The following is a 57671-nucleotide window of genomic DNA, read 5'->3' as shown; positions in this document are numbered from 1 at the left end:
AATGATCATAGCGGCCGTGCATGAAGGATATCCAAAACGTTTTGACTTGACTACCAAAACGTTTTGGAGAATCCTTTGTGCCGTTCTGGAGGATGATCTTGGCAAATCTCAAGCAACTCGCGCAGTCGCTCGGACTGTCGATCACAACGGTTTCCCGTGCACTCGACGGTTACGACGATGTCTCTGCAGCAACCCGGAAGCGGGTGAGAGAGGCTGCAGACGTGGTTGGCTACCGCCCGAACGCATCGGCGCGCAGGCTCAGAAAACAACGTGCGGAACTGGTTGCCATCACGCTGCCGAGCGACCCCGGTCATATCGGTCCGCCGCATTTCCTCGACATGCTCTCCAGCTGTGCCGAACATCTTGCGAGTGCGGGTCTCAACCTGGTCATCGCGCCTGTGCCACGCGGTGAAAGCGAACTCGACATCTGCCGTCGTTTCGCTGATGGCCGCCGCGTCGACGCCATGCTTCTCGTCCGAACCAGGCGGCAGGACGAACGCGTCGAATTTCTCCAGTCGCGCGGCATTCCCTTCGTCACCAACGGCCGCACCGAAAGCCTTGTGCCGCATCCCTATATCGACGGCGACGGTTTTGCCGGGTTCCACGCGGCAACGGCCCGTTTTCAGGCCGCCGGCCACCGCCGCATCGGCCATATTGCCGGGCCACAGGACTATTACTTCGCCCATGTGCGCTGCACGGGCTGGAAGGCCGCGATGGACGAGGCAGGTCTGGATGCCGATCTCTGCGCCGAAGGCGCGCCGACGGAACAGGGCGGTTATCTCGCCGCACTGGAATTGCTCCGGCAGCCTTCGCGTCCCACCGCGCTCGTCTGCTCCACGGACGAAATGGCGATCGGAGCGCTCAGAGCGCTACGCGAGATCGACGGCGGCGAAGCGATCAGCATTGTCGGTCACGACGACCTGCCGACGGGCGCTTTCACCAGCCCTTCCCTCTCGACCATGCGCATGACCGGCGAAAACCTCGGCGCGAGCTTCGCCTCGCTGCTGTTGCGGGCAATCGCCGGCGAGCCTGCGGAGGAACTGCAGGAGCTTCACGCGATCGAATTCATCGATCGCGACAGCCATCGCCGTCCGATGAAGGCGGCATGATCCGACACAGCGCATCACAGATAAAAACAATGAAGGAGGAGAGAATATGAAACGCATCACGTCATTCGGAATTCTGGCTTCCACTGTGCTGGCCTTTGCTTCGCCGGTACTTGCCCAGACGGTTTTTGTATCCACCCAGCTTCGCCCGATCGAAGAGGCGACCGTCGTGCGGCAGGATCTGCTGAAGGATGCCGGCAAGGTGGATTATGTGGTCGAAGAACCGCCGCAGTTCGCCGTACGCATGGAAGCAGAGGCCAAGGCCGGTAAGCACACCGTCAGCCTGGTCGGCGCGCTGCACGGTGAGCTTTCGCCACTTGCCGACAAGGATCAGCTCGAACCGCTTGATGACCTCGCTAAGAAGCTCGCCGGCGGCGGCATGCCGCAATCGCTCCTCGATCTCGGCAAGCTCGGCAAATCCACCCAGCAATACATTCCGTGGATGCAGGCAACCTATGTCATGGCCGCCAAGAAGGAAGCCCTGCAATACCTGCCGAAGGGCGCCGATATCAACGCCATCACCTACGATCAGCTGATCGAGTGGGGCAAGAACATGCAGCAGGCGACGGGCCAGCCGCAGATCGGCTTCCCGGCCGGTCCCAAGGGCCTGATGGCACGTTACTTCCAGGGTTATTTCTACCCGTCCTTCACCGGCGGCGTAGTGCGCACCTTCAAGAACGCCGATGCCGCTGCAGGCTGGGAGAAACTCAAAGCCCTCTGGGCCTATGTAAATCCCAACTCGACCAATTACGACTTCATGCAGGAGCCGCTGGCCGCGGGTGAAGTCATGGTCGCCTGGGACCATGTCGCCCGACTGAAGAATGCCATTTCCGCCTCGCCGGACGACTATGTCGTATTCCCGTCTCCGGCCGGCCCCAAGGGCCGCGGATACATGCCCGTTCTCGCGGGCCTTTCGATCCCGAAGGGTGCCCCGGATGCGGCGGGCGCGATGAAGATCATCGAGACACTGACGACCCAGAAGATCCAGCTGCTCACCGCGTCCAAGGTCGGCTTCTTCCCGACGCTGAACGTCCAGCTGCCGCCGGATCTCGACAAGGGCGTCGCACTTCTCGCCGGTGCCGTCACCAAGACCCAGGCGGCCAAGGATGCCGTGATCTCGCTTCTTCCAGTCGGCCTCGGCGACAAAGGCGGCGAGTTCAACAAGGTCTATATGGACAGCTTCCAGCTGATCGTGCTGCAAAACCAACCCGTCGGCGACGTGCTGGCCAAGCAGGGCGCCGTCATGGCCAAGCTGATGACCGATACCAAGGCTCCCTGCTGGGCACCGGATGCCAAGAGCGACGGCGCCTGCCCGGTTCAATAATCCTCCCTGGAGTGCCTGGGCGCGAATGCCCGGACATTCTTTCTGCAACCCTGCTTTTCGAGGCGGGAGCCCATGACCCAAAACCGACCCTGGACCCCCTATCTGCTGATCCTGCCATCCCTCGTTTTCCTCGGCCTGCTTTTCATCGTGCCGCTGGTGCAGACGATCTGGCTGGCGGTCTCGGATGATGGTGCACCGTCGCTTGCAAACATGCAGCGCATGGCGACGGACATCAATTTCACCCATTCGGTGCGCAACACGTTCCTGCTGACGATCGTGGTCGTACCAGTCCAGATCGCCATCGCGCTCGCCATGGGCACGATGGTCGCCAAGATCGGTCGCGGGCGGGAGACGATTCTGTGGATTTGGACGATCCCGCTCGGCATTTCGGATCTCGCAGCCGGCCTCGTCTGGCTGTCGATCCTTCAGAATACCGGTTATTTCAACTCGCTGCTCTTCAGCCTCGGCGTGATCAGCCGCCAGGCGAGTTGGCTCTCCTACCAGACGCCGGTTGCGCTTTTCATCGCCATCGCGGTGGCGGAGATCTGGCGCGGCACGGCGATCGTCATGGTCATCATCGTCGCCGGCCTCAACCAGGTGCCGAAGGAGTTCAAGGAAGCCGCCGAAATCTTCGGGGCCGGTCCCTGGACGCGCTTCTGGAAAATAACCCTGCCGTTGATCCGCCCGGCGCTGCAATCGGCCCTCATCCTGCGCACCGTGCTCGCCTTCGAGGTCTTCGCAGTCGTATATGCACTGGGCGGCCGTAATTTTCCGGTTCTCGTGGGCGAAGCTTACAACTGGCAGAACCAGAACCAGAATTACAGCGTCGCGGCCGCCTATGCGGTTCTGATCATGCTCATCTCGCTCGCCGCAACCCTCGTCTATCTCAAGGCCTTCAAGGTCGATCCGGAGCGCCTGCCATGAACATGCAAGCCATTAGTTCCGAAGCAGCAGCCGCCAATCCCGCAAGCTTCGTTTCATCGCGCCGCTGGTTGCTCTGGAGCGGTATCACCGCGCTTTGCGCCTGGGTTTTGGTGCCGATCTATCTCGTGGCGCTAGGCGCACTCGGCGGGCGACAGGGCGTCTACATCTGGCCGAAGACCGGCCTGCCGACCGGCATCTCGCTCGAACCCTTCATCCTCTTCCTGCAGACGGAAGGGGTCGTCCGCTCCTTCCTCAATTCGCTGGGCGCCGCAGGCATCACGGTAGCCCTCTCCATCCTGCTCGGGGCGCCCGCGGGCTATGCGCTCGCCCGCTACAATTTTCCGGGCAAGGACAGCTACCGGCTGCTGGTCCTGCTGACGCGTGCCTTCCCGCTGGCGATCCTGGCGCTGCCGCTCACCGTCTCCTTCATCCGGCTCGGCCTTTACGATACGATCGTCGGCGTCGGCCTGATCCATACGGTCCTGGCGCTCCCCTTCGCGGCTCTAGTGACCCAGGGCATTTTCCTTGGCGTCCCGAAAGAGCTGGAAGAAGCCGCATGGGTTTTCGGCTGCACCCGCATCCAGGCCTTTTTCAAGGTCGTTGCGCCGCTCGCCTTGCCGGGCATCGTCGCAACGGCCGTCTTTGCGTTCGTCATCTCGTGGAACGAAGTCTTCGCCGCCTCGGTGCTGACGGTGCGCAACCGCACGCTGACGGCCTATCTGCTGACGGTGCTTTCCGAAAGCCCGATGCATTATCGCTTCGCCGGCGGCCTGATGCTCATCCTTCCCTCGGTTGTCTTCATCTTCGCGGTCAGGCGCTACCTTTTCGCGATCTGGGGCATTTCCTCCAAATAACGGGACCAATTCCATGGCCAATATTGTCATCGACCGTGTCCGCAAGAGTTTCGGGGCATTCCAGGCCCTGAAAGAGGTCTCGCTGACGATCAACGACGGTGAATTCGTCTCGCTTCTCGGCCCATCCGGCTGCGGCAAGACCACGCTCCTGCGCATCATCGCCGGTCTCGAAACCGCATCCGGCGGCGATGTCCGCATCGGCGACAAGTCGGTCCTCGGGCTCGCTCCCAAGGATCGCGGGCTCGCGATGGTCTTCCAAAACTACGCGATCTTCCCGCATATGACGGTCTACGAAAACGTTGCCTTCGGGCTGCGCATGCAGAAGGCAGATGAGGCGCGCATCAAGGCGCAGGTCGAAAAGGCCGCCGGCCTGCTGCATATCGAACAGTATCTCGACCGTTATCCGAACAAGCTTTCGGGCGGCCAGCGCCAGCGCGTCGCCGTTGCCCGTGCGCTTGCCGTCGAGCCCAAGGTACTCCTCATGGACGAACCGCTGTCCAACCTCGATGCGCTGCTTCGCCTCGAAATGCGTACCGAACTCAAGACGGTGCTGCAATCGGCCGGCACGACGACAATCTACGTCACGCATGACCAGACGGAGGCGATGGGCCTTTCCGACCGCATCGCCGTCATGCACGGAGGGATCGTCGAGCAGGTCGGCTCGCCGGTCGATGTCTACAATCATCCCGCAACGCGCTTCGTCGGCGGGTTCATCGGCAATCCGCCGATGAACTTCATCAAGGTACCCGTCCTGAACGGCCAGGTCTCTGCCGGTATCGAGCAACTGAATGCACCGCAGGAAGCCGGCAAGGAGATCATCCTCGGCCTGCGCGGCGAGGCGGTCGAGCTTGCGGGCCTGCCCGAGGGCCTCGAAATGAAAGTGCGGGTCGCCGAACCGATGGGCTCGCACCTGCTCCTGACCGGCTCGATCCACGATCAGCCCGTCCGCGTCATTCTGCCTGCCTCCGAAACCGTTGGGAGCGGCGATACGATCGGCCTGAAGCTCGATCGCAAGCGCATCACCTGGCTTTCGCCCGAAAGCGGCAAATCCTTTCCGGCCGTGATGGCCTAGGGGGCGTCCCTCCCCGATACCGGAGTACCTACATGAACCTGCATATCGATCAAGCCAAGCGTATTCTCGTCGCCAACGACCGCGGCGGCTATACGGTTCCGACGGACCGGCTCTATCCCTTCCAATGGAACTGGGATTCCGCCTTTGTCGCCATGGGCTTCGTGCTCTACGATACGGACCGCGCCTATCGCGAACTGGAGCGGCTGATCGAGGGCCAGTGGACGGACGGAATGATCCCGCATATCGTCTTCCACCAGCCGAGTGATACCTATTTTCCGGGCCCGAGCGTCTGGCGCACCCGCCATACGATCCCGACCTCCGGCATCACCCAGCCACCCGTTTTTGCCATCGCGCTCCGCAAGCTGCACGAAGCCACCGGCGACAAGACCCGCACCCTGCCGCTCTATGAGGCGGCCCTGAAATGGCATCGCTGGTGGTATGCGGCTCGCGACCCTGAGGGGACCGGCCTCGTTGCCCTGCTTCATCCCTGGGAAAGCGGCAGCGACAATTCTCCCGCATGGGACCTCGCGCTCGCGCGCGTTCCCACCACTACCGACACGCCGGTCGTGCGCAAGGATACCGGCCATGTGAACGCTTTGATGCGCCCCCGCAACGAGGACTATCAGCGCTTCATCCACCTGGTTGATACCTATGCCGCCTGCGACTGGGAGCCGGCCAGACAGTGGGCGAAGGCCGCCTTCAAGGTCGCCGAGATCCAGACCACCGCGATCCTGCTCAAGGCCGGCGAAGACCTCGAAGCGCTCGCCCACGAATTCGGCCGCATGGAAGACGCGTCCGAAATCGCCGCGCTCAATGAAAAAACTCGTAACGCGATCCTCGCCCAGTGGCGACCCAATCTGTCACGTTTCGTATCCCGCGATCTCGTTTCGGGCTGGGATATCGAGGCTCCGACACAGGCGGGCTTCATCCCGCTTCTGTCGCTCGATCTCGACCAGGCGGTCGTCGGCGCTCTCGTCGATGAAATGAAGGCATGGTCCAAGGGGATGAAAGTCGCCTTCCCGACAGTAAAGCCCGGCGTCGCCAGCTGGGAGCCGAAACGCTACTGGCGCGGCCCGGCCTGGGCGATCATCAACTGGCTGCTGATCGACGGCCTGAAGCGCAACGGCCGGGCCGACGATGCCGAGAAGCTGCGCAAGTCGACCATCTCGGCGATCGAGGCGGAGGGTTTTGCCGAATATTTCGACCCGGTCACCGGAGAGGGCTGCGGCGGCCTTGGCTTCTCCTGGACGGCTGCAGCTTATATGTGGCTCGTCGCATCATAAATTTAGGTGCCGGTCGTGCTACGCATAAATCTTAGATTGTGCAAGCAAATCAAGGCAGTAGAAGCAGAGACACTCGCCGGTAAGCTGAAATCAAGCTACCCCTACCAAGCCCGGCGAGGCGCGCAAGCGGGCTATGTCGCGCGCCGGCGGTTCTCCAAAGTGGCGCCGATATTCGCGAGTGAACTGCGACGGGCTTTCGTAACCCACGCGGAAGGCGGCAGTCGTGGCGTCGATGTCATCGACCAGCATCAGGCTGCGCGCGTCCTGAAGCCTTAGCTGCTTCTGGAATTGCAGCGGCGTCATCGCCGTCACGGCGCGAAAATGCTCGTGCAGGCTCGACGGACTCATGCCGACTTCCGCAGCAAGCTGCTCAATGCTGAACCGTTCCCGGAAGTTCTGCCCGATCCACGCGATTGCGCGGCCGACCTGTGCAACCCGCCCCTGGCTGGAGGTGATCTGGCGCATCCTGGCACCATCCGGACCGGCGAGCAGGCGATAGAGAATTTCCTGCTCGGTCAACGGCCCGAGTACGGGCAACGCTGCCGGATCGTCGAGCAGAAGCAGCAGGCGCAGCACCGCATCGAGCAGATTGGCGCCGGCGTCGGACACCGTCTTGCCTATGGGCCGAGCGGGCGCTCCCGGTGGCGGCGACACGTGCAACGCCAGCTGTCCCAGCATGACTGGATCGAAATCGAGGAACAGGCAGAGATAGGGCTTGTCAGGTGTCGCCTCGACCACCTGGCCCGTCACCGGCAGATCGTAGGTCACGATCCCATAGCGGCCCGGAGCATATCTGAACACGCGCTCGCCCAGGGTGACCTCCTTTTGCCCTTGTGCGACAAGGCATAGTTGCGGCCGGTATACGTTCGGCATCGGCATCGTCACCGTGGAGGATCGAGCAAGCGTCACACGTTCGATGGGGGTCGCGTGGAAGCCATCCTTCGAGACGTGCCGGGCAATCACCGCAGCGATTTCAGACAATGTTTCCATGAAGCGGACCATCGCATGCGAGCAGGAAGGCGGCAAGGCGAAACCCGCGCGTTTCTGGAGGATTGGGCAGTAATCCCGGCGCATCGGGCTAACGGTTCAGCGTCGCCACCCATCATAGTGTCTGCAGCGCCTGAGTCACTGCGAACCTGGCTGCAGAACAAGTATGGAGCAAACATGACAATCGATAATCTGAAGACCCCCAAGGTCGTACTAGGCACCTGGGCCTGGGGCGACAGCGGCGAGGCTGGCGACGGCTACTTTGGCAGCCGCCTCACTCAGGTTGGCCTCGAAGAGGTCGCGGAAAAGGCGCATGCGGCCGGCTTTACCCTGTGGGATACCGCCATGGTATACGGCATGGGCCGTTCAGAGACCACGCTCGGGAAGATACTGGAGCGCTACGCTCGCAGCGACTACCAGCTCTCCACGAAGTTCACCCCGCAAGCGGCAGGGACCAGTGATGATCCGGTGGCGGACATGCTGGAACAAAGCCTGGCGCGCCTCGGCACCGACTACATCGACCTCTACTGGATTCACAATCCAGCCGATGTGGCGCGGTGGACCCCGCGCCTGATACCGTTGCTGAAGAGTGGAAAGGTCAAACATGTCGGTGTTTCGAATCACAACCTGAGCGAAATCGAGCTCGCCAACCAGATCCTCGGGGAAGCCGGATTCCAGGTCGATGCCATTCAGAACCACTATAGTCTCCTCTACCGCAGCTCCGAGCAAGCTGGCATTCTGGATTACTGCCGCAACCGAGGTATTCCGTTCTTCGCCTACATGGTGCTTGAGCAGGGCGCCCTGACCGGCAAGTACAGTCCGGAGAACCTGCTGCCTAAAGGAAGCAGACGGGGGGAGGCTTACAATGGCATGCTGCCTCAGCTGAAGGCGCTGACGGACAAGCTCGCATCGATCGGAGAGAAGCACGATGCGGCAGCGCCCGATGTCGCGACGGCATGGGCCATCGCCAAGGGCACGACGCCGATCATCGGCGTCACCAAGCCCCATCATGTCGATGGTCTGGTCCGAGCCGGCAGCATCACCCTTACCGACGCCGACATTGCGGAGCTGGAGGCTCTTGCAGGTGCCACTGACGTGGACACCCGCGGCTGGTGGGAAAAAGAGATGTAGGCTCGTAGTTCCGCGATCCTAAGATCTCGGAGCCGTTCCGAAGGCGCACTTCGCTCGCGCTGAAGAAGCCTTGGTGCGAGCGGCCTACATAGGCCGCTGCAATCGATGGCAGCAAGATCTATTCAGCTGCCACCACATGCCTGCTCTTCAGCACTGCGATCGAAAGGAGAAGCACGATGGCCGAGCAGATAGCGATGACGACCACCATCGGTCTCGCCGTACCGTCCATAAACATACCGCCGATGCCAACCACCAGCGCCGATGTCATGAACTGGACCGTCCCCATCATCGCCGAGGCCGTGCCAGCGATGCGGCCATGGTGTTCAAGCGCCAGTACCGCAGCATTCGGCACGATCATTCCAAGGAAAGCGTAACCCGCAAACAGGAAGGCCGCCATAATGTCGAGGCGGTCGACGCCACCGGCCATCACGACAGCCAGCGCCAACATCGTCAGCGCATAACCAGAAACCGCACCGCGGATCACCTTGCGCAGACCGATCCGGCGGGCAAGCCAGCCGTTCATCTGCGACATGCCGATGAAGCCAACGGCATTCACCGAAAACACCATGCTGTAAAAGCTCGGAGAGAGCCCATAATGGCCGATGAGTACGAAGGAGGAGTTGGCGACATAGATCATGTAGCTCGACATGCCGAAGGAGGCCATCAGCACCAGACCGAGATAGTACGGGTCCTTAAGGAGTGTTCCATAGGCCTTCAATGCCCCGCCGAGGCTGCTTTCACTGCGAGCCGCAACCGGCCGGGTTTCCTCGAGGAAAAAGCGGCCCGCGACGAAGCCGACAACGCCGGCGAAGACCATGACCCAAAAGATCAGTCGCCAGTTTCCGAACATTGTCACGATGCTGCCCGCGAGCGGAGCCAGAATCGGTGAGATACTGAAGACCAGCATAAGCCGCGACATCAGTTGCGCGGCGGCCGCCCCCGTATGCAGGTCGCGCACGATGGCGCGGGCAATCACGACGCCGGCACAGGCGCCTGTGCCCTGAATGAAGCGGAAGGCGACCAGCCAGCCAATATCGGTCGAAAGCGCGCAACCGATCGCGCCGATGATATAGAGCACCAGACCGACATACAGAGGCCGCTTGCGGCCAAACATGTCCGACAGTGGACCATAGACAATCTGCGACACGGCCATGGCGGCAAAGAAGGAGATCAGGCTTGCCTGAACTGCATGGGTGTCGGCGCGAAGATCCAGACTGATCGTCGGCAACGCAGGTAAATACATGTCGAGGGCAAAGAGACCCACGGCTGAAAGAATGCCAAGGACGATGGCATGGTGGGAGCCGCCGGCCCCGAGGGATGAAACGGAATCCTTGCTCTGCACGGAAGAAACCTTTCCCGCACACCATTCCCCGGACGAAACAAAGTCTCATACAAAAAGCATGTGACGGGGATTGAGTGGGCGCTTATAGATGGGACAGCGGAAAGACGGCGATGGTTCCAACGCATGGCCCGTCATTCCTGTAAAATATTTTGGACAGTATTGTCCAATTGGTCAAGTGCTATATGGTGGTGTCATGAAAACTTCGCCCGCAGCGGTTTCTTCTGAGACAGAGAGTCCGCCCGCCACCAGCAAACGGCAGGCAATCCTCAACGCGGCCGCAGACGTTTTTGCCGAGGACGGGTTTGCAGCGGCGAGCATCGATGCCATCGCAGCACGAGCCGGCGTGTCCCGTCAGACGGTGTACAATCAACTCGGCGACAAGGATAATCTGTTCAAGGTTGTGGTTGCGGAGATCACCGAGAAGTCGAGCGCCGACTTCTTTCGGGTGTTGGACACATTTCCCGTGGCGCCTATCGATCTCGAAAAGGAACTGACGGAATTTTCAGCGTTGCTCCTGCGCAAGGCTGTCTGCGATCCGAATGGCCGCTGGCTACGCAAGCTCGTCGAGACCGAGGGCGGCAGATTTCCCGAATTGTTCGAGACCTGGAAGGAATACGGACCAGGCAAGAAATACCCAGCCATCGCGGCTCGCCTGGCGCAGCTCGCGCTCGCTGGTCATCTCGACATAGAGGATCCGGCACTTGCCGCGCGCCAGTATATGGCGCTGCTCGCAACAGATCTGCGGATCAACCAACAGATCGGCCGTCAAACTCCAGAGGAAGAAGTCGACCGTATGGCAAGAGAGGCAACGAAGACCTTTTTGCGCGCATTCGCCAAGCGCCAAGCACCGGGTGTTGGCTCCGCTCCTGTGACTAACGCCGAGTAGTTTTCGAAGGCTCTTGAAGGGAATAGACCGGCGACGCTGTTGTTGCAAAAGCCGTCCGCTCGAGTTTCCTCAATATCGGCGCATTGATACCGCCGACGGTTAACATGGTAGCGTCGGCTTTTGGGAAAGAGCCATTGCGGGCTTTTCGGCCGAATGGGGACGCATTGCTGCCCTCGGATACCGATCTAATTTAAGTCATTCCCTTCTTGCCATCATCGCCAGGCCGACTTGTCAGGATGGCGCTTGTAATAAGGTGGACGAGATGGTCCGCCCGTGGCGCGAATGAGGGTTGGTCGGCCGCCCAGCCGAGAGCCGTTATCAGAGCGAACAGGTCGTCCCCATTCATATCGGCGCGCGCTGTTCCCTCGTCCTGAGCACGAAGCAATAGTCGCGCGCCTGCCGAGTGCACCGCTGCGCACGAAGCATAAAGAGCGGAGTCGGGGTTTGTGTGGGCGGCCGCCATCATGGCGACAACGCCCCTAGAGCTTTGGGTGAATTCCACCAATTTTCGAAACCAGGAGAGAAGTGCTTCGTCGGCCGAAGTCGACCGTTCGAGTTCGGCTGCGCTCCGCGTCAGTGCGTCCAGATGAGTACACAGCAGCGCTTCGAACAACGCCTCTCGCGTCGGGAAATGACGGAGCAGCGTGGCCAACCCGACGCCCGCCCGGCGGGCAATGTCACGCATCGACGCGTCCACACCATGCTCGGCGACAACGTCACGCGCGACGGCGAGAATTTGGCTGCGATTTTTTTCTGCGTCGGCTCGCATGGACTACCTTGCTAAACGGATCAGTGATCCATTGAGGTAGCGTCCGTCTGCGCAGATGGCAACAGGCGCTCTCCGACGCGACAAAGGAAAAGTCATGGGAAAGCTTGAGGGTAAGACCGCCGTGATCACTGGCGGCGCCACCGGTATCGGCCTTGCCGCCGCGAGGCGCTTTATCGAAGAGGGTGCCTTCGTCTTCATTTATGGCCGTCGGCAGCAAGCACTCGATGCGGCTGTGGCCGAGCTTGGGCCCAACGCCCGCGCGGTGAAGGGCTCGGTTTCCGATGAATCCGATCTCGACCGGCTCTATGCGGCGGTGAAGGCCGAGCGCGGAACCCTCGACATCGTGTTCGCCAATGCTGGAACAGGAAGCCCGCTTCCTCTCGGCCAGATCACCGCCGAGCATATCGACGAAACCTTCGACACCAATGTGAAGGGCACGATCTTCACGGTCCAGAAGGCGCTACCGCTGATGAGCGACGGCGGTTCGATCATCCTGACCGGATCGAGCGCCGGCACCACGGGCGCCCCCGCATTCAGCGCCTACAGCGCGAGCAAGGCAGCGGTGCGCAATCTCGCGCGGACCTGGGCCGAGGACCTGAAGGGCACCGGTATCCGCATAAACGTGCTGTCGCCCGGCGCGACGGCGACCGAACTTGCCAAGGAAGCGCTTGGGGAGGAGGGCCAGAAGGCCTACGGCGCGATGACACCACTCCAGCGCATGGCCGATCCGGCTGAGATCGGAGCGGTGGCTGCCTTTCTCGCTTCCTCGGACAGCAGCTTCATGACCGCTAGCGAGGTCGCCGCCGACGGCGGCCTGGCGCAAATCTGACCCCGGCGCGGTTCCGTGCCTATCTCACACACAACGAAGGACAAAAGATTATGAATGCACTCGAAGGTAAAATCGCAGTCATCACGGGCGGAAGCAGCGGGATCGGCTTGGCCACAGCCAAGCGTTTCGTGGAGGAAGGTGCGCAGGTCGTGATTATCGGGCGACGCGAGAAAGCCTTACAAGAGGCCGCCGCCTTTATCGGGAAAAACGTGACGACGGTCGTGGGCGACGTCTCGCGCTTGGAAGATCTGGACCGGCTCTACGCCATCGTGAAGGAGAAACATGGTCACATCAACATTCTCTTCGCAAACGCGGGCGCAGGCACGGTCGCACCACTCGCGGCAGCTACTGAGGCTCATTTTGACCAGACCTTTGATGTGAATGTTAAGGGGCTGTTTTTTACCGTACAAAAGGCCCTTCCTCTCTTCAAGGACGGCGGATCGATTATCCTGAACTCTTCGGTCTCGAACGTGATGGGGCTGCCAGCGTTCAGCGCCTACGCAGCAAGCAAGGCGGCTGTTCGCAGCTTCTCGCGGTCCTGGACCCTGGAGCTGAAGGATCGCAATATCCGCGTCAATACGATGAGCCCTGGCGCGATCGAGACTCCCGCCTTGGCGACAACGGCCGGCCTCACCGCAGAGCAAGCCGAGGAGGCAGTCGCCCAGTTTGCGTCTCAGATCCCAATGGGTCGCAGGGGCAAGCCAGAGGAAATCGCAGCCGCCCTCACCTTCCTCGCCTCCGATGAAAGCTCCTACATCACCGGTATAGATCTCGCCGTCGATGGCGGTTGGGCGCAGGTCTGAGCCAACGTCAACACAGGATAGGAAAAGCATTATGAGCTATGCAATCATCGGCTTCAGCAATATCGGCCGAGCGCTGGCCAAGGCCTTTGCCCGCAAGGGCATCGAAGTATCTGTTGCAACCACGCGGGACCCGGAGAGCTTTGCAGCTGATGCGGCCGCGATCGGGCCTAAGGTCATGGCCAAAACACTGGCGGACGCCGTCAAGGCGGACATCATCTTTTTGGCTGTCCGTTTCGAACAGCACCCGGAGGTCGCGAAGGCGCTCCCCACCTGGCAGGGGAAGACGATCGTCGATGTGACCAATGCCTACGGCGTGCCCCCTGAGCAACTGGGAGGGCACCCTTCTTCCAAGGCCGTCGGGCAGGCATTCTCTGGCGCAAGGTTGGTCAAGGGCTTCAACCATCTGGCTGCCGCCGTTCTTGACCAGGATCCGGCTGTCCATGGCGGCAGGAGGGTCGTGTTCCTGGCGAGCGACGACGTCGCTGCGGCAGACGAGATTGGCGCGCTTGCGGAAAGGCTCGGTTTCGCGCCCATCCAACTCGGCGGACTTTCGGAGGGTGGATTGCTTGTGCACGCGCGCGGAAAGAGCTGGGGGCACTTGATCTTTAAGGACTTAGTCAAGTTCGAGTGATGCGGCCGCGAGACGCCGAATTGGCTTAACGAAAATGGCCCGCACAAAGTGTCCGGGCCAATCTTCGCTTGATGAGCCGCGGTAGAATTGCGGCATCCGTCTTCACATCAGACCAATCAGAACTCCGACCACTCTTGCTGGAGATGTTTAAGTGCAGCATTGCCCTGCGTAGCGGGAGCGGGGCGCGCAGCAAGCCGGCCTGTTGTCGGGGCGGAGGCAGGCCGGGCCACGGGCCTCGCCTGCGGCTCCATGCGCTCGGCTTCGCCTGTGCGGAATGCGCTCAGAAGCTCGCCAAGACGCTTGCTCTCTTCGGCCAAACCTGCGCCGGCCGCATTCATCTCTTCGACCATGGCGGCATTCTGCTGTGTCGCCTGGTCCATATGATTGACGGCACTGTTGATCTCGGAAAGACCCATGGACTGCTCCTGAGCGGCGGTTGCAATCGCATCCATGTGCTGATTGATCTGCAGGACCAGGTCGGCGATAGCTGAGAGACCCTCGCCGGTGTCGTTGACGAGCTTCACGCCTTCGCTGACTGCGACTTCGGAGTTGCCGATCAGGGCCTTGATCTCTTTGGCGGCATTGGCCGAACGCTGGGCCAGCTCGCGGACCTCCTGGGCGACAACGGCAAAGCCTTTACCGGCTTCGCCCGCACGCGCCGCCTCGACGCCGGCGTTAAGCGCAAGCAGGTTGGTCTGGAAGGCGATCTCGTCGATCACGCTGATGATCTGGCTGATCTGCTTGGACGAATGCTCAATTCTTCCCATGGCGCTGACGGCATTGCCGACGACCTGGCTGGAGTTTTCTGCCCGTGATCGGGCACCACGTACCAGGTCACGTGCATCGCCAGCTCGTTTGGAGGTCGACTGAACGTTGGCCGTTACCTCTTCGAGCGCTGCTGCTGTCTCTTCCAGCGAGGCGGCCTGCTGCTCCGTTCGCTTGGAGAGATTGTCGGAAGCCTGCGAGATCTCGTAGCTACCGCTGTTTACCAGCGACGCGGCCTGGCCGACCTGGGACATGGCAGCGCGCAGCTGGCTGACCGATGAATTGAAGTCGTGACGCAGAGCTTCGAACTGCGCAGCCAGCGGCGTTTCGATCTCACAGCGCAGGTTGCCGGATGCCAAATGACGAAGTCCCGTCGCGAGCGAACCCGTTGCCTGCAGCAGCCTCTCTTCTGCCTCTGCCTCGGCACGGCGCTGGACTTCGACGCGTTCATTCTCCGATGTAATGCGTGCCTCGGCAGCTTCCGCTTCCAGCGCCTTGTTGCGCAAGGCTGCCTGTTGGAAAATCTGCACGGAACGGGCCATGGCGCCGATCTCGTCGCGCCGTTCGACGCCACCGATTGAGACCGAGAGGTTGCCTTGGGCGAGTTCGGTCATGGAATGAGTTAGCACCCCGACGGGCTTGGTGACGCGATAGATGATGACGCAGATGCCCGTAATGCTCAGGGCGACGGCAACAAGGAAAGTGAGCCCGTAGGCGATGAAACTGACGAATGCATCACTCTGGCTGGCGGCTGCATTGGCGACCATGCCATCTGCTGCTGCCGCGGCGGTGTTCGTGATCGTCAGAAGGGCGGCATTGCCGACCGGACGCCAGTCGTCGAGAGACATGGCTTTCTTCTCACCGGCTGCGAACTTCGCAAGCAATGCATTGTGTTTTGCTGCAAAATCACCGCTGAAAAAGGTCGTGCTGCTGATTTTATAGGCGTCTTTGACGACCTGTGGTGTCGACGGATGATTGACCAGAGTGCCGATCTGCCCCCAGGTGAAGTTCGCGGCGTAATCGAATTGTTGGATCTTGCTGACATCCTCAGGCTTCATCGCCTCTCCAGAGGCGAGTGTGTTGACGTACAACAAGTTTGCAGCACCGGCCGTTGCGCGCGTGTACCATGTCAGCGCACGGATCTGAATAAGGGCCGTCATTGAAGGATCGCTCGCGCGAATCCGGTTTTCAATGGCGGTCGAACCTGTCTCCAATGCGGTCAAGAACTGCTGACCGAGGTCCAGCGTCGTGGCCTGTAATGTCGGGTCACGATCAGCAAGCTTCTTAGAGACTTCGTTGTCGAGCTTTGAGCGGAATGCGACCACGCGATCATAGGCGTTCATGACATCGGCAATCGGAGCTTTGAGCGTCGGGTCGTCGATGTTTGCAAAGACCGATTTTGCATCAGCCATATATTTGTCGACGATGCCCCTGTCCGTTTTCAGCAAGGTAAGCGTTGCATCTTGCGCGCCAAGCTCAAGTTTGGCGAGCGACGACCCGTCACCTCGCTCGTTGCGAAAATTCGCGAGTGTTTGGAAGAGCGCGCGGTCTAGCATGGTGAACTTCGAGACGTCGGCATACTTGCCTGCATCGCGATAGGCATCAAGCGTCGAAGATCCCGTTAGCACGCATAGGGCAATGCTGAGAAAAAGGAAAATCCCAAGAAGTATATTGCGAAGAGAAAAAATCATAATTGCTCACCTACGTTCGGGGTGCTGTAACGCTAACCCGCTTCACCAAAACACGTACTTCTGGAGCTCTTGAGGTGAAATTTTCTAAAAGAAAAGCAGTCCGTGAGCCATCGAGGCACCGCCCGATCACAGGCGCATCATGCCCTGCCCAATCAAAGGAATAATTAGCCCAGCTTTGTTGAAACAGGATTAATGCCCCTAAAAATATACGGGCTGTTTCGCACCAACCAATCCAGCGGCGAGAATGAATCGTGAAATGCTCCAAGCCGAAGCGACATTTGCGATGCCTCGGCCCCATGCAGGACCGCGCCCCGACGTCACCTCAAGCCGGTATCGCGAACTGCGTACTGCGGCCACGGGCCTGCCGGACGCAAATCGCGTAGTCTATCGGCAAGAGCTTTGGGCTGAACTTACTTGGCGAATAGACATATGTCTGTCGCCCGGATCCGGGGAAGAAATCATGGTCTGCGCTTCCTCCGGACCGAGGGACCAGAAATTTCCGCGCCACATACGAGCGCGAACGCGCCGTCTTCGCTTAAGACGTTTCACCCGATCTACAATCGCAGCCGCGCTGCAAGCCACGAGCCAGAAATCAGAACCAGTTCAACGACAGGCAGATGGTGCAGGCAATCGTAAGCCACGCAACAATAATCGCTGCAAGCAGAACGAATTCGACCCTCATATTTCCATGAGGGTCCTTAAATTCCAGAACAATGTCCCCTGTATCAGCGGAGCTTACTTTTTTCGCGGACCGGCTCACCCTGGCTGGTATTCTTCGAAGCAAACTAGACCTCTTGAAGTTTCCAAGTGCCAAGCAGGCATCGGTTAATGTATTGATCGGTAATTTCTGCAAGACGAGAGCCTGCTAGCAGTGACCATGCGTGTTACTGACAAGCCCGCCCAGATGTGCATTTGAGATCGCCGCGCTTTCGGTCTTTAAGACGGAAAGAAGAGCATCTTGTGCCTCCTTTATCAGGAACACGGCCTGCGGCGTATCGAGCCCGCTGGCGATCTGACCGGCATACTGCATCATTTTGATAAGCGCCAAGATCTCGCAATGACGCTCATGACTTTCAAAATCAATCACTCTTAAAGCCCCCAACAAAATTTCCTGCGGCGAGATTGGCATATTTCAAGTGATGAGGTGCGTTGCAAAAGCGTTGCACACGCAAAGCCTGCACTAGAGAATCGGCTACGTGCGGCAAAATTGTGGGAAGAGTTCGCGCCACAGCGGAGTTGCATTGAAGGACCAGCCCGCCTTAGGTGCCGATGATGGTATCTCCGCTATTGCGCGCATCAGCTCTATCGCATCCTGGCGCTTCTGGTCACTCCACGCAGTTGCGACGAGAGCCCTAACCTGCCCTGTGTCCATACTGCTGGTTTCGGCAACACGCCTCCAGGTCCGGTCCTTGAAGAATACACGACGGGCTGCTTGGGAGAGCTGTAGAGCGACTTCTCCACCGATAACGCCTTGGTCAATTGCAGCTTCGATCGTCGCATCAACATTGACCAGCGGGACTGACAAGGCCGGATAACCCAGTTCCGCCGGGCCATGAAGGAGGGCGACATCCGCATCATCCACCCGGCGTCCAGAAGCATAGTCATCGAAGATCCTGCCAACGCCGACCATGCCGTAAGCCTGGCACTCCACTGCGCGGAGCGCTCCCATACTGGCTGCCCCGAACACCGGGACACCTCTGGATAAGGCAAAGAGCAACTCCTTATGCCACACCGGCGCGACAAACTCGAACTGGCCGTCGACAAGGCCGATGGCCGTCGCCCCATCCTCAAGGGCTCTGACGACGTCGCCCTGACGCGCCGGGGGCCGTATAATCATCGTGTCGTCTGCGAAAGCGTCGGCATCGGGCAGGCTCGGGCCTACAAAGATCACTTTCATAAGAGGCTCGCCGAGAATGCGCGACTGCCAAAACGAGTTCGGCGGTTCCCATCCGGATGTTCGAGTTGGGGCGCGAAAACCTTTGCGACCGATGCCGGCAGCCATTCAGGTGCGAGCTCGATTGCATAAAGTTGGTCGATCCCGCGCTCCGACAGAGCCTCGACAAGATGGTCGAGCGCATCCTGCGCAGGCCCGATAGGCATCGATGGCAGTTCATCGAGGTTCGTCGTATATCGCGCCCGAAACGACAGCAGGTGGGCTGGATCAGCGCGGCGTGAGAACAACTCCGGGACAAGATCATCTCTGGCACCGGCGATGAAGGTCATCCGCGACTGCACGGCCTCGGAAATTGCCCGGGCTGCGGCCACATAGGGGGACAAGGATGCGCCTGCCCCCATGGTCAAGTCGACATATCTGAGCGAACCGTCATCGCCTTTCGGCCGTAGCAACGCGACGACGGCGGCAACGGCCAAATCGCTCGTCACATCGAAAAGGGCGACATCGAAATCGGCGGAGAAAATCTTCTCCAACATCTCGCGAATATCGTTATCTTCGATGCTTTGTGGATCTATCCGGCGTGCATACCGATACTCCGGCTCGTCGACGTTCCAAAGGACGCAAGCATCCCGCTCTACCCGCTCCAGCAGCCCGTGCAGGACTGCCTCATGCCAGGTATTCCCCGACGCCAATCCGTCCGATGATACCCAAAAGCGTGGGCTGACATGCGTCCTGTCAAGATGAACGGCCTCGAAAGGTACGAATATCGAGACGTTCTTTGCCAGATCGTGGGCTTGAGACCATCTGATCTGTTCACCGGCTTCTACCGGTTGCGCGCCGATCGCCAGCAGATCCTCCAGGCAATCCGTGGCATGGTCGCTTGCGGCAAGATCATCCTGGCTTGCCATCAATGCTGAACAGAAAGGTTGGGTCGCGACCGATCGCTCGACCGCTTCCATCACGGCGGATGTCTTCGCGGAGACGTCGTCCAGACCTTTTCCCTGAGCGATGACGATCGCCCTGGAATTCGGGGCGTAGGCACACCAAACGGGAATGCCTATGCGATCGAGTTCGGTCTGGCGGCCCACACGGGTTATGCCAAGCCGCTCCAGATAGGGCGAAACCCTCGACAAGGTTTCCCGAGGGGGGCATGCTCTAAAATTGTTCGACACGGATGAACGAGCGCCTAGCCCTCATAAAGGCCCGAGGCCGCGGAGCTTGCCGACCTTAACGCCACAGCGAAATCGACATCTTTCTCCACTCTAACCCCTTTGGCCCGCCAGGAGGCCGCCTTCGCCAGATCACCCGACAGCCGCCGCGTGTATCGGACGACAGTCCCCTTTTCGAGGTCAACCAGCCAAAGCCCTTCTTGGCCCTTGATTCCAAGCAACACTGCGCCTGCCATAATATCTTCCTTTCAAAACCCGGCCTTCAGCAGGCCTTCCCTGTAATGCTCAGTCTGCCACTTTTCCTTGTTTGGAATCATGGACAGCCATGCCTCAAGATCGAAATTCGGATTATCGCGTAAGGCGCGCAGCCTATATGTCTTGGCCTTGGCAGCATCGCCAAGCATTGCCCAGCTTGCCGCCGCGAGCCTGCTTGCCGGTCCCGGCTCTCTCATCCTGTCAAGATAAGCCAATGCTTCCGTATACTCCCCAAGGAAATAGCTGGCTCCCGCTGCGGTCCAGTAATAATAGTCCGGAGCAAGCGGATTGAGATCGAGAGCCATTGCGACCTTTGCCAATGCCGCTTTCGGATTGGCGCCATGGGTGAGACTGTCGGCATGACTACAAATGACATCCGCGTAGTGGGGGCTAAGATCCTCGGCATTCGACAAGGCCTCTAGGCTACCGTCGATATTTCCGCGATAAAGCCGAGCAACCCCAATTTCCTTGAAACCTCCGGCAAACCGACTGTCATCGCGGATCGCATCCGCCGCCATTTTTTCCGCCTGGCTCAACAGATCGCTGTCGCCCCGGGCCGTCAAAACCCATTCCATGGTCAAGGTTCGGGCGATGCCCGCAAGGGCAGCCGCGAAACCGCGCTCGTGCTCAAGAGCTTCCCTGAAGTGTTTGCGCGCACGGCGGACATTCTGAAGGCCCAGTCGGGACAGGCATTGCACGCCCTCAAGATAAGCAAAATAGGCCTGAGGCTTGCAGCTGAAATCGGAAACTATGTGGTGGAAGGCGCCCACACGCTCGATGATGGAGTGCTGAATCGCAGTGGCGATCTCGTTGCGATGCTCCGTTATGGCCGCGCTATCCAATTGAACGCGCGTTGCCCAAACAATCTCGTCGCGCGGCATGAAAATCAGCTGCGCAAAAAGACTGTCGCCAGTCCTCTTCGTATCGAGCGCGTAGACCACGTTATGTTGCCTGAGAAGCCCCGCCTTGTCGTTGGAAGACCGAATCTGCTCAGCCGTGTAGGGAGCGACCACGGAGACGCTTCGATCGACGCAAAGGCTGATCGTGAGGTCTTCGATGACCGCATTGGCAACCGAGCCGGCTCGCTCTGCCGCCTCCAGCGTCTCGGGAGGAAGCAGGGCGATACGGGGCACCCTGCCGTCGGCGGAGAGCGGAATCGTGTCTTCAGCCGGGTGGCTTGAAGTCGGATCTTTCGTTTCGCCGATCACCTGAATGTAAGAAGTGATTTTCTCGCCAAGCGCTATCCTGACCTCATCATCGGAGTGATCCCTGTCCAACAGAAGCGTGGCTGCACGCTTCAATTCACCGCGATATTGAGGCGACGAGGGTTCATTCAGCGCCTTGAAGAATTCGGTTCTCAGCTCTCCCGCGAGCCGTGCGCGCACGTCGCGTACCCAGACGGCCACAGCTGTAGAGCCGCTGCCGTAAATGGGTAGAAAATTCTTGGCAACCGCATCGCTAAGGGCGCTAAGCTTGGCAACGCCGGACGCATTTTCGATGGTATCCAGATCGCAGCGCAGCGCGTCGAAATTCAAAGCGATGTTCGCAGCGACGCCGCTGATCAGCGGCTGGGGGGATTTGGACGTCGCAGTCGCCAAACGCAGCAGGGTCGATCTCAAGTTGACGCCGGCCGCTTGAAGATTGCCGGACCAGAGAAATGCTGCCAACTCCTTGCGTGGTATCGATTGCCGGCAATCACAGAGATAGGCAAGCATGAGCAGCGCCTGTTTGGGCACATTCACACGATCGCCCTTCTCATCGTAAAGGGCACAGCTTCCGAGGGTCGTTAAATGAAATGTCATTTTACCAGATCAGCGCTCACTGTCAGATTCGCTTGATTGCACAACGGCGAGGATCTTCGCCCGCAACCGCTTGTCCACGATCCCCGATAAGGCTGTTCGCAGAACGGCTTTATGATGCTTCGCAAATCGAAAACCAGCTAGCGCCTCCTTGGAGGGAAGCGCCTCGTCCGATCCGCTTTTGAAGAAAAACATGATTGGGACATCGAGAATTTCGGAAACATGCAGAAGGCGACTGGCGCTGATTTTCTCGAAGCCGCATTCGTATTTCTCGAGCTCTTGGGGCCTTATGCGAAGCTTCTCGGCCAATACATCCTGCGTAATTGACAATTCCTCGCGACGCAGTCGGATGCGCAATCCAAGCTCAACGTCGATTACATCCGGTTTTTTGTTCATAAAGAAACCATCAGGAGAAAAACTGCCTTCATGTTCGCAGGTTTCCCTCGAATTCACAATCTTCCAGCAAGGCACCCAAGATCAATTTTACACAACGCCAGGAGTTTCCAATCCGCTATATTATGCGGCTGCAAATTCGGAGAGCCGCCGCGGCATCGCGCAGACGACATTCTTCTCGACGAGAACGAGATATTTCTCCGGGAGCGCCCGTTTCCCAATGTCGTTTTGCATTTAACCGGGCTCATCCTCACTCCGTGCGGTTCAGCGGCAGCATTCTCGTGGGTGATGTCAGGTTAATTCTGCGGAGAGTATTTTGGACAGATGCGCTTGGATCAGCTGGCCATGCCAGCAACGGCCTTCCAATGCGATATGGCGCTTAGGCGATGTAAATGGACGGCGATAGCTGAGCGTTTTGAGTGAGGCGGAACGAAGAGATTTCCGACCGCCGAGAAGACGGACACGAAGCGCTGCAATCCGCCAATCGTCACGGCCACTTCGTCGAGATACCATACATCGCTGGCGCTCGGCGATTTCCGCCGGAAACGGCCGGCATAGTCCGGGCCGAACTTTCTCGCCCAGCATCAAACCGTCTCATAAGAAACGACGATGCCGCGCTCCGGCAGCATCTCTTCCACCAGCCGCAGGCTCAGCGGAAATCGCGCATATAGCCAGACTGCATGGCCAATCACAGCGGGCGGAAAACGATGCCGCTTATAACTGACAGGGCCTGGATCATGAATGCGATTATCAACCAAGACCTTGAGCTATCGCTAACCTGACATCACCGGGGAAACAGCTTCAGCTTCCACCGGCAGGGCTATTGATAACTGAGGGAACTTCCTTGCAATTATCCGAAAGACTGCGACGCAAGAGCAAATACGATCGGAGAACCTGTGTTCGGGGCTCCATAGGAGGCCCTCTCAGAGGAAACCATAGTGGTCACGGTGTCAAAGACGGACATTCCGCTTTGCTGGATAAAACTGGCGAACAGTCCGGCACCAAAATGGGTGTCGAGGCGCAAAAAACTGCCGACATGCGCTACGACATGCGGATGAACGACAGCAATCGCGTCTTCCTCGCAATACGCGACGACAGGACCGACGACGTGACCGCGGCCAAACCGGCGCCGCATGGAATAAGCCATTAGCCTGCCACCATCATAAAGACCGTAGCAGATGGAGCTTTCAAACAATCGCTTGAGATGTTGATAGCGCAGCGTACCGAAAGCAGGCTCGTCCAGGGCCGCAACCGCATCCAGATCGCTGCGTTCGAGCCGCCTAAGATCAAGCCCCGGCCTGATATCGCCCGCCTGAGGTACGGATAGAATTTCCCCCTGACACTGGAAGACCGTCTGTTTCGGCATAAATCCAAAAGTTGCACACATCCGGCGTGCCGCTCTTGTCGCATTCAACCGTATCCGTTCATGGTGGCATTCCTCCAGCATCCGCTTAACCAGCCACTCCGCCGTACCGTTCGTCTGCAGGCGCGGCGCGGTGATCAGCATTCCGAATGTGGCGAAGCTCTCCTCGTGCGGGAACCACATGGTGGAACCGGAAACCCTGCCGATTTCGTCAAGCGCCACGAAGCCGCGGCCGACATCCCGCAGGTGCTGCCAGTCCTGCGATCGATGCGGCCACCCGACCGACATCGAGAGAGCCTGAAGCTGCGACAAAGAGACCTCTGAGATGTCAGCAAAGCGCAGTTCGAATGCATCGACATGCAGCTTTTCGGGTATTTTTGTGTCCATTGGTGATCCAGACGCCATCCGATCCTCCCGGCTGCATATTCGCTCACGCCGGCATCATGCTTTGGCGAGCTTAGCCGAGACTCAACGAAACATTTCACTGCCTATGCAAACGGCGGCGCAAGAATTCACCGTATGATCCATACTTTCGGCAGGTATTCTACTGATTGAGGCTTAACCTTCCTTTGATCAAGACGTCGCTTGCACAGACGAGGACGGCAATCGGAGATTGGCAACACCAATGCAGGCATCGGACATTCTGGCAAAACTGGTCGGCTTCGATTCCGTCGTTGGAACGCCCAATGCCGAGATCGTCGAGTGGATCTCCGCCTACCTGAAGTCCTTCGGCGCCACGGTTGATATCCTTGCTGGCCCCGAGGGAGACCGGTCGAACCTTTTTGCCACGATCGGTCCCCGTGATATAGGCGGTTATGTCCTCTCCGGTCACATGGATGTCGTGCCGGCCAACGAAACGGGATGGACCAGCAACCCCTTCGCGCTGCGGGCCGATGGAGATAGACTCTATGGCCGCGGCACCAGCGATATGAAGGGCTTTCTGGCTGCGTCTCTGGCGGCCGTACCAATGCTCGCCGCAAGCCCTCTGATGCGGCCGATCCATCTAGCCTTCTCCTATGACGAGGAAGCAGGCTGCCGCGGCGTACCGCATCTCATTGCGCGCCTGCCGGAGCTTTGCGAGACGCCGCTCGGCATCATTGTCGGAGAACCCAGCAACATGCGGGCCATCCTCGCACATAAAGGGAAATCAGCCGCGCGCATCATCTTGAAAGGACGCTCCGGTCATTCGTCGCGGCCCGATCTCGGTCTCAACGCAATCCATGCCGCCGCCGAGGTTTTGCAGGCCGCCGTTTCGACCGCGCATTCTCTGGCCCAGGGGCCATTCGAAGCGGAGTTCGAGCCGCCTTATTCATCGATCTCTGTCGGCACCATTCACGGCGGGCAGGCCCTCAATATCATTCCAGATCTCTGCACGCTCGAAGTCGAAGCGCGGGCAATTTCCGGTGCGGACCCGGCGGCACTGCTCCTACCGGTGCACGAGGCCGCTGCAGCACTTGAGCGTCGGGGCTTTCAGGTGCAATGGGAGGAGCTGAGTTCTTACCCCGCCCTCTCCCTTCCGCGGACAGTGCATCTTGCCGGTCTCCTGGCCGAGCTGACTGGCATCGAACCGCTGGCAGCCGTCAGCTTTGGCACTGAAGCCGGGCTCTACCAGCGTGCCGGCCTTGAGGCGATCATTTGCGGTCCGGGCGATATCGCTCGCGCACACAAGCCGAACGAATTCATCCTCACGCACGAACTCGACGCCTGCCAGGCCATGATCGAGGCTCTCGGCCGTCGTTGCCTGGCGTGATGCCGTAAGACCGAAGGATAGAAGCCCATGACGTTCCTCTTCAATTCGGATGCCCGCCGCGGCCATATCTTTCAGCAAGCCTTCGCCCGCGAGCTGCCGGATCTCTCCTTCTCCATGGATCCGACGTCCGTCGACCCGGATGCCGTACGCTATCTGATCACCTGGACGGTTCCGGACGACTTGCCGCGCTACCGCAATCTCGAAGTTCTGTTTTCAATCGGTGCCGGCATCGATCAGTTCGATACGACAAATGTCCCCGATCACGTAAAAGTCGTGCGTATGGTCGAAGACGGCATTACGCGCATGATGCAGGAATATGTGACGCTTGGCGTCCTCGCACTCCACCGCAATCTGCCCTCCTATCTCAGCCAGCAGCACCGTCAGGTCTGGAGTGCCTTGCCGCAGGTTCAGGCTCACGAGCGTCGCATCGGCGTGCTGGGGCTCGGGAACCTTGGTCAGGCTGTGCTCGAAAGACTGAAGCCGTTCGGCTTTGTGCTTTCCGGCTGGAGCCGCAATCAACGCGAACTGGAGGGCGTTACCTGTTTTGTCGGCGAAGCTGGACTCCACGCTATGCTTTCCACGACCGATATCGTGATCTGCCTCCTGCCGCTGACCGACGAAACTCGCGGTTTTCTCAACGTCGATCTCTTCGAAAAACTGCCGCAGGGTGCAAGCCTTGTGCATGTCGGCCGCGGACCGCAGCTTGTGTCAGAAGATCTCCTGGCAGCGCTCGACAGTGGCCGGCTTGCCGGCGCCGTGATCGATGTCACCGATCCCGAACCGCTGCCGACCGGACATCCGTTCTGGAACCACGACCGCATCCTGCTGACGCCGCATATTGCGAGCGTCACCCAGCCCCATAGTGCCGCGCGCGCCGTCATCGACAATATCAAGAGGATCCGGGCGGGCTTGGACCCGTTCGGCCTCGTCGACCGCCGCCGCGGCTACTGATCGCCAACCCGAAAGGAACTCTATGTCCCTCCTCAAGACGATTGACCCCAACCCTTCCTTCGCAGCGCGCGAAAACGTCGTCGCTCCGGAGCGACTGATCTCGGGCGATCCGAAGCTTAAGACCTGGGCACAGGACGTTGCGCGCAACGAGACTGTGCACACCGGCGTATGGGAAGCCACACCCGGTGTCAGCCGTTCGATCAAGGGCGAAACCTTCGAATTCTGCCATATTCTCTCCGGCGTCGTCGAATTGACACCGGAAGGCGGCGAGTCCGTCGTCTATAAGGCGGGCGACAGCTTCGTCATGAAACCGGGCTTCGTCGGAATCTGGAAGACGATCGAAACGGTCCGGAAAATCTACGTGACCGTCACCCCTTGAGCTTTGCTACCTCGGCGCGGCCTCTGAGCCCGCGCCGCATCTGGCCTGACCAAAGAATACACTGCGGGACCTTCTCAAAACGGCTTTTTCCGCCGCGACAGCCGACGCGATCGGATCAAGCTACTTCGCCGATCCTATAGCATCTCTGTAAATTGACCGGAGGTATCATTATGGACCTGAGCTTCGATCCCGATAGTCTTTCGCTCCCCGTCGGGCATTTCATCGGCGAGCATTTCATTGCCGCGAACGGTGTCATTCCGATGCACCGCCCCTCGGATGGCAAGGCCTATGCCGAATGCCCTGTCGCGGATGCCTCCATTGTCGACCAGGCCGTTCAGACGGCCAAGGCCGCGCTGAAGCAAAGCAATTGGGGCGGGGTCCGTCCACGCGAGCGCCTGAATATCCTGCACCGTTGGGCCAACCTCATCGAGGAGGAAGCCGAAACGCTGGCAAGGCTAGAGGCCGTCGCTTCGACGCGCCCCGTCGGCCAGCTTGTCGAGGGCGATATCGCGATCTCGGCAGAGCAGATCCGCTTCTTCGCCGAATTTGCCGACAAGGAAGGCAGCGACCTCGTGCCGACCGACGACGGCAATATCGGCATGATCATGACCGAGCCCTACGGGGTGGTGGGTGCCATCACGCCCTGGAACTTTCCGATCAACATGGCCGCCTGGAAACTTGGCCCGGCGCTGGCTGCCGGAAATGCCGTCATCCTGAAGCCATCCGAAATGACGCCGTTTTCATCCATCTATCTGGCAGAGCTCGCCGTGCGTGCCGGCCTTCCCGCCGGCCTAATCAACGTGGTACTGGGTGACGGCGCGACGACCGGCCACGCTATCACCGGCCATCCCGACATCGCCAAGATCAGCTTTACCGGCTCGGGCCGGGCTGGATCGGCGATCATGGAAAACATCGCCCGTACGGGAATAAAGCCAATGACGCTGGAGCTCGGCGGCAAGAGCCCGCAGATCGTCTTTGCCGACGCGGACCTAGACAAGGCGGCCGCGGCCGTTACGGCCAGTATCGTCGGCAATGCCGGTCAGGCCTGCGTCGCCGGATCGAGGCTCATCGTCGAGAAAAAGATAGCGGCCGAACTGATCGACGCCATCCGAAATCGGATGAAGGGCGTTGCTCCCGGTCCCACCTGGGATGCCGCAAGCCGCTACTCCCCCATCATATCGGAGAAGCAGAGACAGCGTATCGATGCGATCGTCTCCGCCACCGTCGCGGCCGGCGGAGAATGTCTTGCCGGCGGCGCAATCATGGACGCACCGGGCTATTTCTACGCCCCGACACTGATGGCCGGAGTCGATCAGACTTCTCCAGCCATCATCGAGGAGATCTTCGGTCCGGTGCTGACGTTCCAGACATTCGAGGACGAAGAGGAAGCCCTGCAGCTTGCCGACCATCCAAGCTACGGGCTCGCGGCAGGCCTCTTCACCCGCGACCTCTCCCGCGCCATCCGGCTGACCCGCCGTCTCCAAGCCGGTACCATCTGGGTCAACCGCTATAGCCGCTCACTTGACCACATCCTGCCGACCGGCGGCTATAAGCAGTCCGGTATCGGCAAGGATCTAGGCCGCGAGGCATTCCAGGCCAATCGCAAGAGCAAGAGCGTTTTGATTAGTCTTTAAGGACAGTGAACATGAAAACCTACAAGATCGCATTGATCCCGGGTGATGGCATCGGTCGCGACATGACCGCCGCCGCCTGGTCGGTTCTGCAAAAGGCAGCTGGCAACCGCGGCTTTATACTTGACGGCACCGAATTTCCCTGGTCCTGCGCCTTCTACAAGGAAACCGGCACCATGATGCCCGCCGACGGCATCGCAACGCTACGCGGTTTCGATGCCATCCTGCTCGGAGCCGTCGGCTGGCCGGCCGAAGTGCCGGATGCGGTATCCCTGCACGGGCTGCTGCTGCCGATCCGCAAGAACTTCGTACAATATGCCAATATTCGCCCACACCGCCTGCTGCCGGGTGTCCAGGGACCGCTCAAGGCATCGGCCTTCGACATTCTCTGCATCCGCGAAAACACCGAGGGCGAATATTCCGGTGCAGGCGGCCGCATCCATCAAGGCACTCTCGACGAAGTCGCGGTCGAAACGTCGATCTTCACCCGCAAGGGCGTCGAGCGCATCCTGCGTTTCGCCTTCGAGCAAGCAAGGACCCGCCGCGGCAAGCTCGCCTCGGTGACGAAATCCAACGCCCAGAAGCATTCGATGGTCTTCTGGGACGACATTACCCGGCAGCTCGCGCAGGATTATCCCGATGTCGAGGTCACGAGTTATCACATCGATGCCATGGCGGCCCGCATGGTGATGGCGCCGGAAACCCTCGACGTGGTCGTCGCATCCAACCTCTTCGGCGACATCCTCACGGATCTCGGCGCAGCAATCCAGGGCGGCCTCGGTTTCGCGGCATCGGCCAATATCAACCCCGAGCGGAACGCTCCCTCGATGTTCGAACCCGTGCACGGGTCTGCGCCCGATATTGCCCATCTCGGCATCGCCAACCCGATCGCCACGGTGTGGTCCGGCGCCATGATGCTCGAACATCTGGGCGAGCAGGCCGCGGCAAATGCCGTCATGGCGGCGATCGAGGCGACAACCGCAAGCGGCATCGGCACGATTCCGGGCAAAGACCCGACCGACGCGATCACCGCGGCACTGCTCGCCGCAATCTGACGTCTCATCAAGGATCCGAACATGCAAAATCTGAAAATGCCATCCCTGTTCCGTGAGCAGGCGCTGATCGGCGGCGACTGGCTTCCCGCCCGTTCGGGCAAGACCGTGGCCATCGTCGATCCGGCAACGCAGGCCGTCATCGGAACGGTGCCGGACATGGGCGGCGACGAGACCCGGGCGGCAATCGAGGCCGCCGAGGCGGCTTATGGCTCCTGGAAGAAGCGGACCCATGCCGAGCGTGCGGCGCGGCTGGAAGCCTGGCACGATCTGATGCTCGAGCATATCGATGATCTCGCGCTGATCCTAACGATCGAGCAGGGCAAGCCGCTTGATGAAGCCCGTGGCGAAATCCGCTACGGCGCCTCCTTCGTCAAATGGTTCGCCGAAGAAGCCCGCCGCATCGGCGGCCTGACCATTCCCTCGCCGACCCCCGACCGCCGCATTCTTGTGCTGAAGGAGCCGGTCGGCGTTTGCGGCATCATCACGCCCTGGAATTTTCCGAATGCGATGATCACGCGCAAGCTTGCGCCGGCGCTCGCGGCCGGCTGCACCGTCGTGGTGAAGCCTTCCGAATTCACCCCCTACTCGGCCCTGGCGCTCGGCGTGCTCGCAGAAATGGCCGGCATTCCGACCGGCGTCATCAATATCGTCACCGGCATGCCGTCCGAGATCGGCGCAGAGATCCTTGCCAATCCGACCGTGCGCAAGATTTCCTTCACCGGCTCCACCCCGATCGGCTCGCTACTGATGCGCGGGGCAGCCAACAGCATCAAGCGGCTTTCGCTCGAGCTCGGCGGCAACGCCCCCTTCATCGTCTTCGATGACGCGGATCTCGACCTTGCCGTAGAGGGAGCGATCGTCTCCAAGTTCCGCAACGGCGGCCAGACTTGCGTCTGCGCCAATCGCATTCTGGTCCAGGCCGGCGTCTATGATGCTTTCGCCAAGAAGCTCGCCGCTCGCGTCGATGCCATGAAGGTCGGCCCGGGCACCGAAGCCGGCGTTGCGATCGGTCCGATGATCAACGAAGCGGCGATCGCCAAGATCAATCGTCATGTCGAAGACGCGCTCTCGAAGGGCGCGACAATCGTGACGGCCAAGCGGGACTTGCCGTCCGGCCCGCAATACACCGCGCCGATCGTCCTGACCGGGGCCACCACCGCCATGCAGCTCGCCGCCGAGGAGACCTTCGGCCCGGTCGCACCGCTCTTCCGCTTCGAGACGGAAGAAGAGGCGATCACTATTGCCAATGGTACGCCCTACGGGCTTGCGGCCTATTTCTATACCGAGAGCCTGAAGCGCGCGTGGCGGGTGGGCGAGGCGCTCGAATTCGGCATGGTTGGCCTTAATACCGGCCTGATTTCCACGGAGGTCGCACCGTTTGGCGGCGTCAAGCAATCCGGCCTCGGACGCGAAGGCTCGCAGCTCGGAATCGAAGAATATCTGGAAACAAAGGCCTTCCATATCGGTGGTCTTAACTGAGTTGTCGCGTCTCAGACTGGAAAAGGGGCCGCAAGCGCGACCCCTCTTTTTATGCTGCTGATTTCGCCAAAACCCACCGCCGGCTGATATCACTGAAATCTGTCGAGCGTTTTGTAATACAGGCCGACCAAGGGCAGGAACCACGGCTTGCCGAAATGGCCGGGAACGGCCGGCCAATCGAGCCCCTTGAGCGGGTTGCGGTCAGGCCTTCCGAGGATCGCATCCGCAATGGTCATGCCGAGATGCGTGGAAAGTTGCGCGCCGTGACCTGAATAGCCCATGGCGTACCAGATGCCGTCATGATAGCCGGCACGCGGATAGCGATCCTTGGTGATATCGACGAGACCGCCCCAGCAATAATCGATCTCGACCTCGGCGAGCTGGGGAAATATCCGGGCAAGGCTTTCGCGAAGGATCTCGCCGCTCCGGGCGTCGGAACGCTGGTCCGAGGTCGCCGAAAAGCGGGCGCGCCCTCCGAAGATCAGCCTGTTATCCGGTGACAGGCGCCAGTAGTTGCCGATGTTCATCGTGTTCACGCAGGTGCGATTGCCGGGCATTGCCGAGGCAACTTCCGCATCCGTCAAGGGCCGTGTCGCGACGATGAAACTGCCGACCGCCATGATGCGGCGACGGAAATAGCTGAAATTGGCTGTCGTGTAGGCGCCGGTCGCGATCATGACCTGGTCTGCCGTAACTGTGCCCTTGCTTGTCTTGAGGACGTGCCTACCGCCCGCCTGGCTGCGCTCGGTCACGGCAGCGCCTTCCACGATGACGGCACCGCGTCGCCTGGCCGCCTCGGCCAATCCGGCGACGTAGCGGCCCATATGCATCATGGCGCTCTTCTTCGACAGCATCGCGCCATGAAACGGCGAGCCGATCTCATCCTTGAGATCGGTGGCGGAAAGCAGCGCGGTGTCGGGATCGACCTCGGCATGCACCGCCTCGAAATTCCTGGCCAGACCTTCGAAATGCTGTGGCTTGGAGGCAAGCTTCAGCTTGCCCGCGCGGCGGAAATTGCAGTCGATCCCCTCTTCGGCGATAATCGCTTCGAGCGTGTCGATCGAAGCGTCCAGCGCGTGATAGAGGGCGATCGCCCGCTCCTTGCCCAATTCCGCCTTTGCCGCAATGTAACTATGCGCCAGGCCATTGTTCAGATGGCCGCCATTGCGCCCGGACGCACCAAAGCCGACGGTCTCAGCCTCCAGAACAAGGACCTTCGCCCCCGCCATGGCAAGCTGCCGGGCGGCGCCAAGCCCGGTGAAGCCGCCGCCCACGACGACGACGTCATAATGCCCTTCGACGGGGCCGGCAGCGGCACCCGCAAAGCGTGGCGCCGTATCATGCCAATAAGAGGAATATTTCATCTGGCTGCCCTTTCTCAGAGCCCCACAACACCGGGCAGACCGGAAATATCGGCGATTTCGACATAGCCATAATAAGGATTGGCCGGCTCGTGACCACGGTTGACCCAGACCTTGTTCTTGATGCCGAGATCATGGGCCGACATGAGGTCGTAGCGGAAGGAGGACGAGCAGTGCAGAATGTCTTCCGGGCCGCAGCCGAGCATGTCGAACATGTATTCGAAGGCCTGGAAGCGCGGCTTATAGGCATTGGCCTGCTCGGCCGTATAGACGGCATGGAAGGGCGCGCCGAGCTTTGCGACATTCGACATGATCTGGCTATTCATCGCATTCGACAGGATGACGAGCGGAATTTCCTTGGCGACCTTGGCAAGACCTGCCGGAACGTCAGCATGCGGCCCCCAGGTGGGGACGCGTTCATAAACAATCTTGGCATCTTCCTCCTTGAAGGCAACGCCGTTGCGCTTGCACGTCCGCTCGAGCGAATTGTGCACCACGTCGGTATAGGGCTTCCAGGCGCCCATGATCTCGTCGAGCCGATAAGCAGCGAAATTGTTGATGAACTGCAGCATGGCCGCCTCGTCGAGACGATCGCCATAGAGGTCACGGGCGGCTTCCGCCATCTGGAAATTGATCAGCGTGCCGTGGCAATCGAAGGTGATATATTTCGGGCGGAAGGTGGTCATGCGCTTCGTCCTTACGTGTTGCCCCTCGAGGCGTTTGGTGGAGAACACGATAATAGGATTGCTTTCGGCGCGTGAGCCCACTGATTTTGCGAGGTTCAGAGCAGAAAGTTTCGTATAGCGGCGTTCGTTTGGCATTTGCTTGCAGGGACAGCCGACGAAGACGCCTTTCGCTTACACTTTCGCGACTGCTGTCTGTGGCGTGACGGCATAAGATGCGGCAAGAGCGACCAGCTACGGCGAAAGATACCGTCAAGGACATCGCCTTCAGATAATCTTCCGGCACCGACGCTCCGACACTTGGGCAAAAGAAATATGAGGAGCGCCATGCAGGAGCGACAGATAGAAATCAGGCCTTTCGGTCCCGACCATTTGGACGCTGCGGTCCGGCTGTCGCAAGAGGCCGGCTGGCCTCATCGCCTGGAGGACTGGAAAGTCGCCCTGAACCTCAGCAAAGGTGTCGTTGCAATCGGAGCCGATGGTGAGGTGGTCGGCACCACGCTACTGACGCCTTACGAAACGGACTGCGCTACGATCAACATGGTGATCGTCGCTGCAAGCATGCGCGGACGCGGACTGGGACGCCGCCTCATGGAGGCAGCCTTGGCTCTCGCGGATGACCGTCCCCTGCGGCTCACCGCGACCACCGATGGCCTGCCTCTCTATGAAAAGTTGGGCTTTCGCCAGACCGGCGCCGTCGTTCAACACCAAGGCCTTGTGGCGGCGGTTGCGAAACCGGCAAACACCGAAGCGGCGACCAGGGCCGATATCTCGGCAATTACAGCTCTCGACCGCGAGGCCTTTGGCGCCGACCGTTCCGCCCTGGTTGAACGATTAGCGGATCTGGGTGAATTTGCGATCATCCGCCGCAACGGCAAGGTCGCCGCCTTCGCCTGCCTTCGTCCCTTTGGCCGAGGCGAGGTCGTGGGGCCGGTCGTCGCCCCAGACATAGAAGATGCAAAATCGCTGCTGTCCCACTTCATGAGCCGGAAAACCGGCGCGTTCCTGCGTGTCGACACCGGCGCGGAAACCGATCTCGGACCTTGGCTCGCCAGCCATTCGCTTGTCCATGTCGGCGGCGGCATTACCATGGCGAACCCCGTTATCAAGCGCAGCAATTCCTCGACAGTCACTACTTTCGCCCTCGCCAACCAGGCGCTCGGCTGATCCGGAGAAGACCATGTACAGCAATTCCCTCATCGAGCTCGATCGCGCCCATCTGGTGCATCCGGTCGCCTCCTATCGCGGCCATGAGCAGCAAGGCGTGCGGGTGCTTTCATCCGCCAAGGGAGCAACGATCACCGATGCTCAAGGCCGCCAGTTGATCGATGGCTTCGCAGGGCTTTGGTGCGTCAACGCCGGCTACGGTCACGAAACGATCGTGGAGGCGGCGGCTCGCCAGATGCGCGAGCTTCCCTATGCGACAGCCTATTTCGGCCTCGGCAGTGAATCGGCCATCCGCCTTGCCGCCGAGCTCGCCGAACGTGCCCCCGGCGACCTCAACCACATCTATTTCACGCTGGGCGGTTCGGACGCCATCGACAGTACCGTCCGCTTCATTCGGTACTATTGGTTTGCGCGCGGTGAGGCGCAGCGCGATCAGTTCATCTCGATCGAGCAGGGCTATCACGGCTCTTCGACGGTCGGCGCGGGGCTGACCGCCCTGCCCAACTTTCATGCCGGCTTCGGCGTTCCGCTCGACTGGCAGCACAAGATTCCGTCGCCCTATCCTTATCGCAATCCCGTCGGACAGGATGCGAATGCCATCATCCAAGCGTCTCTCGCGGCACTCAGGGCAAAGGTCGACGCGATTGGAGCAAACCGGGTTGCTGCCTTCTATGCCGAACCGATCCAGGGCTCGGGCGGGGTGATCGTCCCGCCGAAGGGATGGATGAAGGCCATGCGGGACCTCTGCAAGGAACTCGACATTCTCTTCGTCGCAGACGAAGTGATTACCGGCTTCGGCCGGACAGGCCCGCTTTTTGCCTGTTCCGAAGACGAGATCGTTCCCGATTTCATCACCACGGCGAAGGGGCTCACCTCCGGCTACGTTCCGATGGGCGCGGTGTTCATGGCCGATCATGTCTATCAGGTCATTGCCGACGGGGCGGGAGCCTCTGCCGTAGGTCACGGTTACACCTATTCCGCCCATCCCGTAAGCGCGGCCGTCGGGCTGGAAGTCTTGAAACTCTATGAAGGCGGACTGCTCGAAAACGGCATAAAGGCCGGCGCGAGGCTGATGGCCGGCCTCGAGAGCCTGAGAGATCATCCCCTGGTGGGCGATGTCCGCGGCCGCGGCATGCTGGCTGCGATCGAGCTGGTCGTGGACAAGGCCGCAAAAACGCCGCTGCCGGCGGAAGCCCAGCCATCACGCCGGATTTTCGACCGGGCTTGGGAAAACGGTCTCGTGGTCCGCGCCTTCGCCAATGGCGTGCTGGGGTATGCTCCGCCGCTTTGCTGCACGGACGCCGATATCGACGCGATCATCGAACGAACGGAAAAGACGCTTGATCAGACGCTCGAAGATCCCGACGTCCGCCGGGTGCTGAAGGACTGAACCGGCCGAGGGCTAGGATCGATATACCGCGCGCAGGCGTTTTTCAGAATTTTGTGCCGCATCGCTAGTCCGATTCGGCGCAAACGGCGCGGTCGAAGTGCCAAACTTATCCTTAATGAAGGTCCATCCCGGCAAATTCGGGAGCGTCAGAAAACAAGTGGACCTGGGAACAGCATAATCTTCCGCAAGGCGGCCGCCCGGCGCCGCCAGCAAGCAGACTGGGGTAAGATATGACTAAGTCGCTGGCAGAATTCAAATATATGAGCTTCGACGTTGTCGGAACGCTGATCGACTTCGAAGGCGGCCTGAAAACCTGCCTCAACGAAATTGCAGCTGAAGCGAAGGTGACGATCGACGGCGAGGAGGCGCTTGCGCTCTATCGAGCCGCGCGCTACGCCGACGATGCGGATCTGTTTCCCGATGATCTCGTGCGTGTCTATCTCGCCATCGCCCCAAAACTCGGTTTACCGGCCGAAGAGGCCTATGGCCGACGCCTGCGCGATTCCGCCAGACAATGGAAAGCCTTTCCCGACAGTGCCGAAGCCCTGGCGCAACTTGCCCGCAAATATCGGCTGATCGCTATGACGAACGCCCGACGCTGGGCCTTCGAACATTTCTCGGCGGAACTGGGACATCCGTTTTACGCTGCCTTCACTGCGGACGACACCGGCACCGAAAAGCCCGATCCGGCGTTCTTTCATAAGGTCTTCGACTTCGTGGCCGGCGAGAATGCCAGCAAGGACGATATTCTCCACGTAGCGCAGAGCCAGTACCACGATATCGGCGTATCCCGGCAATTGGGAATGACGAACTGCTGGATCCAGCGCCGTCACGCGCAGGCCGGTTACGGCGGCACGATCGAACCGGCCGAATTCACCACGCCGGACTACCACTTCAAATCCATGGCCGAGCTTGCCGAAGCCGTGAGGGCGCTGGAGGCGGCCTGACCAGCCGTCATCATCGTCGCATCCAATAAAAAGCAGACTGCCAACCAGAAAAAAGGGGAATGACATGAACGACAAGATCATGAACTGGACTGCCTCGGATGACGCGATGGTCGAGAACGCCATTCGTCGAGGCGCCACCCGCCGCGAACTTCTCACCATGCTTCTGGCGGGCGGTGTAGCCATGTCGGCGGGCGGCCTGGTGCTCGGCCGGGCATCGAATGCCGTCGCGGCCACCCCGAAATCCGGCGGCAATCTGAAAGCAGCCGGCTGGTCGTCCTCGACCGCCGATACGCTGGATCCCGCCAAGGCATCGCTGTCGACGGACTATGTGCGCTGTTGCTCGCTCTACAATCGCCTGACCTTCATCGATAAGGCCGGTGTGACGCAGATGGAACTCGCCGAAAGCATCGAAAGCAAGGACGCCAAGACCTGGACGGTCAAGCTGCGCAAGGGCGTGACATTCCATGACGGCAAGGAGCTGACGGCCGATGATGTCGTCTTCTCGCTCAAACGCCATCTCGATCCTGGCGTCGGCTCGAAAGTCGCCAAGATCGCCGCGCAGATGACCGGCTTCAAGGCTGTCGACAAGTCTACGGTCGAAATCGCGTTGGCCGACCCGAACGCCGACCTGCCGACCATTCTCGCCCTGCATCACTTCATGATCGTCGCCAACGGCACGACGGACTTCTCGAAGGGCAATGGCACCGGGGCCTTCGTTCTGGAAACCTTCGACCCGGGCAACCGCTCGGTCGTGGTGAAGAACAAGAACTACTGGAAGTCCGGCCAGCCCTACCTTGAGTCGTTTGAGTTCTTTGCGATCAGCGATGACAATGCCCGGGTCAATGCGCTGCTTTCGGGCGACATTCACTACGCCGCTTCGATCAATCCCCGCGCCATGAAGCTGATCGACGGACAGTCAGGCTTTACGCTGTCGAAAACGACGAGCGGCAATTATACCAATCTGAACATGCGCCTCGACATGACGCCGGGCAACAAGAAGGACTTCATCGATGGCATGAAGTCGCTGGTCAATCGCGAGCAAATCGTCAAGTCGGCCCTGCGCGGCCTTGGCGAAGTTGCCAATGACCAGCCCGTTTCCCCCGCCAATATCTATCACAACAACGATCTGAAGCCGAAGGCCTTCGATCCGGACAAGGCGAAGTTCCATTTCCAGAAGGCCGGCGTGCTCGGACAATCCATTCCGGTGATAGCCTCCGACGCTGCAACTTCGTCGATCGACATGGCGATGATCATCCAGGCGGCCGGCGCAAACATCGGCATGAAGCTCGATGTCCAACGCGTTCCTTCCGATGGTTATTGGGATAATTACTGGCTCAAGGCACCGATCCATTTCGGCAACATCAATCCGCGCCCGACGCCGGACATCCTGTTTTCACTTCTCTATGCTTCGAATGCACCGTGGAACGAAAGCCAGTACAAGTCGGAAAAGTTCGACAAGATGCTGATCGAAGCCCGCGGCTTGCTCGATCAGGCCAAACGCAAGCAGATCTACGCCGAAATGCAGGTGATGGTCGCTGAAGAAGCCGGCACCATCATCCCGGCTTACATCTCGAATGTGGATGCGCTTTCGGGCAAGGTGCACGGATTGGAAGCCAACCCGCTCGGTGGCATGATGGGTTATGCAATGGCGGAGTATCTGTGGCTCGATGCCTAACGGCAGCTGAGCCCCCGGACGGCGCAAACCCGTCCGGGAACCTCCGTCTCGCGAACGCCGTTCGTGTCGTAGATCGCCGCAGGAGCATCGCCATTGAGATCCGAGGTCTCCAATCTCATCCTAAACCGGCTCTTTATCACGATCATCACCTTGCTGATCGTGTCATTCGCCGTCTTCTTCGCAACGAGTATGCTGCCGGGAGACACGGCCTCCATTCTGCTCGGCCAGGCAGCTACGCCAGAAGCGGTTGCCGGCTTGCGCAAGGCAATGCATCTCGACGAGCCGGCGATCCTGCGGTTCCTGGAATGGCTTCTGGGCCTGATCAGGGGTGACCTCGGCACGTCCTATGCAAACAATATGCCCGTTGCGGAGCTGATCGGCCGCCGTCTGGTTGCGACGTTGGAGCTTGCCGCCATCACGACGCTCGTCTCGGTCCCGCTTGCGCTCCTGCTTGGCATTACCTCGGCCATGCTTCGAGGCTCCTATTACGATCGGATTGTCACGATCATTTCCATCGGCGTCATATCGGTGCCCGAATTCATGGTCGCAACGCTTGCGGTGCTGCTGTTCGCCGTCTATCTGCGCTGGCTGCCAGCACTGTCCTCCATCAGCCAGGTGCATACGGTCTTCGACCTTTTGAAGATCTACGCCATGCCCGTTATCACGCTCACCTTCGTCATCTCAGCTCAGATGATCCGCATGACCAGGGCGGCCCTGATCGAGACGCTGAAGACGCCCTATGTGGAAATGGCCCTGCTCAAGGGCGCCTCGCGCGGCCGCATGGTTTTCAGGCACGCATTGCCCAATGCGCTGGGGCCGATCGTCAACGCGATCGCGCTATCGCTCTCCTATCTCGTCGGAGGTGTGATCATCGTCGAGACCATCTTCAACTATCCGGGTATTGCCAAATTGATGGTGGACGCCGTCGCGACCCGCGATCTCCCGCTCATCCAGAGCTGCGCGATGATCTTCTGCGTCGGTTATCTCCTGCTGATCACCGTGGCTGATATCGTTGCAATCCTGTCAAATCCGAGGCTGCGATGACCACGAACAGCTTGGCTTCCCGCACCCCTTCCCTTCTTGGCTATAATGTCAGCCTTGTTGGCGTTGTGGCCTTTGCCATAATCCTTGGCTGGACGATCGTCGCATTGTTCGCACCCTACATGCTCCCCTATTCCGTCGGCGATATCGTCGATACGGACTATTTCGGCCCTATAAGCCGGCAATTGTGGCTCGGCTCGGACTATCTCGGCCGTGATATGTTCTCGCGCGTTTTGATGGGCGCTCGCTATACGGTCGGCATTTCATTGGCTGCGGTCGCGCTGTGCTGCTTTTGCGGCGTTACGCTCGGCATGACCGCCGCAGTTGTCGGTGGATGGTTCGACACGATCCTGAGCCGGTTTCTCGATGCTTTGAACTCCATTCCAAGCAAGCTTTTCGGCCTGGTCGTCGTTGCCGCCGTCGGCTCGTCCATTCCGGTGCTGATCATCACGCTTGCCGTCATCTATACGCCCGGCGCCTATCGCTTTGCTCGCGCGCTCGCGGTCAATATCAACACTATGGACTTCATCACGGTTGCCCGCACCCGCGGCGAGCGGGTCGGCTACATTATCGGTTCGGAAATCCTGCCGAACATTATCCGACCGGTTCTGGCGGATTTCGGCCTGCGTTTCGTCTTTGTCGTGCTCCTGCTGTCGGGCCTCTCCTTTCTCGGCCTCGGCCTGCAGCCGCCCTATGCCGACTGGGGAGCCCTGGTCCGCGAAAATATCGGCGGGCTGCCCTTTGCCGCCCCGGCCGTACTCGTGCCCTCCTTTGCCATTGCCAGCCTCACCATCAGCGTCAACCTGCTGATCGACAACCTGCCGCGCAGGATCAGAGACAGGAGCGCATGACGATGACAAGCCTCGTTGAAATCAAGAATCTGAAAGTCGAGGCGACGACCGATTCCGGGCGTACCGTCGAGATCATCAAGGGCGTCAGTTTCAATATCGCCAAGGGCGAGATTGTCGCGCTCATCGGCGAAAGCGGCTCGGGCAAGACGACGATCGCGCTGACGCTCATGGGGCATGCGCGCGAGGGCTGTCGCATCTCCGGCGGGGAGATCCAAGTCGATGGGCAGGACATGGCCGCCCTTTCCGAAAGCGAGCGTTCAAAGGTCCGCGGCACCACGGTTGCCTATATTCCGCAAAGTGCAGCGGCCGCCTTCAACCCCGCTACGAAGATCATGGAGCAAGTGATCGAGGTCACTCGCATTCACCGGCTGATGCCGCCTGAACAGGCTCGCCAGCGCGCGATCGAGCTCTTCCGGGCGCTGTCGCTGCCGAACCCCGAAACAATCGGCGAACGATATCCGCATCAGGTCTCGGGAGGTCAGTTGCAGCGGCTGGCGGCGGCCATGGCTCTGATCGGCGAACCCAAGCTTGTCATTTTTGACGAACCGACGACCGCACTTGATGTGACGACGCAGATCGATGTGCTGAAGGCATTCAAATCCGTCATCCGTGCCGGCGACATCGCCGGCGTCTATGTGTCACACGATCTGGCCGTCGTCGCACAGATTGCCGATCGGATTGCCGTGCTCAAGGGTGGCGAAATTCAGGAAATCGCGCAGACGGAGACGATCCTAAGACGGCCGAGCCATCCCTATACGCGCGAGCTGCTGGCGGCGTTCGAGCCGAAGCAAGCCATCCGCGACGGCAAAACAGGTGGGACGATTGCATCCGTGCTGAGGATCGATAATCTGGTGGCGGGCTATGGCGATATCCAGACTAATGGCCTACCCGCGGTCTGTGCGGTTCAATCCGTAAGCCTGGAGGTGGAAAAGGGGAGGAATCTCGGCATTATCGGTGAATCCGGATGCGGAAAGTCGACGCTGGCGCGCGCAATTGCCGGCATATTGCCGGCCGTATCAGGCACTATCGGCTTCAATGGCAGCGACATGAATCGTGCTGCCAAATTGCGCTCGCGCGATCAATTGCGGGAGATGCAGATCGTCTTTCAATATGCCGACACGGCACTCAATCCGGCAAAATCGATCGCCGATATTCTCGAGCGGCCCCTGGCCTTCTATCATGGGATGGACCGCAGGGCTCGAGCGGCCAGAGTCGACGAGTTGCTTGACATGGTGCGATTGCCGCGCGCGCTTCGCTATCGCTATCCGTCGGAATTGTCAGGCGGACAGAAGCAGCGCGTGAATTTCGCGCGTGCGCTTGCGGCAGAGCCACGGCTGATCATTTGCGATGAGATCACATCCGCGCTCGACACGGTGGTTGCGGCGGCGATTATCGACCTGCTTAAGGAACTGCAGCGGGAGCTGCATCTGTCCTACATCTTCATCAGCCACGATCTGTCGGTTGTCGAAGCGATCTGCGATGAGATCGTCGTGATGTATGGCGGCAAGAAAGTCGAACAGATCACGCGCGAGGCCGCAGATGCACCGCGCCACCCCTATTCCCAGCTGCTGTTCGGGTCCGTTCCCAAGCTCGATCCGACTTGGCTCGACAATCTCGTCCAGGACCCGGAACTCAAGCGCGAGTATGGCCACGGCTAGCCGGACACAGTCCGGAAATGCCACTGGGCGCTACATGGGAAACAGGCTGGTCAAGGGCATATGCGCCTTGACGATCGGCGACTTGAGCACCACGAAGCTGAAATACTTGTCGATGCCGATATCCAGGTCGGTTAGGCGTTCCATGATCGTCTGATATTCTCCGATCCCAGCCGTCACGAACTTCAGCATATAGTCGTAGCCACCCGAAACGAGGTGGCATTCGATGACCTGATCGACCTTTTCGACTGCCGAAAGGAAACGGGCGAAATCGATTTGCCGATGGTTCTTGAGCGTAACTTCCGTAAAGACTGTCAGCGTCTGGCCAAGTTTACCGATATTGATCTGGGCCGAGTATCCCTCGATATAGCCTTCCTGCTGCAGTTTCTTGACCCGCATAAGGCAGGGGCTCGGCGACAGGTTGACCAGTTCCGCCAATTCGACATTGGTGATGCGGCCGTTCTTCTGAAGTTCGTACAGGATCTTGATGTCGATACGGTCGAGCTTCATCGGCAGATCTTTCCCATTTAAGGCGGCATTTTATGCTGCGAATTCTCAAAGATTGAGCATAACACCATGGTCCATCTTGTCTATTTCATTCTGCAGGAATCGAACCGGCACAATCGACCGCTTGGTTCCCCTTGAGCAGAATCTTATGCCGCATGGCGCGGTTGTGCGGCAGCTTCATGTCCGATCATTTGGCTATGCTGTCGGCTCGATAGGAGACCCGCATCCATGCCCGCACCGCTTACCCTTGTCGAAAACTCGCCGGAATTGCCGGCCTCTGCCGATGTCGTCGTCATCGGGGCTGGGATTGTCGGCGTTTTTACCGCCTATTATCTGGCAAAGCGGGGCCTCAAAGTCGTTCTCCTCGAAAAAGGTCGCGTCGGCGCCGAGCAGTCCAGCCGCAACTGGGGCTGGTGCAGGCAGCAGAACCGCGATGCCCGCGAGCTGCCGATGGCGACGAAAAGCCTGGAGCTTTGGGACCGATTCGCCGCGGAGAGCGGAGAGAACACCGGCTTTCGCCGCTGCGGCCTCTTCTATCTGAGCAATAGTGACGAAGAGCTTGCCGGATGGGCCCGTTGGCGCGACTTTGCCGGCGGCATGGGCGTGACCACGCATATGCTGGATAGCGCTCAGGCCAGCGAACGCGGCAAGGCGACCGGCCGCACCTGGAAGGGTGGGGTCTTTTCCCCAACCGATGGCATTGCCGATCCCGCCAACGCCGCCCCGGCTGTCGCTCGCGCCCTGATGAAGCTGGGCGGCTGCCTACGCCAGAATTGCGCGGCGCGCGGCATAGAAACCGAAGGCGGGAAGCTCTCCGCCGTCGTGACCGAGGAAGGCACGATCAAGACCAAGGTTGCCGTCCTGTCGGGCGGCGCCTGGGCTTCGTCCTTCTGCCGTCAGCTTGGCGTTCGCTTTCCGCAGGCGTCGATCCGCTCATCGATCCTTTCCGTCAGCCCCGGCAACGGCGAGCTCCCAGACGCTCTTCATACCGCGTATGTTTCGGTGACGCGCAGAGGCGATGGCGGCCATACGCTCGCGATCAGCGGGCGGGGCCGCGTCGATCCCACGCCGCAGAACATTCGGTTTGGCGCACAGTTTCTGCCGATGTTCGTTCGCCGCTGGCGCGCGCTTTCGCTGGGCGGCGTCGAGGGCTTTCGCAGCGGCCACGAAAGCCTGGTGCGCTGGCGTCTGGACCAGCCGACGCCGATGGAGCGGATGCGTATCCTCGATCCGGCCGTCGATAGAGGCACGATCCAGCTTACCTATGACCGTGCGCGCGAATTGCTTCCTGCCATCGCAAACCGCCGCATCACCGCAAGCTGGGCCGGCTATATCGATTCGACCCCTGACGGCGTGCCCGGCATAGGCGAGATCGCATCCATACCGGGCTTCGTGCTGGCGGCCGGTTTCAGCGGCCACGGCTTCGGCATCGGACCGGGTGCCGGCCACCTGATCGCCGATATCGTCACCGCTGTCACGCCGATGGTCGACCCGAAACCCTATCACCCAGACCGTTTCCTGCAATCCGCATGGGGCAAGGTAGCCGACTTCTGAAATGGGTCACCCATGCTAGACTTCGCCGGCAACCGAACCAGACAATACGGATTTTCCTGATGCAGGCCCGTCAGCTCGAAGTCTTCTGCATGCTGATGCGATCCGGAACTGTGACCGGCGCTGCCGCCATGCTCAACATCACGCAGCCGGCGCTAAGCCAAATCCTGCTGCATGCCGAAGACCAGCTGGGGTTCAAACTCTTCAACCGCGTGCGCGGCAAGCTGGTCCCGACGAGGGAGGCTGAAGAACTATATCCGGAAGCCGAGCGCATCTTTTCCGAGCTCGGAGCGCTTCGGCGCCGAACGACCGATATGCGCTTCGGGCGGACCGGCTTGATCAGGATCGCGGCCACGACACCGCCGGCCATGTCGATCGTACCCAAGGCGCTTCTCGCCTTCAGAACGACCTATCCGGATGTCGTCGTCCGCTCGCTGATCGCACCGCTGATCAATGTCGTGGATATGATCCGCAATGGCGATGCCCCACTCGGCATCGTCATGAACAACATCGCGCGGCCTGACATCGATGTCGAAACGCTCGGATATGCCGAACTCATCTGCATCGTGCCGGAAGGGCACCATCTTGCCGCGCGCGACTACATCACCTTCGCCGATCTTCAGAACGAGACGCTGATCTCCTACCGCGCCGATACCTTCCCCGGCCAGCTGCTTGCCAACGCCGCAGCTTCGGAAAACCAGGCGTTCAATCCCGCGATCGAGATCGATATCTCCATTACCGCCTTGCCCTTCGTCCGCAATGGCTTCGGTGTCGCGATCGTGGATGGTCTGCTGCCGTGGGAACAGTTTCCCGGCCTTGTGCGCCGGCCGCTGTTGCCACGAAAGACAGTTCCGATCGCGCTGCTGACCAGCCGGGACCGTCCCTTGACGGGTAGCCACCTTATGATGCGCGACTATTTGCGCCGGGCCTGTGCCGGCGTGCTGAAGGATGGCGAAGCCGCGCCGGAGTAAATCGCGTCGGCATAGCCAAACGAACTTGGTCAGGTCTCGTTTATCCAGGATCCGATCGGCAGCGGACGAACAGGCGCCTGCTCACGCAGGCGACCGACCTCGCAAACCGGGATTCCCGCACGTCCCGCAATCAGTTCGGCGCCGGCGAGCTGACAAAACCGTCCTTGGCATCGTCCCATACCCACCCGCACCATTGACTTCACCCGGTTTGCCTCACCCCCGGCATGGTCGACGCTTTCACGCAGATCGCCGGCGCTGATACCCTCGCAACGGCAAACCATCGTTTCATCGGGAACGGATCGGACCATGCCGGTAGGCCAGGGGAAAGCGCGGGCAAGGGCGCGAGCAAAGCGTTCATAGCGGGCGAGCCGCCGGAGATCCCGTGCCGGATTGGGATAAGGCAATCCCATATCGGCAAGGCAGGCGCTCGCGGCCAGCCGTCCCGCTACCTCCGCGCCATCGGCGCCAAGGATCCGCAAGCCGTCGCCGGCAAGATAGACACCATCGGCAGCTCGGCCCATTCGATCCGCCCGCGGCAGCCACTGCGCCCAGCCCGGATCGTAGTCGAACCTGCATTGAGCGAGGCCGGCAAGCTGCGTTTCGGCTCTCAGATGCCAGCCAATGCCGACCATATCGCATTCGGTGCGATGCTCGCCCCCGCCGGCATCCCGCCAGCGAACGGCCGTCGGTCCGGTCTCGTCGCTGACGATATCCGTCAGCGTCACGCCCGCGCGATATATCAGGCCGAGTTTCATCCGCATCGCCAGGCCCCGCAGGACCAGATCCGGCCTTGCCATCATGTCCGGAAGCGCAAGGATCTGGTTTCGAAGCGAGGCCGTATCGAGAACGGCCGCAACATTCGCTCCGGCCTTCAGAAGCTGGGCCGCAACGAGGGTCAGCAGGGGGCCGGAACCCGCGAGAACGATCCTTCGCCCCAAGGCGACACCCTGCGCCTTCAGGGCGATCTGCGCAGCTCCGAGGCTATAGACGCCGGGCGCCTGCCAGCCAGGTATCGGCACCAGCCGATCGGTCGCACCGGTTGCCAGTATCAGCCTGTTATAGGCGAACTCCCGTCGACCGGCTGATGTCAGCACCTGCAGCATATTGTCCGCGAGCGCCATCGCTGAACTTTGAGGATGGTATTCGACCTCGCCGCGAGCGACCATACGATCGAAGAGGGAATGAAGGGCAAGGGCTTTGCCGGCCTCCGAACCATAGAGCTGCTGGGCTGACCGCATGAACCCCGCCGGTGGCCGGCGATATATCTGGCCGCCCGCCCTCATCCCCTCGTCAATCACGACGGGCCGGATACCGGCGGCCACCAGAAGCTCGGCTGCGCGGATGCCCGCCGGACCAGCGCCGACAATCACCGTTGCCTTCCGATCATTCGTCGTCATAGCCAATCTCCCGGCGCCCGGTTTAACAGGGACATGCCGTTGCCGACGAGGGTCGAACAGGCGCGCAGGCGGATTCCATTCTGCTGCCAGACCCAGCAATCCTGGCAGGCGCCCATCAGGCAGAAGCCGGCCCTCGCCTCCGGCCCGAATTCGGATTGCCGAAGAACCGACGAGAATGTCAGCATGGCCGTCAGCACCGTGTCACCGGCCAAGGCTTCCCGTTCTATGCCGTCAAGCAGGAAGCGGACGGATGGCCGGTCCTGTTCGGCGAGACGGACGATGCGCCCTGTTTCTCCAGTCGGACGCGGCCCCTTGCTCATTCGGCCGCCTCCACCTCTTTGATTTGAAGACGAACCTCCGGCATTTCCGGGAACCGGGCGCGGACATCGGCAAAAGCCGCGGCAACGCCCTCAGGTCCCGCACGTCCCTTCATTCGGCGGAAAATCTCCGTCTTGGTGAAGAAGCGCCAATGGATCGGAAGACAGGCGAGAATATCCGTGAGCAGGTTATAGGCCGCGGGCGTCCATTGTGCCTCGTAGCCTTCACGCTCCGCGCCGTAATGGAAGTGGGCCGACGGAACCGCGGGCGACGCTCTGAGACGAGAGGTTTCGGCTTCGTCCACCTTGCCGTTACGAATGACTACGCCATAATCGCGCTCGGCCACTTCCAAGGAAACATAGCCGCGCTCCACATCCTGCAGCACGCGCCAGACCTCGCGCTCAAGCGGATTTCCGCGACCGCCGCCTCCAGCCGAGCGGATCTCGAGCACATCTCCCGGCTGCAAGACGGCGGTATCGATATTGCCGAGCCGGCGATAATCCTCACGCCCGGGGTTCAATGCCATGTCGGAAAGCCCTGCCGCCTTGCCGCCGAGCACACCCCAGGGGCGGAAGAAGCTGCGGTCGCGGTTGCGGGCCGTGATACGGCTTCCGGGCGAGAACACGCGGAACGCCATCTCGGTCGCAAGACCCCCACGCCAACGGCCGGCCCCACCGCTGTCTTTGGCAAGCCCGTATTTGACGAACTCGATCGGCACTTCGGTCTCGGTGATTTCGATCGGCGTATTCTTCAGATAACCTGCATCGGCACCCGAACCGTTGGTCCCGTCGCGATGCGGCATCCCCCCGCCGCCACCGACCACCGGGTTGACGGCAGCAATGACGCTGCGGCCCGTGCGTTCGTCCGTGGTCATGACGTTGATGATGCAATTATTGCCGGCCGGCGCGGCAGGCAGCAATCCGGGAACCGCCTGGCTGAAGGCGCCAAAGATCACGGACCGCAAGCGCGCGCAGGTAAGCGAACGCATGCCGACGGCGGCCGGCGATACCGGATTGAGAACACTTCCCTGCGGCGCAATGCAGGTGAAAGGACGGGTCAGCCCGGTGTTGAGCAGGATCTTGGGGTTCAGCGTATAGAGAATGTAATAGACGCCGACCAGCAGCATGGTGTGGCGCGGATCGCCGCCCGAGGGAACGTTGAGCGACGAGCCAAGCTGCGGATCGGATCCGGTAAAATCGAGGATCGCCGCATCGCCGCTGATCGTCAGCGTCAGCTTCAGGCGGCATGGATTGGCCTCGACGGAATCCTCATCCGCATAATCGACGAATTCCCACGTGCCATCCGGCATTGTCCGCAGGAGATCGCGCGCCTGCGCTTCAGCGTGATCCAGAAGCACGTCGGCGCCTTCGAGAAATGCCTGCTTGCCGAATTTTTCGACCATCGCCAGGATCTTGCGCTCGCCGGTGTTGAGCGCTCCGACCAGCGCCTTGATGTCGCCGATGTTGAGGTCGGGTTTGCGCACATTCGTGGTCATGATTTTCAGGATATTTTCATCGAAGATGCCTTCGTTGACCAGCTTCATCGGCGGAAAGCGAATGCCTTCCTGATGAATTTCCGTCAGCGCGCGCGACAGGGAAGCCGGCACGGCGCCGCCCATGTCGGTGTTATGGATATGCCCGCCGGTCCAGGCGATGATCTCGCCGCCATAAAAAACCGGCTTCCAGAGATGCGTGTCCGGTGCGTGCGTCGCCACGAAACAGGAATAGGGATCATTGGTAAAGGCAACGTCGCCCGGCTTGTAATCCCCGACCATTTCGATGGCCCGGGTATAGGTAAGCCCCGGATACCATGTCGCGCCAAGGCTCATCGGGACGCCGAAGGTTTCCCCTTTGCGATTGATCAGCATGACGGTGAAATCCTCCGTCTCCTTGACGAAGGCCGAATGTGCCGTCCGCTGCAGCGTATAGGCCATGTTTTCGGCGGCGGCCCGGGTATGGTTGGCAAACACTTGAAGGTTCGAACGGTCGAACATGGGCCGTTACTCCGAGAAGGTGAGATGAAGGTTCAGGTGGCGGTCGATCGTCACCTGCGTGCCGGCAGGAATGGCAAAAGTCGTATCGTCCTGGGCTACGACGGCGGGGCCGCTGAAGCGGCCGCCCGGATGCAATTGGTCCCGCCGGTATAGCCCGATCCATTCGAATGCCTTGCCGGTATAAACCGGTATTTCGCGTTCCGGCTCGGCCATGCCGGCAATCTCGTCGAGGCCGACGGTCGTTTGCAGCATCGGTCCGGCGCCGATCGCGGACAGACGGAGATTGACGATCTCGATCCGGCCGTCCGGGTCGGCAAAATCATAGAGGCGGGCGTGCATGGCATGGAACGCCTCTTCCATCGCGGCGAGATTGCCTTCCGCTACCCAAGCCGCCTGCAGCGGAACCTCGATTTCAAAGCTTTGACCGACATAGCGCATGTCGGCGGAAATCCGCAATTCGGCAGGTCCTGCATGGCCCTGCTTGATGAGCCAGCTCCGTCCTTCGTCCGACAGCGCCTCCAAGGAACCGCGCAGCAATGGCACGGCTGCCGGCGATAGATGCGTGAAGACCGTCTTGATGAAGTCGCCGCGCAGATCCGCAACCAGCCCGCCGAGAGCCGACACCACCCCCGGACGTGGCGGTCCGATGACCTTGGCCATGCGGAATTCGCGAGCAAGGAACGCGCCCAGCATCGGGCCGCCACCGCCGAACGGCATGAGGGTAAACTCCCGCAGGTCGACCCCGGCCCGCGATGCCAGCTTCTCCACCTCGACGAACATCTCCGAGATAGCGATATCGAGAATAGCCTGAGACACCTCTTCAACCGAGCGACCGATACGCTCGGCAAGCGTCGAGACGGCTGCGCGCGCGAGCCCGACATCGACCTGCAACTGACCGTAGGCCATTTCGCTGTGCCCCAGCCAGCCGCAGACGGCCATGGCATCGGTCACGGTCGCTTGCGTGCCGCCGCGGCCATAACAGGCGGGACCGGGTGTAGAGCCGGCCGATTCAGGCCCCACCCGCAAGACGCCATGGGCGTCGATGCTGGCAATGGAACCGCCGCCGACGCCTATGGAGCTGACGGAGACCGAGGGAATGTGAAGCGGAAACTCGCCGATCAATTCGCCTGTCCCGAATTGCGGCTCGCCGTCGATGATCAACGCGAAGTCTGCCGAGGTGCCGCCGATGTCAAGGGTGAGGACATGTTTCTCACCGGCGAGACGCGCCAGCCAGGCGGCGCCGATCACGCCCGAGGCCGTACCGGACAGCAGCATCTGGACGCAGGAACGCTTTCCTTCCGCCGCGTTCATGACGCCGCCGTTCGATTTCGTCAGCAGGGCCGGCGCCTTCACTCCGCGCGATGCGAGCTTGTCTTCGAGAGCCGTCAGGTAACCCGAAACCCTCGGATGGACGTAGCCGTTGAGGATCGCGGTCGTCGTGCGCTCGTATTCGCGAATGACCGGCCACACTTCCGAGGAGGTGAAAACGAAGAGATCGGGTGCGAGTTTTTCGATTTCGTTCTTGATGGCGGTTTCCTGGGCATCGTCGCGCCAGGAATGCAGAAAGGATATGATAATGCCCGCCGCGCCCTTGGCTCTTGCGGCAGCCACCGCCACGGCAACCGCTTTCATGTCCGGCGCACGCGCTTCGCTGCCATCGGCCCGCAAGCGCGCGGGGATGCCGAAGATCATGTCGCGTGCGATCAGCTGTTCCGGCCGCGAGCAGAAAAGAGAATAGACGTCAGGCATTTTCAGCCGTGCGAGCTCGATGACATCTTCGAACCCGGCATTCGTCAGGAGCGCGAGCGACACGCCGCGTCTCTGAATGACGGTGTTGATACCGACCGTGGTGCCGTGAACGAAGCGACTGATTGCCTCCGGCAGCAACCCCTCGCGCTCGGCAAGCAGGGAAAGCCCGGTCATCAACTCCGCACCCGGATCATCGGGCGTTGTCAGCACCTTCAATGAAGCAATGCGACCGGAGCGGCTTTCCAGCGCGCAGAAATCGATGAAGGTGCCGCCAATATCGACGCCGATCTTCCAATCCTGCTGCGAAGCCTCTACTGCTTGTCTTGCCGCATCCGCCATATCCGTTCCTTCCTTTGCCTGTCCCGAATCTGGCATGGACGGGTCGGCAAGGTCCAAGAGCGAAAACGCCAAATGTCATAAGCCGGACTTATGCTCTGACGACCGGCAAACCCCATAGGCCGGACTTATGGGCATTGCGTAATCCCGACTTTGACAGCGCCGAGCCGGGTCGGACAGGATGGGGACTGTTTTCAGCCCCTGGAGATCCTCAATGGATGCTATCGTGCTGGGCGGCGGGCTCATGGGAGCTGCCTCCGCCTTTTTTCTCGCCCGGCGCGGCATCCGCGTGACACTTATCGAACGCAATCGGGTCGGGAGCGGCGCTACGATAGCGTCATTCGGCAACGTCAGACGAAGCGGCCGGTATATTCCGCAATTGCCGCTTGCTCACCGCTCGCTTGCCCTGTGGCGAGACGCCGAGGCCATGTTAGGACGAGACGTGGAATTCCGCGCAACCGGCCATCTACGGCTGGTGTTCAGCCAGGAAGGGCTTGCCGCGATGCGGTCCTTCGTCAAGGAGGCCCGGCCGTGGGGACTGGAGCTGGAGGAGTTGACCGCGGGGGAGGTGCGGTCTCGCTTTCCAGGTCTTGGCCCCGATGCGATCGCGGCATCCTTTTCCCCGAAGGATGGAAGCGGCAATCCGCGTCTTATCGCACCGGCTTTCGCTCATGCCGCCCGAAAATTGGGCGCCGACATCGTCGAAAATGTCGGCATCGGCACCATCAGAAAAAGTGCCTATGGATTTCAGGTCGAAACGTCGAAGGGTTCGCATGAAGCCTCGATGTTGCTGAACACCACGGGTGCCTGGGGTGCGCGCATCGCAAGCCTGTTCGGGGAGGCGGTTCCGATCGTTGCCAAAGGTCCGCAAATGGGCGTGACGGAACCTCTCCCCTATCGCATTCTCCCGGTCGTCGGCGTCTGGGCACATGATCACGGAGGCGGTTATCTGCGGCAGGTGGAACGGGGCAACATCGTCTTCGGTGGCGGCGCCGAGCGCACCGACGTTTCACTCGATACCGGATACGCCAAGGCAGACCCGGCTCGCTTGCCGGGTCAGCTTCGTTCGCTGCTGCCGATTTTGCCGGCGCTGAAAAACGTTGCGGTCATACGCACTTGGTCGGGTTGCGAGGGTTATGTCGAGGATGGCCTTCCGGTGATAGGACGCTCATCGACGACACCGGGGCTCTTCCACGCATTCGGCTTTTCCGGCCATGGTTTCCAACTCGGACCCGGCGTTGGCGACGTCATGGCGGAAATCATGGCGACTGGGAAAACGGATATTCCGCTGCAGGATTTCCGCATCGAGCGCTTCGCAAAGCCGAATTGACTTTCAGGCCGATTTGCCTCGCCGGCTTCTGCTAAACTGGTTTCGTCAACAATCGACGACGGAGCCGCATAAGCACTTGGGATCGCTCTCCGAGATCCGCTTTCATCTGGATGCCAGGGCGAGAGGGATCGTGCGCAGCGAATAGCGCCGTAACAAGCGCCGAAGGTGCCTGTCGCCGCTTGACGCCCCCGGTGAGCGATGAACAATTCGCGCTCAAGCACCATGCAATTCCCGCCTACCTCAAGGAACGAACATGACAGTCACTTTGACGAAAAGGGCAGATATCAATCTCCAGTCCGTTCTTCGCGTCGCCTGGCAGGGGGAGAATGTGAAGATCTCCGACGCGGCCATCGCCGAGATTGCCCGTTGCCGTGAAGCATTCCTGCTGCTGATCGACAATGATCCGACGATCATGATCTACGGTGTCACGACGGCGATGGGAGAGCTGGCAAGCACGCGTCTTTCCCGGGACGAGCGCGACCGCCACGCCCGGATCAAGGCCTTTGCCGCCGCGACATCCTTCGGCGATCCCTATCCCGAACGTGTCGTCAGGGCGATGGTGTTTGCCCGTCTTGCTAATTTCATCGAGGGCAACGCTGCGACCACCCCACGTATCGCGCTGGCGGTCGCCGACATGCTCGATGGCTCTCCGTTGCCGACGGTCGCATCGTCAGGCCAAGGCGGCGCCGGGGAAATTCTTGCGCTCTATCCACTGTTTGCCGAGCTGACGGCTCGCTTCGACCTCGAAGTCAAGGAAAGAGGATCCCTCATCAACGGCTCGCCCTGCGCGGCGGCCCTTCTGGCGGATGCCGCACTGGCAGCGCGGCGGCGTCTTCATCTTGTGGAACAGGTCTTCGCCCTGTCGATCGAGGCGTTCCGCGCGCCTATGGAGCATTATGACGCAGCGCTAGAGCAGCTCTGGGGCGACGAACATGAAGCAGCCGCCCTCCGCGCATTGCGCACGCTTCTCGCGGGCGCCGGCAGCGATCGCCGCAACTATCAGGCTCCGGTGAGCTATCGCATCGTGCCTCGCGTGCTGGGCCATGCCCATCGCGCCGTCTCCGCCGCCGAGCGCGCGGCAAATCTGTCGCTTGCCTCGGCCTCGGACAACCCAGTCTACATTCCGCCCGACGAGGAGCATCCGCTCGGCCGGTGCATCAGCACGGGTGGCTATCATAACGCGATGGCCGCGCCGGCGCTGGATGATCTTGCCGCCATCTGGGCCGACATCTGCCTCCTGTGTGACCGCCATGGCTCCAAGCTCCTGAACGGCGCGGTGTCGCATCTGCCCGACATGCTAATGGTCGGCCGTCATCCGAGCGACAGCGATGGCCACGGCAGCCTCGGCTACGTGCCGATGGCGACAACCGGATATCTCGAACAGGCGAAACTCGCCGCACAGCGGACCTTCATACCCGGCACGGAATCGGCAGGATCAGGTCAGGACGATGTCGCCGCTACCGCCTTCCTGGCCTGGGCCAAGGAAGAACGAGCGGGCCGCTGCCTGGACGCCTGCCTGGCGAGCCTTGCCGTGATCGCTTCGCAGGCACTTCACGTTACCGGCCGTCAGGCGCCGGCTGCATTGCATGATTTCGTTTCGGAGGTGCGCGGCGTCGTGCCTCCGGTCGATGACGATCGCGTTCTCGGGCCGGAGTTGTCGCGCCTGGCAACACTGTTCACCTCGAAGGCATTCACACCCTGACGCCCCCTGCGTCTTCGCACAGTCATCACCAGGATCTTGTTCTCATGACCGGTCGCCTGGCTGATCACGAGAGCTTCGATGTCATCGCCAGGGGAAGGCCAGTCCGCAGCCGCCTGCGTGACCCAGGAGTAGACAAAGCACGCTAATGTCGAACATCTTGTGGAACTGCGCTTCGGTGACCGTTTCCCGCGGACCGAACTCGTAGACACCCGAGTTGTTCACCAGAATATCGATCCGGCCATACCGGCGACGTAAGCTGCTGATTAAAGGAGCAATCACGCCCTTTCGTTGACGGTACCGACCTCAACATGCGTTCAGCGTTTGCTCGTGCCCGATCTGGCTGATCATGGACGGCGAAAGGATGCCCCTATATGGCGATCCGGCAATCTGTCACCTTCACCAAAAAGCTTTCTGCGAAGCGAGCCCTGTTCATAAGCGGTTTTGTAGAGGTCGCGCTCCTGAAGCGCCGGCACCACAATGTCGATAAAGTCCTCAAAGCTCTCCGGCACGACGGTGCGGGTAAGATTGAACCCATCGATTTCGCCTTCATCCATCCATGACGAAAGCTCATCGGCAACCTCCGTGGCATCGCCGACGACGACCGGGTAACGCCCACCCATGGCGAGCTCCTGCAGCAACTGTCGCTTTGTCCAGCCGCGTTGTTGAGCAATCTGCGTTGCCGATTGGCTCGCATTGGATTTGCCGTAGATGATGGTCTCATCGAGATCGTACCTGGAAAAATCGATGCCCGTGCTGGCCGAAAAATGCGCAAGCCCCGCCTCCGGATTGGCGTAGCGCAGATACTCTGCGTGCTTGTCTCGTGCCGCCGAGACGGAGCGATCGGTTATGACGGTGATACCGAGGAAGATCTTTATGTCCTCTGGCTTTCTGCCCGCCGCCACCACTGCCTCGCGCAACGAACGGGAGGCCGCGCGAGCGGAGTTCTTGTCAGGGGCTGCGATGAAGACGCATTCAGCATGTCGCGCTGCAAACTGCTTCCCACGGCCGGACGTTCCGGCCTGATAAAGAACCGGCGTGCGCTGGGGCGACGGTTCGGCCAGGTGATAGGCCTGCGAGCGGTAAAACGGCCCTTGATGGTCGATCACGTGTACCTTTGATGGATCGGCATAGATACGCCTTTCCTTGTCGGTCAGGACCGCATCATCCTCCCAGCTTCCCTCCCACAGCTTGTAGAGCAGGTCGAGATAGTCATCGGCGCGATCATAGCGGGTGTCATGCTCGATCTGGTTGTCAAGACCCAGGCCGCGCGCCGCGCTGTCGAGATAGCCCGTCACGATGTTCCAGCCGACGCGGCCATCGGTCAGATGATCCAGGGTCGAGATCCGTCTGGCGAAAATATACGGCGCGTCAGCACTGGCATTGACGGTGATACCAAATCCAAGGTTCCGGGTCACGGCCGCCATCGCGGAGACGAGCAGGAGAGGATCGTTGACCGGCAACTGAATGGATTCACGAAGCGTCAAATCGGCGGAGCGCTGGTAGACGTCGTAGACGCCCAAGATGTCGGCAAGAAAGATACCGTCGAACAGCCCGCGTTCCAGCGTGGCGGCAAGCGAGGTCCAGTAGTCGAGTGTCTTGTAGCGATGCGACTGATCCCTCGGATGCGCCCATAGCCCATGATTGATGTGCCCGACGCTGTTCATGTTGAACGCATTGAGCAATATCTGTTTTTTCCTGGTCGCCATCTTCAGCTATTCCGATTTCAGATCGCGCCGTGGCGCGGTGGCCGTTTGCCATTGAGATAATAGTTGCCGATGGCCTGATATTTCCAGCGCACCGGGTCATGCAGCGTATGGGTGCGGGCATTACGCCAATAGCGATCGAAGTTGTCATCCGAAAGCGTCGATGAGGTGCCAGACAGCTCGAACAGCTTGTTGGCGGCAAGCAGGCTTGCCTTGGTCGTCAATATCTTCGCTTCCGCAACGGCGATCGAGGCGTGGGCAACGCTGTCCTCCGTCATATCAGCACGAGCCGCATCCGTTGCGTCTGCGGCTTGCTTCAGCAAGCCTTCCGCAGCCCGCAGCCGCAGCCAGACATTCCCGACGTTTTGCAGCGTCAAGGGATCTTCCGAGGCACGTTCGACCTTTGAATCCAGCCAGGGCCGGGCCCGTTCGCGGATGAACTGCAACATTTCCCGATAGGCACCCTGCCCTATGCCAAGATCGATGGCCGCATGCATGATTTGAGCGACCGGACCGATCGTCGTCGGGCGTTCGAAGGAAGACTGAAAGGGGACGATCCATTCCGGATCGATCTCCACCTGATCGAATCCGACCGAGCCACTTCCGGTAACCCGCTGCCCGAAGCCGTCCCAATCGTCGACGATCGTCACACCGGGTGCATTTCGTGGGATGAAGGCGAGATAAGCGACGTCCCTTGCGTCCTCCTCAGCAACGACAAGGGTCGGAATCCAGTGCGCGTAAATGGCGCCTGTGCAGTAAAATTTTTGCCCGTGAACTATCCACTTTCCCTGCTCGCGAAAAAGCCGGGTACGTCGCTTGAAATCGCGCTGGCCGATTTCCGCCAGCGCATTGCCAAAACGTTCGCCCGCCAGTGCGCGCTCGAAAAAGAAGCGTTGTTGCTTGACCGAGGCTCCGACACGCAAGACTTCAAGCGCGTAAAAGTGGTTTTGAGGAATCTGCGACAGCGATCCATCCGCGGCACCGATGATGGCGATCACCTGAGCCAGCGTGTGCGTCGACACGCCTGCACCGCCGAATTCGCGCGGCACGGTAATGCCCCACAAACCAGTTTCGCTGAAACGCTCCAGTTCACGCCATGGCAGGATGCGACCCCTGTCCCGTTCCGCGCTACCGACGGCAAATTCTGCCGCCAGGACGGTTGCCACCGCGATCGCCTGCTCGTCGTCGGAGATGAGATCGGGTCGCCGCAGCGGCGGCGGTGCGGGTTCGACGGGGATGCGAAAGTCGGTATCAGTCACGGTTTTCCTCGCTAGTTCCATTGATGGCGGGCCGGGAATATGCCGTTGAGCTGATAATTACCGAGCAAATGATATTTCCAGCGTACGGGGTCGTGAAGCGTATGCACGCGCGCATTTCGCCAATGCCGATCCAGATTGTGGGCGGCCCGCGTCGCCGCGGATCCCGCGACATCGAAGAGCTTTTCAGCCGCCTTCAGCGCGACTTCCGTCGTCAATATCTTGGCTTCGGCAACGGCGGCAGAGGCTCTGGCGCTCTCCGCTTCGCCGACAGGCGCCTTTGCCACCTCGTCGATAACGGCACCCGCTTCATAAAGAAGTGCTTGCGCTGCGTGCAAATCCACATGGAGGTCACCGATTTCATGCAGGATCGTCGGATCCTCGCTGGCCGACTGCAGGCCGGAATCCATCCAAGGTCTTGCGTGATCGCGGACAAAGGTCACGGCATCGGCAATCGCGGCCGCCGCTATGCCGGAATCGATCGCCGCCTGAATGAGCTGCGAGACGGGACCGGAGATACCGGGTCTGTCCGCATAGGACCAGACTGGGAAAACCAAAGCTTCATCTATCGGTACGTCTGTAAATTCCACCGAGCCGCTGGCCGTCGTACGCTGGCCGAAAGAAGACCAGTCGTCGATGACGCGCACGCCCGGCGCGTCATAGGCAGCCCAGACCTGGATCGCACGCCCGTCATCGTCGACGGCGCGCGTCGGAATCCAATGAGCGAAAATGGAGCCAGTGGAATAAAAGCGCCGCCCGGTCAATCTTAATCCATCTGCCCCGCGCGCCAGGCGAGTTGAGCTGTGGTTGATCGCCTTCTGGCCACGCTCAGGCCCTGCATTGCCGATGCGATAACCGGCAAGGATATCGCCGTAGATACGGGCTTTCTGCTGTGGCGACCCCACATCGCGCAGCAGCGCCAGCACGCCGAACTGGTTCTGCGGAATCTGACCGAGTGCAGGGTCGGCTGCGCAAAGGATTTCGAAGACCTTGGCAAGCGTTACGCAGGAGACGTCGGCGCCGCCGAATTCCTTCGGCACTGTGATGCCACCGAGGCCGCTTGCGGTATATTCCTCCACCTCATCCCAAGGAAGGCGACGAACGCGGTCCCGTTCTGCCGCACCCGCCGCGAAACGAACCGCGAAGCCGTGGGCAATCTCCAGCGCCTCGGCATCCGAGCAGATCAGATGTGGAGTACGCGGTGGCAAGGGGCGCCTTATGGTGCTTTCTTCTTTCGAGCCGGACGCAGCCGGCACGGCATCAGGTTCAGTCATGGAGCTACTCCTGATATTGTCGCTGATATTAGCGCGCTCGCAGGCGCCGCACGGCATGGTCGCCCGCAAACTGCACCAAACAGACCATGGCAATGAGCACGACGATGACAACTGCCATGACGGTGGTATCGAAGCGCTGATAGCCATAGCGGATCGCCATATCTCCGAGACCGCCGGCGCCCACCGCGCCTGCCATGGCCGAGGCGCCGATCATGCTGACGATGGTGATGGTAAAGCCGCCGACGATGCCCGGAAGCGCTTCTGGCAGGAGCACATGGCGCACGATGTGCCAGCGTCGG

51 protein-coding genes and 1 pseudogene (1 of these 52 only partly in view) are annotated in these 57671 nt (G+C 60.4%); 28 read left to right on the top strand and 24 right to left on the bottom strand.

Annotation, left to right across the window (positions count from 1 at the left end; genetic code table 11):
- Positions 1-98 precede the first annotated feature (98 nt).
- The 6 genes from FHT73_RS09845 (at position 99) to FHT73_RS09820 (ending at position 6563) form a co-directional block, all read left to right on the top strand.
- Complete coding sequence (locus FHT73_RS09845) at positions 99-1109, top strand: substrate-binding domain-containing protein (RefSeq protein ID WP_183711284.1); 1011 nt, start codon at positions 99-101, stop codon at positions 1107-1109.
- A gap of 46 nt (positions 1110-1155) precedes the next feature.
- Positions 1156-2430 (top strand): extracellular solute-binding protein, encoded by a 1275-nt coding sequence (locus FHT73_RS09840; protein ID WP_112415646.1) that lies wholly within the window; start codon positions 1156-1158, stop codon positions 2428-2430.
- Between the two features lie 72 nt (positions 2431-2502).
- A complete protein-coding gene (locus FHT73_RS09835; protein WP_183711282.1) occupies positions 2503-3354 on the top strand; it encodes a sugar ABC transporter permease in 852 nt (283 codons plus the stop codon).
- Complete coding sequence (locus FHT73_RS09830; protein WP_183711280.1) at positions 3351-4208, top strand: carbohydrate ABC transporter permease; 858 nt, start codon at positions 3351-3353, stop codon at positions 4206-4208. Before FHT73_RS09835 ends, FHT73_RS09830 begins: the two co-directional genes overlap by 4 nt.
- A 13-nt stretch (positions 4209-4221) precedes the next feature.
- A complete protein-coding gene (locus FHT73_RS09825) occupies positions 4222-5280 on the top strand; it encodes an ABC transporter ATP-binding protein (protein ID WP_112608465.1) in 1059 nt (352 codons plus the stop codon).
- A 32-nt stretch (positions 5281-5312) separates the two neighbouring features.
- Positions 5313-6563, top strand: coding sequence for a neutral trehalase (locus FHT73_RS09820; RefSeq protein WP_183711278.1), 1251 nt, complete (start codon positions 5313-5315; stop codon positions 6561-6563).
- A 90-nt stretch (positions 6564-6653) separates the two neighbouring features.
- Here the strand turns inward: FHT73_RS09820 and FHT73_RS09815 are convergent, their stop codons facing one another.
- Entirely contained in the window at positions 6654-7553 is a 900-nt protein-coding gene (locus FHT73_RS09815; RefSeq protein ID WP_183711276.1) for an AraC family transcriptional regulator, read from the bottom strand.
- 174 nt (positions 7554-7727) lie between these two features.
- On the opposite strand from FHT73_RS09815, the gene FHT73_RS09810 reads away from it, so the two are divergent.
- Complete coding sequence (locus FHT73_RS09810; RefSeq protein WP_183711274.1) at positions 7728-8681, top strand: aldo/keto reductase; 954 nt, start codon at positions 7728-7730, stop codon at positions 8679-8681.
- A gap of 118 nt (positions 8682-8799) precedes the next feature.
- Here the strand turns inward: FHT73_RS09810 and FHT73_RS09805 are convergent, their stop codons facing one another.
- Positions 8800-10023, bottom strand: a complete 1224-nt coding sequence (locus FHT73_RS09805) for a multidrug effflux MFS transporter (RefSeq protein ID WP_112398844.1) — start codon at positions 10021-10023, stop codon at positions 8800-8802.
- A gap of 193 nt (positions 10024-10216) precedes the next feature.
- Here FHT73_RS09805 and FHT73_RS09800 point away from each other — a divergent pair, with 193 nt between their 5' ends.
- Complete coding sequence (locus FHT73_RS09800; RefSeq protein ID WP_183711812.1) at positions 10217-10909, top strand: TetR/AcrR family transcriptional regulator C-terminal domain-containing protein; 693 nt, start codon at positions 10217-10219, stop codon at positions 10907-10909.
- Positions 10910-11099: 190 nt separating this feature from the next.
- Here FHT73_RS09800 and FHT73_RS09795 read toward each other — a convergent pair whose 3' ends face one another.
- The gene (locus tag FHT73_RS09795) at positions 11100-11678 is read right to left on the bottom strand and encodes a TetR/AcrR family transcriptional regulator (protein WP_183711272.1); all 579 of its coding nucleotides are present in this window, start codon (positions 11676-11678) and stop codon (positions 11100-11102) included.
- A 94-nt stretch (positions 11679-11772) separates the two neighbouring features.
- On the opposite strand from FHT73_RS09795, the gene FHT73_RS09790 reads away from it, so the two are divergent.
- From FHT73_RS09790 to FHT73_RS09780, 3 genes are read left to right on the top strand one after another with little or no spacing between them, the layout of a single operon-like run.
- Entirely contained in the window at positions 11773-12507 is a 735-nt protein-coding gene (locus FHT73_RS09790; RefSeq protein WP_183711270.1) for an SDR family oxidoreductase, read from the top strand.
- 50 nt (positions 12508-12557) lie between these two features.
- Positions 12558-13310 (top strand): glucose 1-dehydrogenase, encoded by a 753-nt coding sequence (locus FHT73_RS09785; protein WP_183711268.1) that lies wholly within the window; start codon positions 12558-12560, stop codon positions 13308-13310.
- Positions 13311-13341: 31 nt separating this feature from the next.
- The gene (locus FHT73_RS09780; RefSeq protein ID WP_183711266.1) at positions 13342-13941 is read left to right on the top strand and encodes an NADPH-dependent F420 reductase; all 600 of its coding nucleotides are present in this window, start codon (positions 13342-13344) and stop codon (positions 13939-13941) included.
- Between the two features lie 116 nt (positions 13942-14057).
- On the opposite strand, the gene FHT73_RS09775 is transcribed toward FHT73_RS09780, so the two are convergent.
- The 9 genes and pseudogenes from FHT73_RS09775 to FHT73_RS09740 form a co-directional block, all read right to left on the bottom strand.
- Positions 14058-16397: a HAMP domain-containing methyl-accepting chemotaxis protein gene (locus tag FHT73_RS09775; protein WP_112398841.1), complete on the bottom strand. Its 2340-nt coding sequence runs from the start codon at positions 16395-16397 to the stop codon at positions 14058-14060.
- Positions 16398-17262: 865 nt separating this feature from the next.
- Complete coding sequence (locus FHT73_RS09770) at positions 17263-17484, bottom strand: hypothetical protein (protein WP_183711264.1); 222 nt, start codon at positions 17482-17484, stop codon at positions 17263-17265.
- 105 nt (positions 17485-17589) lie between these two features.
- A complete protein-coding gene (locus FHT73_RS09765; protein WP_183711262.1) occupies positions 17590-18294 on the bottom strand; it encodes a TfuA-like protein in 705 nt (234 codons plus the stop codon).
- Positions 18291-19463: a YcaO-like family protein gene (locus FHT73_RS09760; RefSeq protein WP_183711260.1), complete on the bottom strand. Its 1173-nt coding sequence runs from the start codon at positions 19461-19463 to the stop codon at positions 18291-18293. The genes FHT73_RS09765 and FHT73_RS09760 overlap by 4 nt, the downstream gene beginning before the upstream one ends.
- Positions 19464-19477: 14 nt before the next feature.
- Positions 19478-19696 (bottom strand): hypothetical protein, encoded by a 219-nt coding sequence (locus FHT73_RS09755; protein ID WP_112336020.1) that lies wholly within the window; start codon positions 19694-19696, stop codon positions 19478-19480.
- Positions 19697-19708: 12 nt separating this feature from the next.
- Entirely contained in the window at positions 19709-21517 is a 1809-nt protein-coding gene (locus FHT73_RS09750; RefSeq protein ID WP_183711258.1) for a hypothetical protein, read from the bottom strand.
- A 9-nt stretch (positions 21518-21526) separates the two neighbouring features.
- On the bottom strand, positions 21527-21967 hold the full coding sequence (locus tag FHT73_RS09745; protein ID WP_348648132.1) for a helix-turn-helix transcriptional regulator: 441 nt from the start codon (positions 21965-21967) through the stop codon (positions 21527-21529).
- Between the two features lie 527 nt (positions 21968-22494).
- A pseudogene (locus tag FHT73_RS29450) lies at positions 22495-22650 on the bottom strand (IS6 family transposase); the annotation flags it as partial.
- 107 nt (positions 22651-22757) lie between these two features.
- Complete coding sequence (locus FHT73_RS09740) at positions 22758-23657, bottom strand: GNAT family N-acetyltransferase (protein WP_246712090.1); 900 nt, start codon at positions 23655-23657, stop codon at positions 22758-22760.
- A 238-nt stretch (positions 23658-23895) separates the two neighbouring features.
- Between FHT73_RS09740 and argE the strand changes: the two genes are divergently transcribed.
- From argE to FHT73_RS09710, 6 genes are all read left to right on the top strand, one after another.
- Entirely contained in the window at positions 23896-25020 is a 1125-nt protein-coding gene (gene argE, locus FHT73_RS09735) for an acetylornithine deacetylase (RefSeq protein WP_183711254.1), read from the top strand.
- A 27-nt stretch (positions 25021-25047) separates the two neighbouring features.
- A complete protein-coding gene (locus FHT73_RS09730) occupies positions 25048-25971 on the top strand; it encodes a glyoxylate/hydroxypyruvate reductase A (protein ID WP_183711253.1) in 924 nt (307 codons plus the stop codon).
- A 22-nt stretch (positions 25972-25993) separates the two neighbouring features.
- Positions 25994-26350: a cupin domain-containing protein gene (locus FHT73_RS09725; protein WP_112608429.1), complete on the top strand. Its 357-nt coding sequence runs from the start codon at positions 25994-25996 to the stop codon at positions 26348-26350.
- Positions 26351-26520: 170 nt separating this feature from the next.
- Entirely contained in the window at positions 26521-27984 is a 1464-nt protein-coding gene (locus tag FHT73_RS09720) for an aldehyde dehydrogenase family protein (protein ID WP_183711251.1), read from the top strand.
- Positions 27985-27995: 11 nt separating this feature from the next.
- Entirely contained in the window at positions 27996-29036 is a 1041-nt protein-coding gene (locus FHT73_RS09715) for a tartrate dehydrogenase (protein ID WP_183711249.1), read from the top strand.
- Between the two features lie 21 nt (positions 29037-29057).
- A complete protein-coding gene (locus FHT73_RS09710; protein WP_183711247.1) occupies positions 29058-30515 on the top strand; it encodes an NAD-dependent succinate-semialdehyde dehydrogenase in 1458 nt (485 codons plus the stop codon).
- 89 nt (positions 30516-30604) lie between these two features.
- On the opposite strand, the gene FHT73_RS09705 is transcribed toward FHT73_RS09710, so the two are convergent.
- Positions 30605-31879, bottom strand: a complete 1275-nt coding sequence (locus FHT73_RS09705; RefSeq protein ID WP_183711245.1) for an FAD-binding oxidoreductase — start codon at positions 31877-31879, stop codon at positions 30605-30607.
- 14 nt (positions 31880-31893) lie between these two features.
- The gene (locus FHT73_RS09700) at positions 31894-32562 is read right to left on the bottom strand and encodes a haloacid dehalogenase type II (RefSeq protein WP_112609119.1); all 669 of its coding nucleotides are present in this window, start codon (positions 32560-32562) and stop codon (positions 31894-31896) included.
- A gap of 324 nt (positions 32563-32886) precedes the next feature.
- Between FHT73_RS09700 and FHT73_RS09695 the strand changes: the two genes are divergently transcribed.
- The 7 genes from FHT73_RS09695 (at position 32887) to FHT73_RS09665 (ending at position 41288) form a co-directional block, all read left to right on the top strand.
- Complete coding sequence (locus FHT73_RS09695) at positions 32887-33726, top strand: GNAT family N-acetyltransferase (protein WP_183711243.1); 840 nt, start codon at positions 32887-32889, stop codon at positions 33724-33726.
- A gap of 13 nt (positions 33727-33739) precedes the next feature.
- A complete protein-coding gene (locus FHT73_RS09690) occupies positions 33740-35116 on the top strand; it encodes an aspartate aminotransferase family protein (RefSeq protein ID WP_183711241.1) in 1377 nt (458 codons plus the stop codon).
- A gap of 230 nt (positions 35117-35346) precedes the next feature.
- Positions 35347-36063, top strand: coding sequence for an HAD-IA family hydrolase (locus FHT73_RS09685; protein WP_183711239.1), 717 nt, complete (start codon positions 35347-35349; stop codon positions 36061-36063).
- Positions 36064-36127: 64 nt separating this feature from the next.
- Positions 36128-37738: an ABC transporter substrate-binding protein gene (locus FHT73_RS09680; protein WP_112336036.1), complete on the top strand. Its 1611-nt coding sequence runs from the start codon at positions 36128-36130 to the stop codon at positions 37736-37738.
- Between the two features lie 93 nt (positions 37739-37831).
- Entirely contained in the window at positions 37832-38782 is a 951-nt protein-coding gene (locus FHT73_RS09675) for an ABC transporter permease (RefSeq protein WP_183711237.1), read from the top strand.
- Positions 38779-39630 carry an ABC transporter permease gene (locus tag FHT73_RS09670; protein WP_183711235.1) on the top strand — a complete coding sequence of 284 codons (852 nt, stop codon included), beginning with the start codon at positions 38779-38781 and terminating at the stop codon, positions 39628-39630. Before FHT73_RS09675 ends, FHT73_RS09670 begins: the two co-directional genes overlap by 4 nt.
- Before the next feature lie 2 nt (positions 39631-39632).
- Positions 39633-41288: an ABC transporter ATP-binding protein gene (locus FHT73_RS09665; RefSeq protein WP_183711233.1), complete on the top strand. Its 1656-nt coding sequence runs from the start codon at positions 39633-39635 to the stop codon at positions 41286-41288.
- A 30-nt stretch (positions 41289-41318) separates the two neighbouring features.
- Here FHT73_RS09665 and FHT73_RS09660 read toward each other — a convergent pair whose 3' ends face one another.
- Positions 41319-41795 carry an Lrp/AsnC family transcriptional regulator gene (locus FHT73_RS09660; RefSeq protein WP_015343674.1) on the bottom strand — a complete coding sequence of 159 codons (477 nt, stop codon included), beginning with the start codon at positions 41793-41795 and terminating at the stop codon, positions 41319-41321.
- A 225-nt stretch (positions 41796-42020) separates the two neighbouring features.
- Between FHT73_RS09660 and FHT73_RS09655 the strand changes: the two genes are divergently transcribed.
- Both FHT73_RS09655 and FHT73_RS09650 read left to right on the top strand, forming a co-directional pair.
- Positions 42021-43346 carry an FAD-binding oxidoreductase gene (locus FHT73_RS09655; protein WP_183711231.1) on the top strand — a complete coding sequence of 442 codons (1326 nt, stop codon included), beginning with the start codon at positions 42021-42023 and terminating at the stop codon, positions 43344-43346.
- A gap of 59 nt (positions 43347-43405) precedes the next feature.
- A complete protein-coding gene (locus tag FHT73_RS09650; RefSeq protein WP_183711229.1) occupies positions 43406-44314 on the top strand; it encodes a LysR family transcriptional regulator in 909 nt (302 codons plus the stop codon).
- Positions 44315-44343: 29 nt separating this feature from the next.
- Here the strand turns inward: FHT73_RS09650 and FHT73_RS09645 are convergent, their stop codons facing one another.
- From FHT73_RS09645 to FHT73_RS09630, 4 genes are read right to left on the bottom strand one after another with little or no spacing between them, the layout of a single operon-like run.
- Positions 44344-45711 carry an FAD/NAD(P)-binding oxidoreductase gene (locus FHT73_RS09645; RefSeq protein ID WP_183711227.1) on the bottom strand — a complete coding sequence of 456 codons (1368 nt, stop codon included), beginning with the start codon at positions 45709-45711 and terminating at the stop codon, positions 44344-44346.
- Positions 45708-46031: a (2Fe-2S)-binding protein gene (locus FHT73_RS09640; protein ID WP_183711225.1), complete on the bottom strand. Its 324-nt coding sequence runs from the start codon at positions 46029-46031 to the stop codon at positions 45708-45710. The genes FHT73_RS09645 and FHT73_RS09640 overlap by 4 nt, the downstream gene beginning before the upstream one ends.
- The gene (locus tag FHT73_RS09635) at positions 46028-48022 is read right to left on the bottom strand and encodes a hydantoinase B/oxoprolinase family protein (RefSeq protein ID WP_183711223.1); all 1995 of its coding nucleotides are present in this window, start codon (positions 48020-48022) and stop codon (positions 46028-46030) included. Before FHT73_RS09635 ends, FHT73_RS09640 begins: the two co-directional genes overlap by 4 nt.
- 6 nt (positions 48023-48028) lie before the next feature.
- Positions 48029-50110, bottom strand: a complete 2082-nt coding sequence (locus FHT73_RS09630) for a hydantoinase/oxoprolinase family protein (RefSeq protein WP_183711221.1) — start codon at positions 50108-50110, stop codon at positions 48029-48031.
- Between the two features lie 211 nt (positions 50111-50321).
- On the opposite strand from FHT73_RS09630, the gene FHT73_RS09625 reads away from it, so the two are divergent.
- Both FHT73_RS09625 and FHT73_RS09620 read left to right on the top strand, forming a co-directional pair.
- The gene (locus FHT73_RS09625) at positions 50322-51437 is read left to right on the top strand and encodes an FAD-binding oxidoreductase (RefSeq protein ID WP_183711219.1); all 1116 of its coding nucleotides are present in this window, start codon (positions 50322-50324) and stop codon (positions 51435-51437) included.
- Positions 51438-51690: 253 nt separating this feature from the next.
- Positions 51691-53139 carry an aromatic amino acid lyase gene (locus FHT73_RS09620; RefSeq protein ID WP_183711217.1) on the top strand — a complete coding sequence of 483 codons (1449 nt, stop codon included), beginning with the start codon at positions 51691-51693 and terminating at the stop codon, positions 53137-53139.
- An 81-nt stretch (positions 53140-53220) separates the two neighbouring features.
- Here FHT73_RS09620 and FHT73_RS09615 read toward each other — a convergent pair whose 3' ends face one another.
- From FHT73_RS09615 to FHT73_RS09595, 5 genes are all read right to left on the bottom strand, one after another.
- Positions 53221-53418 carry an SDR family NAD(P)-dependent oxidoreductase gene (locus FHT73_RS09615; protein WP_348648133.1) on the bottom strand — a complete coding sequence of 66 codons (198 nt, stop codon included), beginning with the start codon at positions 53416-53418 and terminating at the stop codon, positions 53221-53223.
- A gap of 65 nt (positions 53419-53483) precedes the next feature.
- Positions 53484-54845: an LLM class flavin-dependent oxidoreductase gene (locus FHT73_RS09610; RefSeq protein WP_183711215.1), complete on the bottom strand. Its 1362-nt coding sequence runs from the start codon at positions 54843-54845 to the stop codon at positions 53484-53486.
- A gap of 17 nt (positions 54846-54862) precedes the next feature.
- Positions 54863-56101, bottom strand: a complete 1239-nt coding sequence (locus tag FHT73_RS09605; protein ID WP_183711213.1) for an SfnB family sulfur acquisition oxidoreductase — start codon at positions 56099-56101, stop codon at positions 54863-54865.
- An 11-nt stretch (positions 56102-56112) separates the two neighbouring features.
- Positions 56113-57372 (bottom strand): SfnB family sulfur acquisition oxidoreductase, encoded by a 1260-nt coding sequence (locus FHT73_RS09600; RefSeq protein ID WP_183711211.1) that lies wholly within the window; start codon positions 57370-57372, stop codon positions 56113-56115.
- A 28-nt stretch (positions 57373-57400) separates the two neighbouring features.
- Positions 57401-57671, bottom strand: partial view of a methionine ABC transporter permease gene (locus FHT73_RS09595; protein WP_183711209.1) — the end only. The gene runs 383 nt beyond the window's last position; 271 of the gene's 654 nt are visible here — the last part of the coding sequence; its start codon lies beyond the right edge, outside the window; its stop codon occupies positions 57401-57403.

Origin of the sequence: Rhizobium sp. BK098, from assembly GCF_014193155.1 — a bacterium.
In the GTDB taxonomy this organism is placed as follows: domain Bacteria; phylum Pseudomonadota; class Alphaproteobacteria; order Rhizobiales; family Rhizobiaceae; genus Rhizobium.
This window is presented reverse-complemented; position numbering and strand designations above follow the sequence as displayed.

Bases quoted from the DNA above. Each gene is read 5' to 3' on its own strand.
- FHT73_RS09840 (WP_112415646.1), top strand. From the start codon at position 1,156: ATGAAACGCATCACGTCATTCGGAATTCTGGCTTCCACTGTGCTGGCC.
- FHT73_RS09835 (WP_183711282.1), top strand. From the start codon at position 2,503: ATGACCCAAAACCGACCCTGGACCCCCTATCTGCTGATCCTGCCATCC.
- FHT73_RS09830 (WP_183711280.1), top strand. From the start codon at position 3,351: ATGAACATGCAAGCCATTAGTTCCGAAGCAGCAGCCGCCAATCCCGCA.
- FHT73_RS09825 (WP_112608465.1), top strand. From the start codon at position 4,222: ATGGCCAATATTGTCATCGACCGTGTCCGCAAGAGTTTCGGGGCATTC.
- FHT73_RS09820 (WP_183711278.1), top strand. From the start codon at position 5,313: ATGAACCTGCATATCGATCAAGCCAAGCGTATTCTCGTCGCCAACGAC.
- FHT73_RS09815 (WP_183711276.1), bottom strand. From the start codon at position 7,553: ATGGAAACATTGTCTGAAATCGCTGCGGTGATTGCCCGGCACGTCTCG.
- FHT73_RS09810 (WP_183711274.1), top strand. From the start codon at position 7,728: ATGACAATCGATAATCTGAAGACCCCCAAGGTCGTACTAGGCACCTGG.
- FHT73_RS09800 (WP_183711812.1), top strand. From the start codon at position 10,217: ATGAAAACTTCGCCCGCAGCGGTTTCTTCTGAGACAGAGAGTCCGCCC.
- FHT73_RS09795 (WP_183711272.1), bottom strand. From the start codon at position 11,678: ATGCGAGCCGACGCAGAAAAAAATCGCAGCCAAATTCTCGCCGTCGCG.
- FHT73_RS09790 (WP_183711270.1), top strand. From the start codon at position 11,773: ATGGGAAAGCTTGAGGGTAAGACCGCCGTGATCACTGGCGGCGCCACC.
- FHT73_RS09785 (WP_183711268.1), top strand. From the start codon at position 12,558: ATGAATGCACTCGAAGGTAAAATCGCAGTCATCACGGGCGGAAGCAGC.
- FHT73_RS09780 (WP_183711266.1), top strand. From the start codon at position 13,342: ATGAGCTATGCAATCATCGGCTTCAGCAATATCGGCCGAGCGCTGGCC.
- FHT73_RS09775 (WP_112398841.1), bottom strand. From the start codon at position 16,397: ATGATTTTTTCTCTTCGCAATATACTTCTTGGGATTTTCCTTTTTCTC.
- FHT73_RS09765 (WP_183711262.1), bottom strand. From the start codon at position 18,294: ATGAAAGTGATCTTTGTAGGCCCGAGCCTGCCCGATGCCGACGCTTTC.
- FHT73_RS09755 (WP_112336020.1), bottom strand. From the start codon at position 19,696: ATGGCAGGCGCAGTGTTGCTTGGAATCAAGGGCCAAGAAGGGCTTTGG.
- FHT73_RS09750 (WP_183711258.1), bottom strand. From the start codon at position 21,517: ATGACATTTCATTTAACGACCCTCGGAAGCTGTGCCCTTTACGATGAG.
- FHT73_RS09740 (WP_246712090.1), bottom strand. From the start codon at position 23,657: ATGGACACAAAAATACCCGAAAAGCTGCATGTCGATGCATTCGAACTG.
- argE (WP_183711254.1), top strand. From the start codon at position 23,896: ATGCAGGCATCGGACATTCTGGCAAAACTGGTCGGCTTCGATTCCGTC.
- FHT73_RS09730 (WP_183711253.1), top strand. From the start codon at position 25,048: ATGACGTTCCTCTTCAATTCGGATGCCCGCCGCGGCCATATCTTTCAG.
- FHT73_RS09725 (WP_112608429.1), top strand. From the start codon at position 25,994: ATGTCCCTCCTCAAGACGATTGACCCCAACCCTTCCTTCGCAGCGCGC.
- FHT73_RS09720 (WP_183711251.1), top strand. From the start codon at position 26,521: ATGGACCTGAGCTTCGATCCCGATAGTCTTTCGCTCCCCGTCGGGCAT.
- FHT73_RS09715 (WP_183711249.1), top strand. From the start codon at position 27,996: ATGAAAACCTACAAGATCGCATTGATCCCGGGTGATGGCATCGGTCGC.
- FHT73_RS09710 (WP_183711247.1), top strand. From the start codon at position 29,058: ATGCAAAATCTGAAAATGCCATCCCTGTTCCGTGAGCAGGCGCTGATC.
- FHT73_RS09705 (WP_183711245.1), bottom strand. From the start codon at position 31,879: ATGAAATATTCCTCTTATTGGCATGATACGGCGCCACGCTTTGCGGGT.
- FHT73_RS09700 (WP_112609119.1), bottom strand. From the start codon at position 32,562: ATGACCACCTTCCGCCCGAAATATATCACCTTCGATTGCCACGGCACG.
- FHT73_RS09695 (WP_183711243.1), top strand. From the start codon at position 32,887: ATGCAGGAGCGACAGATAGAAATCAGGCCTTTCGGTCCCGACCATTTG.
- FHT73_RS09690 (WP_183711241.1), top strand. From the start codon at position 33,740: ATGTACAGCAATTCCCTCATCGAGCTCGATCGCGCCCATCTGGTGCAT.
- FHT73_RS09685 (WP_183711239.1), top strand. From the start codon at position 35,347: ATGACTAAGTCGCTGGCAGAATTCAAATATATGAGCTTCGACGTTGTC.
- FHT73_RS09680 (WP_112336036.1), top strand. From the start codon at position 36,128: ATGAACGACAAGATCATGAACTGGACTGCCTCGGATGACGCGATGGTC.
- FHT73_RS09670 (WP_183711235.1), top strand. From the start codon at position 38,779: ATGACCACGAACAGCTTGGCTTCCCGCACCCCTTCCCTTCTTGGCTAT.
- FHT73_RS09665 (WP_183711233.1), top strand. From the start codon at position 39,633: ATGACAAGCCTCGTTGAAATCAAGAATCTGAAAGTCGAGGCGACGACC.
- FHT73_RS09660 (WP_015343674.1), bottom strand. From the start codon at position 41,795: ATGAAGCTCGACCGTATCGACATCAAGATCCTGTACGAACTTCAGAAG.
- FHT73_RS09655 (WP_183711231.1), top strand. From the start codon at position 42,021: ATGCCCGCACCGCTTACCCTTGTCGAAAACTCGCCGGAATTGCCGGCC.
- FHT73_RS09650 (WP_183711229.1), top strand. From the start codon at position 43,406: ATGCAGGCCCGTCAGCTCGAAGTCTTCTGCATGCTGATGCGATCCGGA.
- FHT73_RS09645 (WP_183711227.1), bottom strand. From the start codon at position 45,711: ATGACGACGAATGATCGGAAGGCAACGGTGATTGTCGGCGCTGGTCCG.
- FHT73_RS09640 (WP_183711225.1), bottom strand. From the start codon at position 46,031: ATGAGCAAGGGGCCGCGTCCGACTGGAGAAACAGGGCGCATCGTCCGT.
- FHT73_RS09635 (WP_183711223.1), bottom strand. From the start codon at position 48,022: ATGTTCGACCGTTCGAACCTTCAAGTGTTTGCCAACCATACCCGGGCC.
- FHT73_RS09630 (WP_183711221.1), bottom strand. From the start codon at position 50,110: ATGGCGGATGCGGCAAGACAAGCAGTAGAGGCTTCGCAGCAGGATTGG.
- FHT73_RS09625 (WP_183711219.1), top strand. From the start codon at position 50,322: ATGGATGCTATCGTGCTGGGCGGCGGGCTCATGGGAGCTGCCTCCGCC.
- FHT73_RS09620 (WP_183711217.1), top strand. From the start codon at position 51,691: ATGACAGTCACTTTGACGAAAAGGGCAGATATCAATCTCCAGTCCGTT.
- FHT73_RS09610 (WP_183711215.1), bottom strand. From the start codon at position 54,845: ATGGCGACCAGGAAAAAACAGATATTGCTCAATGCGTTCAACATGAAC.
- FHT73_RS09600 (WP_183711211.1), bottom strand. From the start codon at position 57,372: ATGACTGAACCTGATGCCGTGCCGGCTGCGTCCGGCTCGAAAGAAGAA.